Raw genomic sequence first — 56,566 nt, 5'->3', positions numbered from 1 at the left:
AAGGGTCGCAAGCGTCTGGCTGTCTGAGGCCAGTCGGCCTCGTTGCCGCACACCCGGTCACGCCGTGATCGGTCGCGTCGTGCGATCCGTTGATTTCGAACGTGTGCTCGGGTCGCCCATCCGAGCGCGCAGCGTGCACTTCGCTGTGCACTACCTCGAAAGCAGCCCGAGCCAGCCCGCGAAACCCCGTTCACAGGGGCTTTCCACCGAGTTGTCAACAGATCAGGCACCTGAACAGGGCATGGCTGTGGATGACTCTGTTCCGAAAGCCTGCTGGTTGGGTATCGTGGTGCCCAAGCGGCATGCCCGTCGTTCAGTGACGCGAACCCTGCTCAAGCGCCAGATTCGCGCTGCTGCTTCGGCGCAAGCGGGGTTGGCGCCCGGCTTGTGGGTGGTCCGGCTTCGTTCACCTTTCGACCGCGCCGCCTTCCCAAGTGCGGCCTCGGATGCATTGAAGGTGTGTGCCGGGACCGAATTGGCTGGCGTGTTGGCTGATGCTGCGCGTCGCGTGTCGGCCTGAGCGGCAACACGATGCTCCGCCAGATCGTCGCTTTGCCTCAACTGGTGCTGATCGCATTGGTGCGGGCCTACCGTTTCTTTCTCAGCCCCTGGCTCGGCAGCTCGTGCCGGTTTGAACCGACTTGCTCGGCCTATGCGCTGCAAGCGCTACAACAGCACGGTGCCGCTGCCGGCAGCTACCTGACGTTGCGTCGCTTGGCGCGCTGCCACCCCTGGTGCGAGGGTGGCCACGACCCGGTGCCACCCACCGCCGGTGGCCTGTTCTCTTCACTTTCCACCTCCCGCGAAAAGACTTCCCCATGACCGATATTCGCCGCACCCTGCTCTGGGTGGTGTTCCTGATGTCGCTCGCCCTCCTCTGGGACGCCTGGAACAAGAGCAACGGCCACCCGTCGATGTTCAGCCCGGCACCGGTGACCCGGCCTGCGAGCACGGGTCCCGCACCCGCTCCGACTGCGCCGCAAGCTGCGGGCGTGGCGGGGACGCCAGGTGTGGCATCGGCCGCGAGTGCGCCCGACGCCAACGTGCCGTCGGAAAAAGTCACCATCTCGACCGACCTGATGCAGGCCACGCTGGACAGCAAGGGCGGCGAACTGGTGCGGCTCGAACTGCTGCAACAGCACGACCAGCAGCACACCGATGTTGTCGATCACGTGATGAACCTGTTCAAGGGCAAGCCCGACGAACCGGTCGACCCGAAGGCGGCCAAGAAGAACGTGGTCTTGCTCGACCAGTCGAGCAGCCGCTACTACGTGGCACGGACCGGTCTCTGGCCTGCGGCCGGCGCGGGGCCGCTGCCCGAGCACCACACCGTGATGCAGCTCGTCCCCGGCGAACGCACGCTGGCCGAAGGTGCCAAGCAGCTGCAAGTGAAGTTCGAGTCGCCAGAAATCGGTGGCGTCAAGCTCGTCAAGACCTACACCTTCAAGCGTGGCGACTACGCCATCGACGTGAAGCACGAGGTCGTCAACAACTCGTCGGCCGTGCTGAACCCGCGTCTGTACCTGCAGCTGGTGCGCGACGGCAACCCGCCTCCTGGCGGATCGAGCTTCTACAGCACCTTCACTGGCCCAGCCATCTACACCGAGGCGTCCAAGTTCAAGAAGATCGACTTCAAGGACATCGACAAGGGCAAGGCCGAGTTCGACAAGAGCGCCGACAACGGCTGGGTCGCGATGGTCCAGCACTACTTCGCGACAGCGTGGCTGGTCGGCGGCAAGCAACAGCGCGAGTTCTTTGCCGACAAGGTGCCGAATGCCACCAACGAATACACCGTCGGCATGTTCCTGCCGCTGGGCGAGATTGCGCCGGGCGCCACCAAGGCGCTGGACGCGATGCTCTTCGCCGGCCCGCAAGAAGACAAGAAGCTCAAGAGCCTGGAAGATGTGGCGCCTGGTCTCGACCTGGTTCGCGACTATGGCTGGCTCACCATCCTGGCCAAGCCGCTGTTCTGGCTGCTGACGCAGTTGCACGCATTGCTGGGCAACTGGGGCTGGTCCATCGTCGCGCTGGTGGTGCTGTTGCGCATCGCGTTTTACTGGCTCAACGTGAGCGCGTACCGCTCGATGGCGAAGATGAAAGCCATCAACCCGAAGGTGATGGAAATGCGCGAGCGGCTGAAGGACAAGCCGCAGCAGATGCAGCAAGAGATGATGCGTATCTACCGCGAGGAAAAGGTCAACCCGCTCGGCGGCTGCTTGCCCATCCTCGTGCAGATGCCGTTCTTCATTGCGCTTTACTCGACGCTGTTGTCCAGCGTCGAGATGCGCAACGCCCCGTGGATCGGCTGGATCACCGACCTGTCGGCCAAGGACCCGTACTTCATCCTGCCGCTGCTGATGACCGCGTCGAGCTTGCTGCAGACCTGGCTCAACCCGACGCCGCCGGACCCCGTCCAGGCGCGCATGATGTGGATCATGCCGCTGGTGTTCTCGGTGATGTTCTTCGGTTTCCCGGCCGGCCTGGTGCTGTACTGGCTGACCAACAACATCCTCGCGATCGCCCAGCAGTGGGTCATCAACAAGCAGCTGGGTGTGCTGGGTAAATAGCCGCTTCGTGAGTCCGAGCGTCAGCCGTCGAGGCTGCCGCTCGGCAACACCTCAGAGACAATCGCCGGCATGTTGCCGCGCCATCACGACCCGATTGTTGCCATTGCCACCGCGGCGGGTCGGGGTGCGGTCGGCATTGTTCGCGCCTCCGGGCGCAACCTGCAGCCGCTGATCGCCGCGGTGTGCGGCCAGACGCTGAAAGCGCGTCACGCGAGCTACCTGCCCTTCGTCGACGCCTCGGGGCAGGCCATCGATCAGGGCATCGCCATCCACTTCCCCGGGCCGCACTCGTACACCGGCGAAGACGTGCTGGAGCTGCAGGCGCACGGCGGCCCCGTGGTCTTGCAGCTGTTGCTGGCGCGCTGCCTGGAGGCTGGACGAACCATCGGCCTGCGCCTGGCCGAGCCGGGCGAATTCACCGAACGCGCCTACCTCAACGACAAGCTCGATCTAGCCCAGGCTGAGGCGGTGAGTGACCTGATCGAGGCCAGCACCGAAGCGGCCGCCCGATCGGCCAGCCGCTCGCTGACGGGTGCGTTTTCGAACGAGATCGATGGCCTCAGCGAGCGCCTGATCAAGCTGCGCATGCTGGTCGAAGCGACGCTCGATTTCCCCGAGGAAGACATAGACTTTCTGCAGAAAGCCGATGCGCGCGGCCAGCTCGACGCGATCGCGAACCAGGTCACCACGGTGCTCGACCGAGCGCGGCAAGGTGCGCTGCTGCGCGAGGGCATCCAGGTTGTGCTGGCCGGCCAGCCCAACGTCGGCAAGAGCTCGCTGCTCAACGCCCTTGCGGGTGCCGAACTCGCCATCGTCACGCCCATCCCCGGCACCACGCGCGACAAGGTCACCCAGACGATCCAGATCGAAGGCGTGCCGCTGCACGTGATCGACACCGCCGGCCTGCGCGAGCTCGGTGACTCCGGTGACGAGGTTGAGCGCATCGGCATCGCCCGCAGCTGGGACGAGATCGCGCGGGCCGATGCCGTGCTGTTTCTGCATGACCTGACGCGCCTTGGCGAAGCTGCGTATGACCGCGGCGACGCGCAGATTGCGCAGCGCCTCGAGCCGCTCGCCGAGCGCGTGGTCCACGTCTTCAACAAGAGCGACCTTGCTTCGGCGCCCGACACGCCCGGCGCCGTCTTGTCGGCACTGACGGGCGAGGGCCTGGCCGAGCTGCGGAGAACGCTGCTCGGCCTCGCTGGCTGGCACGCCCAGCCCGACGGCCTGTTCATCGCGCGTGCACGGCATGTCGATGCCTTGCAGCGCACACAGGCCCATCTGGAGCAGGCCCAGGCGCAAGCCGCATCGACCGCGCCGGCGCTCGATCTGCTGGCCGAAGAGCTGCGCCTAGCGCACAACGCGCTGTCCGAGATCACCGGGCAGTTTACGTCCGACGACCTGCTGGGCGAGATCTTCAGCCGCTTCTGCATTGGCAAGTAATGGCGGCGGCGTCCCCCTCGTCTGCCCCGTTGTGAGGTGCCGCGCGCGAGCCGATAATTCACGTCTGCGGTGCTTCACAGGCCGCGCCTCCTCACTTCGCGGCAACGACCCATCATGGACTTCAACGAGCTGGTTCAAGCCATTCAATCGCTCAACACCGAAGACGCCTTCCGCGCACGTCTGAATGCAGACCAGTGGCGCACAATCGGCCCCTATCTCACACAGCACGACGTGCGCACTGGTGACCTCGTCATCAAGCAGGGCGACACCGATCGCAGCATGTACTTCCTCGGCCGCGGCTCGCTCCAGGTCTTCGTGACCGGTGGCCCTCCCGGTAGCAACCGCATCGCCATCCTGCGCCCTGGCTCAGTGATCGGCGAACCCGGGCTGTTCGTCGACGGGCCGCGCACCGCCAGCGTCGAAGCGATGACACCTTCCATCATCTGGGCCCTGCGCGGGCCGCGTCTCGAAGAGCTTGCTCAGCGCTCGCCGGCTTTGGCGCTGGAGTTGATCCGCGCAGCGGGCGGCGTGATGGCCACACGCATGCGGTCCAACATGACCAAGCAGACGCCGGTCGCCTGAACGGCAGATACTGAGTAGTGACGCCGCGGGACGCGGACGTCACTCACCTGCCCTCTGCGTTTCGCTGAGCAGAACCGTTTGTCCCCGATGCGACTGGGCTCAGGGGGAAAGCCCGCTGCGTCGCCTGGGCTCGTGCGAACTAACCTTGATTCAGACCGCGCTCGCACGCTGGTCCGAATCCAACAGTTCAAACACCAGGAGACAAATCCATGCAGTCGATTACATCGATGCGCCTTGCCGCGCTTTTCGGCACCGTGTTGCTGGCCGCTTGCGGAGGCAGCGACGACCCCGCACCGGCTCCCCCGCCCCCACCGGCGCCTGAAGAAACACGGCCCCAGGATGCCCGCACGAGCTTCGCGCCGGCCGACTCCACGGCCACGACCTTCGCGGCCATGGCAGCCAGTCCCTCGGACACGGTCGACATGTCGACCACCAGCCGTTGGGCGGGGGTCCTCGGCGGTGCTGCCTACCGGGTCGAGGTGCCGGCCAACTGGAACGGCAAGCTGGTCATGTATGCCCACGGCTATGCAGGCACCGGCAACGCGCTCGGCGTCAACAACCCGTCGATTCGCCGTTACTTGATCCAGAACGGCTACGCCTGGGCGGCGTCCAGCTACAGCAAGAACTACTACGACGTCCGCGCTGGCGTCGAAGACACCAACGCGCTGGCGTTGGCGTTCAACGACATCGCCACCGCGAACTCTCGCCCGCTGGCGGTACCCAGCAAGATCTACATCACCGGCCATTCGATGGGCGGCCACATCACCGCGGCGGCGATTGACGGAGAAGCCGCCACCACCGCCAACCACAAGGTCGCGTACGCGGGCGCCGTGCCCATGTGCGGCGTGGTCGGCGATACGGAGCTGTTCGATGTGTTCAGCGGCATGCAGGTCACCGCGCAAGCGCTGGCGGGCGTGCCGAAATACCCGACCACCGGCTGGGCCGACATCAGCGCGCTGGTCACCTCCACCCTGTTCAGCACCTTCCCTGGATCACCTGGCGTACCCATCGCCACCACCGCCACCGGAGACAAGTACAAGTCGGTCGTCAAGAACCTGACGGGTGGCGAGCGCCCGATGTTCGACCTGGGCCTGGCCTACGGCGGCAGTTTTCCATCGTCGTACGGCACCTTTGGCGGAGACGGCACCGTCACGGGCATCCTGACCCAGAACGTGATCGACACCAACCGCTTCACCTACGTGATCGACGGCGACGTGGCCGGCTCCGCGGCGCTCAACGCCGCGGCGCTGAAGCTCACGGCGGACCCGGACGCCAACCGTCTGCGCCGCGATGGCTTGCGCTGGATCCCCAAGGCCAACGGCGACATCAAGATCCCGGTGGTATCGATCCACACCCTGGGCGACCTGTTCGTGCCCTTCGTGATGGAGCAGGTCTACCAGCAGCGCGTGGCCGCCAAGGGCAACAGCGGCTGGCTCGTGCAGCGGGCGATCCGCGGCATCTCACACTGCGACTTCACGGTCGCCGAACAGGCGACCGCGTTCGACGACATGATCAAGTGGGAGCGCGACGGGGTGAAGCCGACGGGCGACGATGTGGTGACGGCTGCGACCGTGGCTGCGCCGACCTACGGCTGTACCTACACGCAGAACACCACGGGCATGGACGACAGCGCCACCACCAAGGCGTTGCGTCCGCTGGCCGTGGCCAACTCGGCGGCCTGCCCGTGATGAAGGTCTTCTGGACCTGACACCTGCGGACTGAAGAGCAAGAGGCCGCAGCGGCCTCTTGCTCATTCGAAGCGCTCAGGAGCGGCCGAGCAGCTTGCCTTCGGCCAGCGACAAGGCCTCAGGCAAACCCGACAGCACCAGCGTGTCGCCGGCGTTCAAGGTCAACGCGTCCTCGGGCTTGGTGACGGCGCCCGAGGCACGCCGCACCGACACCACGCTCACGCCCACTGCGTGCAGGGCCAGGTCGGCCAAGGTCTGGCCCAGGCTCGCGGCGGCTGCCGGCAGGCTCACGGTGAGCAGGCGTGCCTGCTGCAGGTCGTCGACCGTGTCGTCGTCGGCACCGTGGAAGTAACCGCGCAGCAGGCTGTAGCGCGCATCGCGCTGGTCTTGCACCACGCGGATCACGCGGCGCATCGGCACGCCCACCAGGGCCAGCGCGTGGCTGGCGAGCATCAGCGAACCTTCAATGGCTTCAGGAACGACCTCGGTGGCGCCCGCGGCCTGCAGGCGCTCGATGTCGCTGTCGTCCAGCGTTCGCACGATCACCGGCACGTTGGGCGCGTGCGCCTGCACCAGATGCAGGATCTTCAGCGCCGACGGCGTGTCGTGATAACTCACCACCACTGCGCTGGCGCGCGCGAGGCCCGCGGCCATCAGGCTCTGCAGGCGCGCCGCGTCGCCGAACACCACGCTCTGGCCCGCGGCCGCGGCCTGGCGTACGCGGTCGGGGTCGAGGTCGAGCGCCATGTACGGAATGTGCTCGCCGTCGAGCAGGCGCGCCAGGTTCTGGCCGCTGCGGCCATAGCCGGCAATGATGACGTGGGCCTCGGTGTTGATTGCTCGCTTGGCAATCGATGTCATCGCCACCGACTGCATCAGCCAGTCGTTGGCACTCAGGCGCATCACGATGCGGTTGCTGTACATCACGATGAAGGGTGTGGCAAGCATCGACAGCACCATGCTCGCGAGCACCGGGCTCTGCAGATTCGCCGGCAGCAGCTTCTCTTGCGTCGCCAGGGTCAGCAAAACGAAACCGAACTCGCCCGCCTGCGCGAGGTAGAGACCGGTGCGCAACGCGACGCCCGTGGCCGCACCGAAGATCTTGGCCAGTGCGGCGACCAGCACGAACTTGAACACCACTGGCAGCAGGCTCAGCACCAGCACCAAGGCCCACTGGTCGAAGATGGTCTCGCCATCGAGCTTCATGCCGATGGTGATGAAGAACAGCCCCAGCAGCACATCGTGGAAGGGCCGGATATCGGTCTCCACCTGGTGCTTGTATTCGGTCTCGGCGATCAGCATGCCGGCCACGAAGGCACCCAGGGCGAGTGACAGGCCCGCGTGCTCCGTCAGCCAGCTCAAGCCCAGCGTGACCAGCAGCAGGTTGAGGATGAACAGCTCTTCGCTCTTGCGCCGCGCCACCAGCGTGAGCCACCAGCGCATGACGCGCTGGCCGCCGACCAGCAGCACCGTGAGCAACGCGCCGGCCTTCAGCGCGGCGAGGGCCAGTTCGCTCAGCAGCTTCTCCGGCGACGAGCCCAGCGCGGGAATTAACACCAGCAGCGGCACCACGGCCAAGTCTTGGAACAGCAGCACGCCCATCACGCGGCGGCCGTGCTCGCTCTCGAGCTCCAGCCGCTCGGCCATCAGCTTGACCACGATGGCGGTGCTGCTCATCGCCAAGGCGCCCCCCAATGCCACGGCGCTCTGCCAGCTCAAGCCCCAGTGACGGCCGGCCAGGCTGAAGGCCCACGCGAGAACCGCGTTGCCCGCGATGGCGACGGCAATCGTCAGTGCCACCTGGCTCAACCCGAGGCCGAACACCAGCTTGCGCATGCTCTTGAGCTTGGGCAGGTTGAACTCGAGCCCGATCACGAACATCAGGAACACCACGCCGAACTCGGCCAGGTAGGTGATGCCTGCCGAGCCCTTGGCCAGTGCCAGCGCATTGGGGCCAATCAGCACGCCTACGGCCAGGTAGCCGAGCATCGGCGGCAAGCGCAACGAGCGGCACACCACCACGCCGGCCACCGCGGCGACGAGGTACAGCAACACGATTTCGAGGGTGGATGCCATGGAGGGCGGTTCGCGCAAGCTGCGTGCCTACAATGATCGAATCCTACTGGACACCCCTCTCACGCAACCTCCTGCGCCGTGCCTTCTCAAGCCTCCACCACTTCATTCGATGCCGACCGTGCGCTGCAACTCGCGCGCGACACCTTCGACATCGAGGCCAAGGCCCTGCTCGGATTGAAAGCACGCCAGGGCCCCGAGTTCGCTGAAGCCGTCAAGGCCATGCTGGCATGCACCGGCCGCGTTGTGGTGATGGGCATGGGCAAGAGCGGCCATGTGGGTCGCAAGATCGCTGCCACGCTCGCCTCCACCGGCACGCCGGCGATGTTCGTGCACCCTGCCGAGGCCAGCCATGGCGACCTTGGCATGGTGACGCCAGGCGACGTGGTGCTCGCGATCTCGAACTCGGGTGAGGTGGATGAACTCACTGCCATCCTGCCCGCCCTCAAGCGTGTGGGCATCACGCTCGTCGCGATGACGGGCCGTGCCGAGTCGTCGCTCGCACAGCACGCCGACATCGCGCTCAGCAGTGCCGTCGAACAAGAGGCCTGCCCGCTCAAGCTCGCGCCTACCGCGAGCACCACCGCACAGATGGCGCTGGGCGATGCGCTCGCCGTGGCGCTGCTCGACGCGCGTGGGTTCAAGGAGGAAGACTTCGCGAGGTCCCACCCTGGCGGCAGCCTGGGCCGCAAGCTGCTCACGCATGTACGCGACCTGATGCGCACCGGCGACGCATTGCCGCGCGTCGATCCCGAGACCCCCTTTACCGAAGTGATGCGGGAGATGAGTGCCAAGAGCCTGGGTGCGGCGATCGTCACCGACAGCGCCGCGAAGGTGCTGGGCATCTTCACCGACGGTGACCTGCGCCGCTGCATCGAGCAAGGTCGCGACTTGCGTGGCCTGACGGCAAGCGACGTGATGCACCGCAAACCGCGCACCGTTCATCCGCAGGCCCTGGCGGTCGAAGCTGCGGACCTGATGGAAGAGGCGCGTATCACGCTCGTGGTGGTGGTCGATCAGTCCGGCACGCTGGTGGGTGCCCTGAGCTTCAACGATCTGATGCGCGCCAAGGTCATCTGATGCGCGCCATCACGCCGGTGATTTCGTTCGCGCCCGAGCTGCTGCTTAAGGCGCAGCCCGTTCGCGCGGCCATCTTCGACGTCGATGGTGTGCTCACCGACGGGCGCATTTACATCAGCGAGCGCGGTGAAGAGTTCAAGGCCTTCAGCACGCTTGACGGCCATGGCCTGAAGCTGCTGGCGCAAGGCGGCATCACGCCCATCGTCATCACCGGCCGCGATTCGCCCGCCGTGCGCCGCCGCGTGGCCGACCTCGGCATCGCGCATGCCGTGTACGGAGCGCATGACAAGCTCGCCGCGGCCGAAACCTTGCTCGCACAACTGAACTTGAGCTGGGATGCCCTGGCTGCCATGGGTGACGACTGGCCCGACCTGCCATTGATGGCGCGCGCCGGCTTTGCATGCTCCCCGGCCAACGCACATGCCGAGGTCAAGGCCGTGTCGCACCACATCACGACTGCCTGCGGTGGCCACGGTGCGGCGCGCGAGTGCTGCGATCTCTTGCTCACCGCAGCGGGCCGCTACGCGCCCTTGCTGCACAGCCACCTCGTCACATTGGATGCCGGTGCCTGAAACCGATGCGCTGAGCGAGCTCACGGTGCTGGCGCCGCCCGCACCGGCCACGACGGCGCCCCGCGTGAAGCAGCCCTTGCGCTGGCGTTTGCTGCAACTGGCGTCCGCTTACCTGCCGCTGCTGTTGATGGCCTTGCTGGCACTGGCCACCTGGTGGCTGGTGAAGAACACGCCGCTGGCCGGTGCAGAGCGCGCCGCCGCACCCGCCAAGCACGAGCCCGACTACGAAATGCACCACTTCGCGGTACAGCGCTTCACGCCGCAAGGCCCGCTGCGCGCGCAGATCGAAGGCGACACGCTGCGTCACTACCCCGACACCGACACGGTGGAGATCGATAACGTGCGCATGCGCGCAGTCAGCCCCGATGGCCGCATCACCTTGGCCACGGCACGCCACGCCATCACCAACGGTGCGGCCACCGAGGTGCAGCTGCTGGGTGGCGCCGAGATCGTGGCCGAAGCCACCGCGACCGAACCGGCGATCAACTTCCGCGGCGAGTTCCTGCACGCCTTTCTCGACACCGAGCGCGTGCGTTCCCATCTGCCGGTGACGATCACGCGCGCCGGCACCGAGGTGAAGGCCGACGGCATCGAGTACAGCCACCTCGACCGGCTGATCCAGTTCAGCGGGCGCACGCGTGCCACCTTCGACGCTCGTGTGAAACAGCCATGAGCGCTGCGCCGCTCGTTTTCATCACCGGTGCGTCCAGCGGAATCGGCCAGGCGCTGGCCGCGCGCTTCTACCGGGCCGGCTACCGGCTGGCACTGGTGGCGCGCCGCGCCGCAGAAGTGCAGGCCTGGGCGCAATCGCAAGGCCTGGACGCTGCGCGCTTTGCGGTCTACGGCGCCGACGTGCGCGACATCGCTGCGATCACCGGCGCCGGCCGCGCCTGCATCCAGGCGCAGGGTCTGCCTGACGTGGTCATCGCCAACGCCGGCATCAGCGTTGGCATGGATACGGCAGTGCTCGACGACATCGAGGTCATGCGCGCCACCTACGAGACCAACAACATCGGCATGGCCGCCACCTTCCAGCCTTTCATCACCGCGATGTGCGCACGCCGCTCCGGTGCCCTGGTCGGCATCGCGAGCGTGGCTGGCATACGTGGTCTGCCAGGGCACGGCGCCTACTGTTCCAGCAAGGCGGCCGTCATCAGCTACTGCGAGAGCCTGCGCGGTGAATTGCGCCCGAGCGGCGTGAAGGTCGTGACCGTCGGCCCGGGCTATGTGGCCACGCCGCTCACGAGTGAAAACCGCTACAGCATGCCCTTCCTGATGCAGCCGGAGGCCTTTGCCGACAAGGCCTTCCGTGCCATCACCGCCGGCGTGAGCTACCGCGTGATCCCCTGGCAGATGGGCATCGTCGCCAAGCTGCTGCGGGCCTTGCCCAATGCGCTGTTCGACCGCGTACTGGCCGGGCGCCCGCGAAAGCACCGCCAGGGCGAGTGACCGCGCGGCAAGCGTTTCACCCCGTTGGCGGGGCTGCGACGTAGAAGAGACATCACAGCCCCACGGACCCTCTATGCGATATCTCTTCACTTCGACTTTGATTTGCCTGCTGCTGCTTGGCGCATGTGGCAAGCAACAGACCTCCGACAGCGCCGCGTCCGAGGCGCCGATGACATTGCGAGATTCGGCGACCGTGGCCAAGCGGGCTCGCGACGTTGCTCCAGCACAGGCAGGTGTCGAGATAGCGCCTGTTCGACGCTATCTCGCCGTGCGCCACGACCTTCAGATCCAGACCGAGGCCGATGGGGTCGAGCAAGCGTGGCGCCAAGCCAACGAAGCATGCGAAGTGGCCGGCTGCCAGGTGCTCGGCTCGACGCTGGTACGCGACGATCCACGCCGCCCGGCCAGTGCGCAACTCGAAGCCCGCGTACCGCCCGACAAGCTCGATGCCTTCCTCAAGCAGGTCAGCGCCCTTGGCAGCGTGGGCCAGCACAGCAAGACGGCTGAAGACAAGACCGACGAGGTCATCGACACCGATGCGCGCCTGAAGAACATGAGCGAGTTCCGTGATCACCTCCGCAGCCTGATGAGCACGCCCGGCGCCAAGCTCAAAGACCTGATCGAGGTGGAGCGGGAACTGGTGCGCGTGCAGAGCGAGATCGACAGCCTGGCCTCGCGGCGCAAGGCCTTGTCCAACCAGACCGACAAGGTCCATGTGGCGCTGAGCTTCAGTGCGCGCCCCTCGGTGCTGGAAGCCGGTGTCTGGTCGCCGGTGAGTGATGCTGTCCGCGGCGCAGGGCGCATGCTGGCCTACAGCGTGGCAGCTTTGATCAGCTTTGTCGCCGCGGTGCTGCCCTGGGCGCTGCTGCTGGCTCTCGTCGGTTGGGGTGTCCGCACGCTGTGGCGTCGTCGGCTTGCTGCCCGGATGAATGCCACGTCAGCCAAGGGTTAGCCGAGGCCCTCAAAGCTGCCATGAAAAAAGCGGTGGGTGCCTGCGCATCCACCGCTTTCTGTTGAGCCGCTTCAGTGAAACGGCTCGGCCGAGGGCTTAGTAGCCGCCGCGGCCACCGCCGCTGCTGCCGCCACCACCGTAGCCGCCACCGCCGCCGGAACGGCCGCCGCCACCACCGCCGTAGCCGCCGCCACCGCCGGAGCGGCCACCGCCACCACCGCCGTAGCCGCCGCCACCACTGCCGCCGCCGAAGCCGCCACCACCACCACCGGAGCGACCGCCGCCGCCACCGAAGCCGCCACCACCGCCGGAGCGGCCACCGCCGCCGCCGCCGCCGAAGCCACCCGGACGCTCTTCGCGTGGGCGGGCTTCATTGACAACCAGGGCGCGGCCGTCGAGGGCCTGGCCGTTCATGCCGTTGATGGCCGATTGGGCCTCGGCGTCCGAGCCCATTTCCACGAAGCCGAACCCCTTGGAGCGGCCGGTGTCGCGGTCCATCATCACCTTGGCAGATGAGACGGTGCCGAATTGAGCGAATGCTTGTTGGAGATCGTCGTCGCGAACGCTGTAGGCGAGGTTGCCGACGTAGAGTTTGTTGCCCATGGAGAGCGCCTTTCTTTCCTGAAGAGACAGAGAACAAATGTGGAGCTTTTACCTATCCTGAACCATTCAAGCGAAGGCGCTGCATCCATACCGGGAAATTCCATTATCAAGTAATTGCGCAAAGCGGTGCAAATAGTGGAAAGCCCTGCAATACGCCGAACTCGAAAGTGTTGTTTTCGGGGTAGGGCATTAGATGCGCATATGCCAAGAGGCGCCATCCCTATGATCTAAGGCCCGTGCTGCCTCGCTTTCGGCGTAGTGCAACAACCATTTTGGTCTGCTGGCTTCGCTCCGTTGATTTGGGTTTGACGAGGGAATGACACTTGCCCCAGTTTCTTTTTACCCTCATCGGGAAAGAGCATAGATGCCCAAAAAGAGGGCGTTGTGCGCTGGGATTCTCAGCGGCCGGGTTTGCGCTACGGGCTGGAGGCGAGCCTGAGCCAGCAAAATGCCGCATGGACATCTACAAACCCTTGGTCGCGCTGCTCGCCATCGTCAACCCGATCGGCGTGATCCCCTTCTACATTCATTTCACCGAGGGTTTTACCCGCCAGCAGCGGCAGCGAACCATCCGCGTGGCGGCGTTCAGCGCCTTCGTGGTAATCGCCGTGAGCGCCGTGGCGGGGCTGCGGATCATCGAGTTCTTCGGCATCTCGCTGGCCTCGTTTCAGGTTGGTGGGGGCACCTTGCTGTTGATCTCGGCGTTGCAGATGCTGAATGCCCAGCCCGCCGAGACCCGCAAGGAAGACGTGACCGAGGGCCAGGACAAGGTCGACGCCGGGGACAGCATCGCCGTCGTGCCCTTGACCATCCCGCTGCTCACCGGGCCCGCCACCATTTCCACCATGGTGATTTACGCCGATAAGACCCGCCACTGGTGGGAGGTGGCCTTTCTGGTGGGCTATGGCGTGGTGATCGGCGTGTCGGTCTGGTTGGCGTTCAGTGCCGCTGGGCGCATCGCCAAGGTGTTGGGCAAGACCGGCATCAACGTGATGACGCGGCTGATGGGCTTGATCCTCGCCGCGCTTGCGGTCGAGGTGATGTCCGACGGGTTGATCAAGCTGTTTCCGATCCTGGCCAGCACGGTGCGATAACGAGCGGTCTCATCGTGCCGCGCAAGCTGGCGCTGCTGGACGACTTGTCGCCCGCTCACTCGAAGAGTGGGACACCGTGAGCGGCGAAGGCGAGGACCAGCCTGGCAATCGTGGTCGGCCCCGCGCGCCAGCAACCCGCGCGGCTTTCACGCGGAGCTGCCTTAAGCCACACGCCAGTCCGAGCAGGCCGTTCCGTGCTGAAGTGAGCCTGGAACTGGTGGGCACATCGGATTTCGCGATGGCTCCCGCGGCCGATGACACCCGCGTGCAACTCGAGGCAAACTGGCCGCACCTCTCGTTTGGCGGGCGCTTGCTGCCCATCACAGGCGCCGTGCGGCCCGACCCATTCAGTGCCTCCTGGCAGGTTTCGTCGCTGGCCACCACGGCCTCGATCGGCACGGGCGCGAGCGTCGAGGCAAAGGCATCGAGTCATTCAACGTGTCATTCGTCGACCCCGTCAATCCGTATCCGCTGAGTGACCTTGCCATCAAGTACGGCCTGCTCTTTATTGCGCTCACCTTCGTGGCGGTGGCCATGGTCGAGGTGATGCGCCGTCTGCGCGTGCACCCGATCCAGTACCTGCTGAGGGGTTGCGCGCTGAGCATCTTCTTCCTGCTGTTGCTCAGCCTGTCGGAGCATCTGTCGTTCGCGCTGTTCGGTGCGGGCGTGGCCGGCTTGTACGGCGCCCTCTATGCGCTATTGCAGATGGAACAGACGGCGCTGGTCATCGGCTCGGTGTTGTTGTTTGCCGTGCTCGCTGCCGTGATGGCGCTCACACGCCGAATCGACTGGTACGGATTGTTGCGCGCGCCCACGCCATCGGCGTAAAGACGGCGTCAGTTTCGAGACCAGGCGGAAGGCTAGACTCTGCGGCGAACTGCAGAGCGGCCTTCCGTGACTCCATCGACTTACGACTACATCATTTGCGGTGCCGGCACCGCGGGCTGCCTGCTGGCCAACCGGCTCAGCGCCGACCCGACCAAGCGCGTGCTGCTCATCGAGGCGGGTGGCAACGACGACTACATGTGGATCCACATCCCGGTCGGCTACCTGTACTGCATCGGCAACCCGCGCACCGATTGGCTGTATTACACCGATGAAGACGTCGGCCTGAACGGCCGCAAGCTGCGCTACCCGCGAGGCAAGGTGCTCGGCGGCTCCTCCAGCATCAACGGCATGATCTACATGCGCGGCCAGGCGCGCGACTACGACCACTGGGGCGCGCTCGGCAACGACGGCTGGAGCTGGCGCGAGTGCCTGCCGGCCTTCATGAAGCACGAAGACTTCCACAAGGGCGCTGATGAGTTTCATGCTGCGCCCGGTTTCGACCCCAAGGGCGAACGCCAAGGCGGCGAATGGCGTGTCGAGAAACAGCGCCTGCGCTGGGACGTGCTCGATGCCTTCGCCGAGGCCGCGCAGCAAGCCGGCATCCCGCACAGCAACGACTTCAACCGCGGCAACAACGAAGGCGTGGGCTACTTCGACGTGACCCAGCGCCGCGGCATCCGCTGGAATGCGACCAAGGCCTTTCTGCGCCCCATCGAGCACCGCGACAACCTGCAGGTCTGGACCGGCGCGCACATCTCGCGCGTGCTGCTCGGCGGTGATGGTGCCAATGAGCGCCGTGCCATCGGCGTCGAGGTGATGCCGCAAGGCGGCGGTGAGCCGATCCAGGTGAAGGCTCGCGGCGAAGTGATCCTCGCCACAGGCGCCGTGGGCACGCCGCTGATCCTGCAGCTCTCGGGCATCGGTGCGAGCAGCCTGCTGCAGCACCACGGCATCACGGTGCAACACCACCTGCCGGGCGTGGGCGGCAACCTGCAAGACCATCTGCAGATTCGCGCCGTCTTCAGCGTGCAAGGCGTGAAGACGCTCAACACCCAGGCCAACAGCCTCTGGGGCAAGGCCATGATCGGCCTCGAGTACGCCTTCAAGCGCAGCGGCGCGATGAGCATGGCGCCCTCGCAGCTCGGCGCCTTCACGCGCAGCAGCCCCGACCAGCCGCACGCCAATCTCGAGTACCACGTGCAGCCGCTTTCGCTCGATGCCTTCGGCGAGCCGCTGCACCCGTTCAATGCCTTCACCGCGAGCGTGTGCAACCTCAACCCCACCAGCCGCGGCCAGGTGCAGATCAAGAGCGCCTCGCCGACCGATGCGCCGAGCATTCGCGCCAACTACCTCAGCACCGAAGAAGACCGCCGTGTGGCTGCCGACTCCCTGCGCGTCACGCGCCGCATCGTGGCCCAGCCGGCGCTGGCCAAATACTCGCCGAAGGAAGTGAAGCCCGGCACGCAGTTCCAGACCGACGAAGAACTCGCCAAGCTCGCAGGTGACATCGGCACGACGATCTTCCACCCCGTGGGCACGGCCAAGATGGGCCCCGAGAGCGACCCGCTCGCGGTGGTCGATTCGCGTCTGCGTGTGCATGGAGTGCGTGGTCTCCGGGTGGTCGACGCGAGCGTGATGCCCACCATCACCAGCGGCAACACCAACGCGCCGACGCTGATGATTGCCGAGCGCGCTGCTGCCTGGATCCTGGCCGGAGAATGATCACGCCCTTTCGCGCGCCTGGGCAGGGACGGACGTGAACTACGCCCTCGCCTTCAACACCGCTGTCAACCTGATTGTCGGTCTCACGCTGCTGCTGGCGTGGTGGCGCGACCGCCGCCAGGGTTTCTCGCGCGACCTCGGCTGGGCCTACCTCACGCAAGCGTTCGTGCCGGTGGCCTTCGTGCTGATGCGATACCCGCTGGCGCTCGCACAAACACTCGGCACGGTCGCGATGGTGATGCTGTCGGCGTTGTATCTGACCCTGGTGATGCTCGGCACCACGCGCCTGGCGGGGTTTGCGCCCACGCGGCGGCAGAACGCCGCGGTCTTCATCTTGTTGCTGGTGGCCTGTGCGCTGCTGCTGCAAATCCACCCCCTGCTGGCGCAATCGGTGGCCGCGTCACTGCACATCGCCGCAGGCATCGTCGCCCTCGGCTGGCTGTGGCGGCTTGGCGCTGCAGAGCGGTTGGTCGGTGTGCTGCTGGTGCTGATCGGCGTCAACCAGTTCACCTTCGTGGTGGCCGGTGAAACGGCGCTGGCGGTGCAGGCGTCTGTGGCCGCGGTGTTGCGGCTCACGCTCGGCCTGGCGCTGCTGCACGCCGCGGTGAGCCGCTCGGCCGATGAGTCTCGCCGCCTGCGCGACCGCTTCCAGCAGCTCACCGAACGCTCGCACCAGGGCGTGGCGGTGGTGCTGGGTGAAGAACTGGCCTATGCCAACCCGGCCCTGCTGCGCATCTACGGCCTCTCGTCATTGACCGAGGTCAGCACGCTGTGGCGCGACGCCACCATGCCCGAGAGCGAACGCGCGCTGGCACGTGAACGGCACCGCCGCATCATCTCGGGCGAGCTGGTACAAGCCAGCTGGGATGGCCTGCGCTACCGCTTCGACGGCACGCCGATCCAGCTGCGCTTCACCGCCTGGCGCATCGACTGGGACGGCCAGCCCGCCGAGCAGGTGGTGGTGACCGACGAGACGGCGCAGCACAACGCCACCCAGGCCCTGCTGCACCAGGCGACGCACGACGAGCTCACCGGCCTGCCCAATCGCAGCGCGCTGCTGCAGCGCCTGCGCGAGCTGTGCGCCGTGCCAGACAGCTCGTTTGCACTGGTGCTGCTCGATGTCGACCGCTTCAAGCTCTTCAATGAAGCGCACGGGCCGTCGGTCGGCGACGAGGTCTTGCGCGCGCTCGCCGCCATGCTGCAGCGCGCCTTGAACGGCGAGGCCGAGGTCATGCGCCTGGGCGAAGACGAGTTCGCGCTGCTGGCGCGCGACGCGCACGACGAAGCCACCGTCGAGAGCCTGGTGCAGCGTGTGCGCAAGCGCCTGTCACGCTCGCTGCAGGTGCCCGGCCACGACTTCTTTCTCGACGTGTCGATGGGCGCCGCGCTCTACCCCACCACCTCGCGCGACCCCGAGGCTTTGCTGCGTGCGGCCAATGCCGCGATGCACCAGGCCAAGTCCACGCCGGGCACTTCGCTGCAGTTCGCACAAGAGCGCTTCGAGCGCGGCTCGGGTGTGGTGCTGGACGCCGAGCAGGCCTTGCGCGCCGGTGTCAGCAAAGACGAGTTCGTGCTGTTCTACCAGCCCAAGGTCGACGCGCGTGGCAGCGCATTGGTGGGCTTCGAGGCGCTGGTGCGCTGGGATCGCCCGGGCCTGGGTCGCATCGGCCCCAACGAGTTCATTCCCGCGGCCGAACGCACCGGCCTCATCGTGCCGCTGGGCCGGCTGATCCTGGCCCAGGCCTGCCACCAGCAGGCCCGCTGGCGCCAGGCTTCCGGGGTCCTGGTGCCGGTCGCGGTGAACGTCTCGCCGCTGCAGTTGCTCGACCCGAGCTTTCCCGACATGGTGGCCAACACGCTGCGCCAGTACGAGGTGCCGCCCGCGCTGCTCACGCTCGAGATCACCGAGAGCGCGGCTGTCACCCACCTCGAGCAGGCGCGTCAGCAGATCCAGGCGCTGCGTGACCATGGCGTCGAGGTCGCGCTCGACGACTTCGGCACCGGCTTCTCGTCACTCAACCTGCTGCGCAGCCTGCCGATCAGCACGGTGAAGATCGACCGCACGCTGATCGAACCGCTGCCCGCGGCCGATGCGGCCGCGGTGGTCAAGGCCATCTGCACGCTGGCTGCCGTGCTGCGGCTTGATGTGGTGGCCGAAGGCGTGGAGACCGAGGCCCAGGCGGACGTTGCGCGCCAAGCCGGCTGCCACGTACTGCAGGGTGCGCTCTATGCCTCGCCGTTGACGGCCGGCGAGGCGCAAGCCTGGTTGACCAGGTCCGAAAGCAGACCCGAACCCAAGCCGACTCCCCCGCTCAGCCAGCGGCTCGCTTAGCCCTTCGCTCGATTCACCAGCGCGCGGGTGTACTCGGCGGTGCTGGCCTTGCCGCCCAAATCGCCGGTGCGCACGTTGTCGATGTTGAGCGTGTCGTCGATGGCCTGACGCACGCGCTGCGCCTTGTCGTGCAGCTTCACGTGGTCGAGCATCATCGCGGCGGCCAGCAGCAAGGCGGTCGGGTTGGCAAGGCCTTTGCCCGCGATGTCGGGCGCCGAGCCGTGCACGGCCTCGAAGATCGCGGCGTCGGCGCCGATGTTGGCGCCGGGCGCCATGCCGAGTCCACCGACCAGGCCGGCCACCAGGTCGGACAGGATGTCGCCGAACAGGTTGGTCGTCACGATCACGTCGAACTGATACGGGTTGAGCACCAGCTTCATCGCGCAGGCGTCGACGATCACGGTTTCGAGCTCGATGCGGCCCTTGTACTTCTTCTCGTACAGGTCGAGCCCGGTCTCCAGGAAGATGCCGGTCAGCGCCTTCATGATGTTGGCCTTGTGCACCAGCGTCACCTTCTTCCGGCCGGTGGCGATGGCGTGCTCGAACGCGAATTCGAGCAGGCGGCGGCTGCCCTGCCGCGTGTTGATGCCGGTGGCCATGGCCACCGCGTGCGGGTCGTGGTCGATCTGGATGTAGTGCTCGTGGCCGATGTACAGGCCTTCGAGGTTCTCGCGCACGATCACCAGGTCGATGTTGTCGTAGCGGCCGCCGGGCACCACGGTGCGGGCCGGGCGCAGGTTGGCGTAGAGCTGGAACTCTTCGCGCAGGCGCACGTTCGACGAGCGGTAACCGCCGCCCGAAGGCGTTTCCAGCGGGCCCTTGAGCGCAAGGCGCGTGCGGCGGATGCTCGCCAGCGTGGCCGGCGGCAGCGGGTCGCCGGCGAGTTCGACGCCGCCGAGCCCGGCGATCTGGTGGTCCCACTCGAAGGGTGCGCCGACCGCGTCAAGCACGGCGAGGGTGGCGTCAACGATCTCGGGCCCGATGCCGTCGCCGGGGATCAGCGTGGCGGGAATGGTTGTGGACATGGCATGCCTTCTCTGTGAAATTCGCGCGAAGGATACCCGTCGCAATCGGCATGCCCGTGCGAAGCGGGCGACGGCCCTGCCGGGCGTCAGGACGCCAGCTGCTTGCGTGCCCGGTGCAGGCGCACGAAAAGGTTGTCTTCGCTGATCGACAGCGCGTCGCACACCGCGTCGGTCGGCTGGTCTTGCAACACGCGCAGCTGCATCACGTCGCGCAGGCCGGCGGGCAAGGCGTCGATCTTCTCCAGCACGCGGCTCAGCTGCTGGCGTTGCTCGGCCACTTCGTCCGGCTGCGGCTGCGGGCATTCCATCGCGAGCGTGGCATCGTCGAGCGCCTCTTCGTCCAGGCTGTCCAAACCCACGCGGCTGCGCACCAGGTCGACAATCTTGTGCTTCAGGATGGCCGTGAGCCAGGAGCGCAACGCGGCCCGGCCGGCAAAGGCCGCACGGCCCGAGATCACCGCCTCGAACACATCGTGCACCACGTCTTCGGCCAGCATCGGGTCGTGCAGCTTGCGCTGGGCAAAGCGCACCAGGTAGCCGCGGTGCGACACCATCTCGTGCCAGGCGACGGGCATGAAGGTGGAGGGGCTGAAGGGGGCGCTTGCGATGGCGGTCATGGGGTGTCTCCTGGGTAGGCGATTCGGTAGGGAGACTGTCGCAACGACATCTCGCGCGAGCCTCGCCGAACATCACAGGAAGATCACATTTGCGTAAGAAGCACCGCTCAGCCGCGACAATTCCCGCATGCCCGCCACCATCCTCGTCGCCGAAGACCAGACCGACATCCGCGAGTTGATTGCGCTCAACCTGCGCAATGCCGGCTACGAGGTCACGACCGTCAACGACGGCCCCGCAGCGCTGGCGAGCCAGAACGAGCGGGCGGACGATCTCCTGATCCTCGACCTGATGATGCCGGGGCTGGACGGGCTGGAGGTCTGCAAGGCGCTGCGTGCCCGTGGGCGCAACACGCCCATCCTGATGCTCACGGCCAAGGCCACCGAACTCGACCGCGTGCTCGGGCTCGAGCTGGGTGCCGATGACTACCTGACCAAGCCCTTCTCTCTCGCCGAACTGCTGGCGCGCGTGAAGGCGCTGCTGCGCCGGGCCGACCTGCTGCGCGCCGCGCAGGTTAATGTGCAGGCCCAGCCGGGCGCGTTGCGCAACGGCGACCTCGAGATCCTTCCGACCAAGCGCCAGGTGCGTTACCGCGGTGAAGCGCTCGACTTCACCGCGCTGGAGTTCGACCTGCTGCTGCACTTCGCCAGCCACCCGGGGCATGTGTTCTCTCGCGCCCAATTGCTGAATGCGGTGTGGGGCTACACGCACGATGGCTACGAACACACGGTGACGACACACATCAACCGCCTGCGAGCGAAGCTCGAGACCGACCCGATGCGGCCGCAGCTGATCCTCACGGTGCGCGGCGCCGGCTACAAGATGCGAGAAGCGCCGCTATGAACATGACGACCCCTCGCCCAACGAGTACGTTGGCTGATCCCCCGGGGGGCTGCGGGCCGGCGTGGGAGCGGCCCGGCGCTCGACCCGCTGCTTCGATCACCGCCGCCGATCGATGAGTGTCCGCCTCAAGATCGCGCTGACCATCTTCGCAACCGGCTTCGTCACCGCGCTGGCCGTTCTTGCGACCGTCGTCTTCGCCTTCCAGCGCTTCGAACACGAGACCACCTACCAGCGAGCGTCAGCCTTCCTGACCCGCGTGGTCAGCCTGTACGACAACCTGTTCGACATGCACGAGCGCTACCCGGAAGACTTCAACGTCTTCCTGAAGAACCTGGTGCTGTTCGAGCCCGACACCCAGCTCTACCTGCTCGACACCGAAGGCACCGTGCTCGCAACCACGGGTTCGGTGAAGCTGCCGCCCGGCTTCAAGGTCGCGATGGGGCCGGTGAGGCAGGCCGCCTCACCCGGCATGTCGTACGTGATGGGCGACGACCCCGAGCGCATGGATGCCGATGCCGTCATCACCGCCAAGCCCATCGGCCGCCCAACCATCCGCGCTGGCGACATCGCGGGCTACCTCTACCTCGTGTGCCACAAGGAGGGCTTGCCCGCGAGCCGCTGGCAGGCGCTGCGTGCGAGCTTCGGCCGCCCGGCCATGAGCCTGATTGCCGCCATCATGGCGTTGACGACTCTGCTCGCGGCGCTGGTGATCGCCTCGGTGACGAGGCCGTTGCAGCGCCTCACGCAGGCGGTCGCGGCCTTGTCCGAACGAGGTTTGCAGGAAGGCGCGGCGCAGGTGCAGCCGCTGCTGCCCGCCGCCACGCGCGACGAGTTCGGCCAGCTCGCGCGGGCCTTCGACGCCATGCTAACCACGCTGCGCACCCAGTGGGACGCCTTGCGGCGGCTCGATCACTTCCGCCGCGAAGCGGTGAGCAACCTGTCGCATGACCTGCGTTCGCCGCTCACCGCCACGACGGCGTGCCTCGAAACCCTGCAGGCGCGCTGGGCCGATGATCCGGCCCGCGACGAGGACCATCGCCTGGCCGAAGTCGCACTGCGCAACACCCGCAATGCCTCGCGCATGGTGCAGTCGCTCGGTGACCTGGCCACGCTCGACGAGCCCGCCTTCAAGCTGCGTACCGAGCAGGTGGATCTGCAGGAGCTGCTGGCCGACATCGCCGCGCGCTTTGCCGAGCGGGCCGTGCAGCAGGGTGTTGCGCTCGAGGCCTTGCACAACGAACAGCCGGTGGCGGCAACTGTCGACGTGGAGCTGTTCGAGCGTGCCGTGGCCAACCTGGTCGACAACGCGCTCAAGTTCTGCGGCACGGGCAGCCGCATCACGGTGCAGGCCGAAGAAGCAGTGGGCGAGGTGGTGGTCAGCGTGAGCGACACCGGTCCCGGCATTGCCGCCGCCGACCAGCCGCACCTGTTCGATCGCTTCTACCAGGCGCGCCACACCGTGGCGCCGGCCACCGGCGAAGGCGGCAAGGGGCTGGGCCTGGCCATCGTCAAGCGCATCGTCGAGTTGCATGGCGGGCATGTGGACGTTGTCAGCGCTCCAGCACAGGGCACCTTGATCCGCATCAAGCTTCCTCGCAAAAGCGGGCCGAGCCCTGTGCAAGGCCCCAACATGGCGCAGGAAAACCCCTAGTGTGTGCATGAAGCTGGCGTCCTAAAGTCCGCCCACTCGCGACTGGCACCGCAACGTGCCGGGCTTCGGCGGGGGTCTGAGGAGACATATCAAGGCAGCCGGAAGCGCAAGCTCGAAGGTCGCCAAACAAAGGCCCGGTACCCAAGAAGTACCGGATGCTGATGACAAAAATCCAAGGGCGTCAGGGTTATCCTGACGCCCTTTGTATTTTCTGGAACCGCCCTGGACCTCCTCACTGTCACCCTGGCCTCGCTGTTCGCCGGGTTCATCGATGCCATCGTCGGCGGAGGCGGCCTCGTTCTGGTGCCTGCGCTGTTCAGCGTTTTTCCCACCGCACCGCCTGCCACCCTGCTCGGTACCAACAAAGGTGCTGCGATCTGGGGCACCGCTTGGTCGACCGCGCAATTCGCGCGCAAGGTTTCCATGCGTTGGGCGGCGCTCCTGCCGGCTGCGGCCGCCGCGCTCGTCGGCAGCTTGGCCGGCGCCTGGACGGTGACGCTCGTCAGCGCGAACGGGTTGCGCCGCGCCCTGCCCTTCGTGCTGCTGGGCGTGCTGGTCTACACCCTCGCTCGTAAAGACCTCGGCCGCACGCACGAGCCGCGCTTCAGCGGTCGCGCCGAAGCACTGGTGGCGAGTGCTGTCGGCCTGGTGATCGGCTTCTACGACGGCTTCTTCGGGCCGGGCACCGGCAGCTTCTTCGTCTTTCTCTTCGTGCGCCTGCTGGGCTACGACTTCCTCAACGCCAGTGCGAGCGCCAAGCTGCTCAACACCGCCACCAATGCGGCCGCGCTGACGCTGTTCGCTTTCACCGGCCACGTGTGGTGGCACATCGCCGCGGTGATGGCGGTGGCGAACGTGGCGGGCAGCCTGCTCGGCACGCGTCTCGCGCTGAAACACGGCGCGGGCTTCGTGCGCGTGGTGTTCATCGGCGTGGTGGCGGCGCTGATCGCCAAGACGGGGTGGGACGCGCTGACGCGATAGCGCCCGCGAGTCGCGATGAGGTCAGGTCGCGTGGCTGACGCTGCGGTAGGTGGAGATCAGGCGGTCGTACGCCTCGGCGGCCCGCTCATGGGCGCGCGGGTCGCGCACGAAGCGGGCGTCGTGCAGGAAGCCGATCGTCAGTGCATTGATCTCGAACGTCAGCTGCGTCGGGTCGGTGCCGGGCCGAAGGTGGCCTTCGTCGATGCACTGCACGATGGTGCGCTTGAGCTCGGCCCGCCAGTTCATCACCGATTCGAGCAGCAGGTCGCGCAACGCGCTTTCCACGTGGTCGAGGTCGAAAGCTGCGGCGGTGTGAAGGCCGCCGGCCATCGCGTTCTCGCCCGTGCCGCGGCCGATCCACAGCCGCATGATGGCGTTCAAGCGCGGCAAGCCGCGCGGCTCGCTCAGGGCCGGCAGGAACACGTTGTCCGCAAAGATGCGGCCGTATTCGACGATCACTTTGTGCTGCAGCGCTTCCAGCGAGCCGACGCGTGCGAAGACACCGCTCTTGCTGATGTCTAGGCGCTTGGCCACCTCTCCCAGCGTCACCGCGTGCAACCCTTCCACCACGGCAATTTTCAGGGCGGTTCGGACGATGGCTTGAAGCGTTTGTTCGCTCTTGGCGAGCTTGACGGTCATGGTGCCGACCTTGTTTTCCCAGGGAAACGCCAGTATAAGAATTCGTTTCGGAAGCGCGTCAGTGGTTTCCGAAGCGTTTTGCAAGCCCGGATATGGGCGCCTGTTCGACACATCGACAGCGTTGCCGCTGGGTAGCATGTTCCTTGAAGTACTGACTGACTTTCACGGACACTGCCATGCCTGTCGACCCGAAACTCCGCTCGTTGAACATCGATGTGCCCGCCCAACCCGAAGTGCTGGTCAAGCTCTCGTTGCTGCTGGCCGAAGACGACGTGGACCTGCCCACCTTGGGCCGGCTCGTCGAATCCGACATGTCGCTGGCCGCCGCGGTGATGAAGGCGGTGAACTCGTCGCTCTATGGCCTGAAGGGCCGCGTGCAGAGCGTGCAGCAGGCCGTGATGTACCTCGGCACGCGCGAGGTGGCGGCGGTGACTTTCGAATACGGCTTGCGCGCGGTCTTCCCGGCGTCGCCCGAACTCGAAGCGGTCTGGCAGCGCGCCAGCGTGCGAGGCCTGCTGATGGGCCGCATCGGCCAGGCGCTGAGTGTCGACCCCTGGGGTGCGCACTCGGCCGGCCTGTTCGAGGAATGCGGCAAGGCCGTGCTGTTCAAGCACGCTCCCGACGTCTACCGGCCCATGCTGAAGGCTGCCATCAACGACAGCGACCTGGTCGAGCGCGAGTACGAAGCCTTCGGTGTCAGCCATGACGCTCTGGGCGCTACCTTGTGCGAAAGCTGGGGCCTCGGCCCGGCGGCCGTCGCCAGCGTGCGCCACCACGTGCGCGTGAACGCCCTGCGCCAGTTGCCGGCCCAGGCACCGCGCCGCTCGATCTGCGCGCTGTCGGCCCTGGCCAATGCGCTGATGACCGATCCGGCGACGCTCGATGAAGTGGCGCAGGCTGTCGCGCCGCAGGCGATGCTGGACCAGACCCTTGTGCTGCGTGGCGCCCGCAAAGTGCAACAGCAGATTGAAGACGCCGCAGTGAGAGGTTAGCCCCCCAGTCGCTTCGCTCCTGCCCCCGAGGGGCGCCACCCATCGGGCCGGGAAACCCGTCCCTCGGGCGTTGCTTGACTTGTCGCTCGCTGCGCTTACTCCCGCTGCTACACACGGCGCGTGGTTTCGCGCACGATCAGTTCGAGTGGTGGCAACACGATCTCTTCACTCGGGTGACCGAGCATGTTCAGCAGTGCATGCGCTGCGAACAAACCCATCTCGTAGATCGGCTGGCGCACCGTGGTGAACGGTGGCGTGAGGTAGGCCGCGGCAGGCAGGTCGTCGACTCCGACCATCGACAGGTCGTCGGGCACACGGATGCCGCGGCGGTACATGGCCACGCGAGCGCCGAAGGCTGTCTGGTCGTTGGCGGAGAACACGGCTGTGAAGGGTTCGCCCATGTCGAGCAGCCGGTTCATCGCGAGCAGGCCGCCGCTTTCCAGAAAGTCGCCTTGCACCGTGAGTTCCGGCGTCACGCTGAGGCCGGCCTCGCGATGGGCGCGCAGGTAACCGGCCAGGCGCTCGGTGGCGTCGCTGTGGTCCTTGGGGCCGGCAATATGGGCGATGCGCTTGTGGCCGAGCTGGATCAGGTGGCGCGTGGCGAGGTAGCCGCCATGCTCGTGATCGAGCTTGCGGGCGCGCACGTTGGGAGCGATGAGTTCGCGCCCGGTCACCACGATCGGCTGGTGGCGCGCGAACTCGACGATTTGTGCGTCTTCGAGGTGGCCGGTCAGGATCACCAGGCCGTCGATGCGGCGCGCCAGCAGCAGGCGGATGCGCTCGGCCTCTTCGGCTGCATTCCAGTGGCCGCTCACGATGATGGGTGCGTAGCCGCTGCCGGCCAAGCCCTCTTCGATGCCACGCATCGCGCGGTTGAAGAACGGGCTTTCGATGTCTTGGGTCAGCACGCCGACCGTCATCGTGGTGCCGGTCTTCAGGCTGCGCGCAAAAAGGTTGGGTTTGAAGTCGAGCTTGCGGATGGCGTTCTCGACCGCCGTGCGCTTGTCGGCTGCCACACGCGCGGTGCCGTTGAGGATGCGCGAAACCGTGCTGGGTGACACCTTGGCTTCACGCGCCACATCCAGCAGAGTCACCGCGTCGGGCAAGGATGGGGTGTCTCGAGAGGGGGCGTCGGGAGCGGTCACGGTCAAAAGATCAGGCGTTCGAGAAGGCGACCACGATTCTGCATGGGCGCGGGACGATGGTAACGATTTCAAACTCTCGGCTGCGCGGCAACGTTTTGGCGTCCCCGCCAGGCCCATGTTCCGGCGGGGAGCTCCAACCCGCCTACCCCGTGCTTTCCCTAGATTTGCGGCGGTTCGGGGTTTCCGGTGTTGACACCTTTCTGAGTGGAAGCTGAAATGCAGTCCGTTATGAAATCGATTTCATAAGAAACCAAGTTACGAATCGATCAGCTATCGCAGTCGTCCTTCATGGGGAGATTCGCTCCCATAGGTAAAACGGGACGATATCGAGTCTTGTATTAGCGCTTCCGAACTGCGTTACATGGATCGTCCATTATGAAATCGATGCCATAAAGCTTTGACGAACCACCGAAAAAGAGGAGAGGGGCTCCCTGCGCCGCATTTGGTTTTAGGCCAAGGCCACAAGCCCTCGATACGCGCCTCGGCGCCCCCCGTTTGGCCGTAATTCAGGCCGAAAGCCGCCACTCAGGCGAACCCACACACCACAGGAGACAGGAGACACCTCATGAAAAAGAACCCTCTGATCATCGCCATGGCCCTTGCGGGCGCTGCCGGCGCCGCCTTGGCCGCCCCTCCCACCGTCGATTTTTCCGGCTACATGCGTGCCGGCGTGGGCGTCAACGCCCGCGGTGGCAACCAGGTCTGCTTCGGCCTGGCCGGTGCCGACACCAAGTACCGCCTCGGTAACGAGTGCGACTACGTCATCGAACCGACTTTCGACGCCAAGCTGGCCGAATACGAAGGCTCCGACTGGCATGTGCGCTTCATGCCGAGCGTCTACAAGGCATGGGACGCAGGCCAAGGGGCGTACATCGACTCTGGCGCAGATGCCCGCAACGTAGGTGTCGGCCCTGACACGCTGACCACCCGTTTCGGCCAGGTGTACCTGTACGGCGACAAGATCTCGCAACTGGCCAACGGCAAGCTTTGGGCCGGTCGCCGTTTCTATAACCGGCTGCAGACCGGTATCAACGACCAGTTCCTGGAGAACAACGACGGCAACGGCGCGGGTCTGGAAGACATGGACCTGGGCATCGGCAAGCTCAGTGTCGCCTTCATGATGGATCCGAACTACGGCATCCGCGATCCGCTGGACCCCGAAGGCAACTCGGTCAACAACAACCGCTTCTCGCTGCCCATCCGCATGACCGGCATCCAGGACATGCCGAACGGCGAACTGGCGATCTACGTGACACCGTCCAAGCAACTGAAGAGCGACGACCAGTCGACCGGTACGGCGATTGCACCCGCGTCACAGCCGAGCGGGCTGGCCGTGGGCGCCTATCAGACACTGAAAGGCGTGATCCTGGGCGGCAACACCCTGTTCGGCGTCAAGCACGACAAGCAGGGCGAATCGAAGAACACCCGCGTGGTGTTCCAGCAGGGTGCCAACTTCGGCGCCACCGCGGTGGACTTCATCACCGAATACCGCGTCGCCAAGCGTGCCGCCAACGCCGGCAACAAGTGGTTCACCATCGGTGCGCGTACCGACACGTGGCTCTCGGGGCCGTTCCGCTTCCTGGTCGAGGCAGGCCATGACCAGGTGAAGCCGGAAGACGGGTCGGACAAGCTCAACATGACCAAGCTCACCGCGGCACTTGCCGCTTCGGCTGGCAACGAGGCCGGTTCGCGCCCGACCGTGCGCCTGTTCGTGACGCACGCGGTCTGGAATGAGGCCGCCCGCCTCAACCTTTCTGGCAACACCAAGGCTGTCTTCGGAGACAAGAAGGCGGGTACTTCGATTGGAGTGCAGGCCGAAGCCTGGTGGTGAGCTCCGGGTCGCTCCGCCGGAAGGTTTTGTCGCGGTCGGGGGACCGCGCGATCCCCAATCTCCGGCGGAGCTGCGAGCCGTGTCGGCCGGTGTCTCCAGCATGGGCCGGCGCGGGGTCTGCGTCGCAGTGATTTGGTTCAGCGCGGCGCAGGCTGATGTCAGAGCGTTGGCCCGATCTTTTAGATCGGGCCTTTTTTCCGTGCCCGTCGGCAGCTTGGTCGACGGCACGGTCGCAGGCACGGCGCTCGTGAGAGCGCGGCCCCATGTTGCTTGCCGGGGCGTGCCGAATGTGGGGTAATCGTTCCCGGCATCGATGGCATGCCGTGAGCCCGAGCCGAGTCAACGCGCGGCTTCCCTGTCTTGCACCTCTTCCGCTTCCTTCATGACGACCAGCCGCGCCTCGAGTGACAAGCTGATCCTGCAGGTGAAAGTGAAACCCAATGCCCGCGCCGGTGCGCTCGACGAGCAGCCGGACGGCACCTGGCTCGCGCAGCTCAAGTCGCCGCCCATCGATGGCCGTGCCAACGAAGAACTGGTGGCGCTGGTCGCCCGCCACTTCGGGCGGCGCAAGTCTCAGGTGTCGATACGCAGCGGCGCCTCAGGACGGTTGAAGTTGGTGCAGGTGGACGGCGCATGAGCGAACGTGTCGTCGAGTTCATGCGCGCCTTTGCGCGAGCCCTCGCGGCCGAAGCCAAGCGGGTGTTCGTCCACCGGCATGGCATCGAGATCGCCGAACAGATCCCCACGCGCCTGGTCTGGCGCAGCCGAGGCCGGGAGACCGTGGCCGACCAGCGGCTCAGCGCGGTGATGCGCAACGGCCGCGTGATGGCGCGCTTCGCGTCCATCCAGTCGATCGACATCCAGCGCGATGGCGGCGACAGAGCCGAGCGGTGGAATGTCAGCCTTCACATGGGCGGGCGCGCACGCCTTCACCTGGCCAGCAGCAACGACGCGACCGACGCGTCGATCCTCGCAGCCCACCTGAGCACGCTCACCGGCAAGAAGGTGCAGGCCCTTCGCTAAGCTCGCCGTCGCTAGGTCGCGATGCCCTGCTCGTCCATCACACCTTGGTGGTGGCTCAGGAACAGGTGCCCTTGAAACCAGCTCGACCAGTTTGCCGCGCGCAATGCGTCGAGCACCGGGCCTTTCACCTCTGACAGGTCGAGCCGGATGCCGCGCTCCTGCAGCACGCCCTGCAAGGCGCGCAGTGCCTCCAGGCCGCTCAAGTCGATGCGGTTCACCGGTGCCATCTGCAGCAGCACGCGTCGCGTGTCGGGGTGTGCGTCCAGGTGGCGCGCCACCACGCTCAGCAGCTGGCGCGCGTTGGTGAAGAGCAGGCTTTCGTCGATGCGCAGGCTCATCACGCCACGCGTGAGCTCGACCGCATAGCGCTCGACGTTGCGATAGTGCTCGGTGCCGGGCAGGCGGCCGATGAGCGCTGCGTGCGGCCGGGACGTGTGCTTGAGCAGCAGCGCGATCGACGCCGCCACGCCCACGCCCAGCGCCCATTGGGTGTCTTGCAGCACGGTCAGCGCGGCGACGACAAACATCACCGCCGCTTCGCCGCGCGAATAGCGCCAGGCTCGCTGAAACGGGCCCCATTCGATCAAGCCCACCACCGGCACGACGATGCTTGCAGCCAGCACCGCGCGTGGCAGCAAGGCGAGCGGTGCGGACACGAGCAGCACTGCCAGCGCCATGAAGATCGCAGCCCACACGCCGGCCATGCGGGTGCGCGCGCCGGCTTCGGCATTCACTGCACTGCGCGAGAAACTGCCGCCCACCGGCATGCCGCCGCTCAGGCCCGCCGTGAGGTTGGCGGCTGCCAGGCCGGCCAGCTCACGGCGTCCGTCGACGTGCTCGCCACGTTGCAGCGCCAGGCTTTCAGCCACCGCGAAACTGCTGACGAAGGTGACCAGCGCGATCAGTGATGCACCTGGCAGCAATTGCCACCACAGCGCGCTGTCGAATTGCGGCAGGCCCAGCGGCAACCCGAGCGCCGGCAGCGGCCCGACCAGCGCGACGGAGCGCGATGCATCCGGCATCGCCCAGACCAGCAGCACCGCAATGCAGATCACGACCAGCGGCGCCGTGCGGCCTATCAGCACCGCGTTGTCGGGCGACAGCCACCGAGCGGCCGTGCGCTGCAAGGCCCGGCGCGCCACCGTGAGCAGCAGCATCGCACCGATGCCGAAGGCCGCCGTGGCGATGTCGATCCAGTCGCCCGCGCGAGCGTGCTGCCACGCCGACGCCAGCAGCTCGCGTGCGTTGAAGCCGTGCGCGGGGTTGCCCAGCAGCGCCGGCAGTTGCGACAAGGCGATCGAGATGGCTGCGCCCGCGGAAAACCCGTGTAGCACCGGCGCACTCAGCAGCGAGGCCAGTGCGTCCAGCTTGAGCGCCGCCGCGGCCGCCAGCATCAAGCCCACTTCGGTGGACAGCACCAAGGCCGCCCACGACGGGCTCACGCCAGCCGGGCCAACCACCGGCGCCATCGCCTGCGCCGTCATCAACGCCAGCACCGCGGCCGGGCCGACGGAGGTGACGCTGCTCGAGCCGGCGATGGCATACGCGACCATCGGCAACAGGCTTGCGTAGATGCCGACTTGCGGCGGCAACCCGGCCAGCAGCGCATACGCCAGGCCCTGCGGGATCAACAGCACCGCGACGATGAGCGCCGCCACCAAGTCGTCGCGCAGGCCGGCTTGTTGGTAGAGGCGAAGTCGGGTGGCGAACATGCGTTGTGTGGTGGCACCAATGTCGGGTTGGATGCGGTGATTGTGTCGGAGACCTGAAAGCGATGAATGCGGCGCAAGGGCCGTTCCATCGCTTGACGTCGCGAGTGCTGCGCCGCACCATCACGCATCCAACTGCGAGGGAGGCGGATGTGTCGTGGCTCAACTTCAACCCCGAGGTGCACTGGCCGTTCAGCGGCTCGGTGACGCAAGACATCCACCCCAGCCTGTTGGCCAAGGCCGGCAGCGACGAGATCGAAGTGCGCGCGCTTCGCGAGGTAGCGTCATACGGCAAGCAGATCGGCGTGCTGAGTGATCTGCTGCTCGCCGTGGTGGCGAGCACGCGGCCCAAGGACCTCAGCGACGAAGGCAAGCACGCGCTCGATCAGTTGCGCACGATGGTCACGGACATCCGCCGCATCAAGGAACAACTGCACCCGCTGCCCGATGACCCGGATGCAGCGCGTGAACTCATCAAGGCCCTGAAAGAACGCTTCCCGGAGTTGAAGTCGGCGTGAACCCCAGGCGTGCGTGGCCTCAGTCCACCTTCGCGCCGGACACCTTCACCACCTGCGCCCACTTCTTCGTCTCAGCCGCGATGTAGGCCGCGAACTCGGCCGGCGGCATGCCGCTCGGAATGGCGCCTTGCGCGAGCAGCCGTTCCTTCAAGGCGGGCGTGCCCAGGGCCTTGGCGCTTTCCTGCTGGATGCGGCTGACGATGTCGGCCGGCGTGCCGGCCGGTGCCAGCAGGCCGAACCACGAACTCGCGTCGAAGCCCTTCACCGGCCCGGCTTCGGCAATCGTCGGCACATCGGGCAAGGCCGCGCTGCGCTGTGACGTTGTCACGGCCAGCGCCTTGAGCTTCCCGGCCTTGATCTGCGGCATCGCCGAGGGCAGGTTGTCGAACATCAGGTCCATGGTGCCGCCGATCAGGTCGAGCAGCGCCGGGCCGGAGCCGCGGTACGGGAAGTGGACGAGGAAGGTACCGGTCATGCTCTTGAAGAGCTCGCCGCTCAGGTGGATCGAGGTGCCGTTGCCGCTCGAGGCCATGTTGAGCTTGCCCGGGTTGGCCTTCGCGAACTTGATCAGGTCGGCCACGTTCTTGATGCCATTGGCTTCGGCCTTGGCCGGGTTCATCACCAGCACGTTGGGCACGCCAGCCACGAGGGTGATGGGCGCAAAGTCCTTGATGGGGTCGAAAGGCATCTTCGGGTACAGCGACTGGTTGATGCCATGCGTGCCGACCGTGCCCATCAACAGCGTGTAGCCGTCGGCGGGCGACTTGGCCACTTGGTCGGCGCCGACGTTGCCGCCCGCGCCCGGCTTGTTGTCGACGACGAACTGCTGGCCGAAGGCTTGGCTGAGCTCGGGTGCCAACGCGCGCGCCAGGATGTCGGTGGTGCCGCCGGGTGCAAACGGCACGACGATGCGCACCGGCTTGCTGGGCCAGCCGCTCTGCGCGAACACAGCGTGCGGTGCGGCGGCCAGTGCTGCCGAAGCAGCCAGCAAACGGCGCCGCGTGAAGAGTTCTCGGTTGTTGCGGTGCATCAGGAAAGCTCCAGAGGAAGGCGATGCGCATCAGTGTGCCGCAGCGCGATGAAGGTGGGCTTTCCGGGTCGTTCGCGGTCGTGGTGGCTGTGCCACATCGAGGCGATGCGCTGAGCCGCAGTGCGTGCAACAGGGGGAAGTAGGAATCCCGCTGCCGCGATGAGGTCGCGGCGATGTGAAAAAAATGAGGGAAGCGGGACAGAGGCCGGGAGCTCGCTCTCAATCCACCCCGGGTTGCCCGCTTCCCTTGGACGTCACATGCGTCGAGAAACCAGTAAAGACATCAGCGGCTCCGGCGGCCGGCTGGTGCTGCGTCCGGCCAGCAGGCCGGCGATTGAAAACAGGGACTTCGTTCGCCAGCTCAACCGGTAGCCTCGTTGATACCAATGGGCATCGGGAGGGTTCACGGCCGGTGCTGCCGAGCGAAGCGGCGAATTCATGTTTGTGCCTTGTTGGGGCGGGTCACTTGCCCCGGTGGCCCGAACAGCGACAACTGGGCCGGTGCCCGGTTCGGCTGCAAGACCTTGAAGGTGCGATCGGCGGGCAGCGTGGCCCAACCCGATTCACGCGCCGGCAAAGCCGCCGGGCGAAGTCTTTCGATGCGTTGCATCGGCCTGACGACACGCTCGTTCATGGCCTGCGCTCAGTGGCCGACCAGCCAGCGGCTGGGGGCAAATTCGCTGTGGCTCACGGCCAGGGCCTGGGCCGCGGGCGGCGAGAACACCTTGGCCGCGTTGCTCAGCCACTTGGACAAACCGCCTTGGCGCGGCGAGGCCGGCTGGGCCAGGCGCAACATCGACGACGCGCCGCCTCGGCAGCTCGGTGCAGCCGGTCGAACGACACGGCGGGTACCGGAAGACACAGACGAACCTGAGCGGTGAAACAGAGGCATGGCACGACGTCCTTTTGTGATGTCTATCGCCTGGAGGCTGGTGGCCCTGGAGCGGCGGTTGATGCCAAACCAAAGCGCAGCTTCCATGCCAAGGCCCGCGAACGCACCCAAGCCGAACAGCAGACAAAAAGCGCCGCCTTTTCACGATTCACCGGCCCATTTGTGGCGAGGCCGTAAGAACGACGTTACATCTCTGACTCGTTTGGTCGCCCGTCGAGCCGCAGGTGCTGTGCGACGGAGTGAGCCACGGCCTCATCGGCCAAAACACGACGATGGCCGAGGCCGCGGGTCGTGAGAAATTGCGCACCTTGGATGGCGTCATTCAGACGCCGGCCGACGGCCAATGGCGAGACGCGGTCGCCCTCGTCGTGGACGACCAAGGTGGGCACCGCCAAGCGCGGCCCGAGCCAGGCCGGTTCGAAGCGCACCAGGGGCACGCCTTCGACGCGCTCGATGGCCGCACCCATGCGTGCCGGCACGCTCTCGCCCAGTCCGAAGCTGCGCGCGAACCACTGGAGGAACAAGGCCGGTGGCGGCGAGGCGGCCAGCAACACCAGGCGCTGCACCGGCAAGCCGTTGGCCACGGCGTTGGCCGCGGCCAGCGCGCCGAGCGAATGCCCGACCACTGCATGCAATGCCCCGAGGCGCGCCGATGCCGCCCACAGCGCGCGCACGAACTGCGGCAAGGTGGCGCGCCAGCCGTCGCTGCGACCGTGCCCGGGGAAGTCCAGCAGCACGGGGTTCAGGCCGGCGCGGTCGAGGGCGTCGGCAAGCGTCAGCATCTGCAGCGCGTCTCCGGCCCAGCCATGAACCAGCAGCACGGTGGGCCGTTCGTTTGCGTGCGGGTCGTCGCGCCGGTAGGCCGTCATGGAGCCTTGCTCGAACGGCCAGCGCTCGGTGCGCCACGGCGCGGGCACCGGTTGGCGGCGCGCCACGAGCTTGAGCGGCAGGGGCGTGAAGAACAGTCGCAATGCCAGGCGCGTGGCGGCTGCCGGCGCCACGCTCTGCGAGGTGCGCAGCGCCCAGCCGAGGCTGCGGGCGACAACGCCGGCGTAGAAGGCGCTTGCCGGGTTGGCCGAGGTTGAGGGTGCGGGGTTGCTCATCAGACGTCCAGCCATTGGAAATCCGCATTGCTGCTCGGGATGGCCACCCACAGCGAATGCAGGGCCACACCGGCAGGGGCCAGAACGGCCACGGCCAAGAGGATCAAAAGAGCGAACAGCATGATCAGACTCCTTTTGTCGCACGTTCGTGCGAAGTCGTTGCAGCAAACACGTCGACCGGGCTCACGGCGGTGGTCAAGGCGAGGGGGAACTCAGCACGGACTGGATCAGCCGCTCATAGGCTGTCCAGCAGCGGTCGGCGGCGCGTGGGTCGCGCAGGAAGCGCGCTTCACGCATCAGCGCGACGAAGAGGCCGTCCAGCTCGAACACCAGCTGGTCGGGATCCAGGTCGGCCACCAGGTGGCCGGCTTCGATGGCCTGCAGCACGGTGCGCTTGAGAGCGGCGCGCCAGCGCTGCACGTGGGTGAGCAGCAGGTCGCGCAGTGGGCCTTCTCGGTCGTCGAACTCGAAGGCGCCGGCACAGTACAGGCAGCCGCTGCGGATCTCGACGTCGCGGGCGCGCTGCAGCCACAGCCGCATGATGGCGTTCAGGCGCGGCAGCCCACGGGGCTCGCGCATGGCGGGCGTGAACACGTCTTGCAAAAACCGGCGGCCGTATTCCTCGATGACCGCGCTCTGCAGCGCCTCGCGCGAGCCGACGCGCGAGAACACGCCGCTCTTGGACAGGCCGAGCCGCTTGGCCACTTCGCCGATGGTCAGGCTGTCCAGCCCATCGGCGGCGGCCATGGCCAGCGAGGTGTCGAGGATCGCGGCGAGGGTCAGCTCGCTGCGTTCGGTCTTGGTTTCCATGGGCGGAGTTTCGCACGATCGTACGACATGTCAAGTCACGCCATGCGCACTGCCCGGCGGCGACGGTGACGCAATGCGCTGCCCCCGCTATTTTGCTCATGACAGCCCGGCTGCTCTCGTGGTACACCCGTCTCAAAGTCTTCCAACGCGCAGGGAGAAGCGTGCGTCGAACAGCTTTCGAGCAGGGTCGCATTCGCTGGTTGGTGATCGGCCCGTTTCTCGTGGTCGTGGCCCTGCTCGCTGGGTTGGTCGTGATCAGCGTGGACATGCTGTCTGCCGTGCGCGCCTTTGTGGGCGGCGAGAGCCTGTGGTCCAAGGGCCAGAAAGAGGCGGTCTACCAGCTCAGCCGCTACGTCGCCTCACACGACCCGCTTGACTACCAGCGTTTCCAGGCTGCGTTGGCCGTGCCGCTGGCCGATCGCCGGGCTCGCCTGGCACTGGAGCAGACGCCGCCAGACCTGGGCGCAGCCCGTCAGGGTTTCCTGGAAGGCGGCAACCATGTCGACGATGTCGATGACCTGATCCACCTCTTCTTGCGGTTCCAGCGGATCGGCTTCATGGCCGACGCGATCGCGCTGTGGACCGCGGCCGACCAGCATGTCATCGAGCTGGGCGACCTGGCCCGGCAGATTCACGAGCGCGTGGCGGTGGGCGACACCGGTTCTCCGGAGCTGCGCACCTTGAAGGAGCAGGTCCCCGGCCTGGGCGAGCGGCTGACCGACCGGGCGCTGCGCTTCTCGGCCGTGCTGGGCGAGGCGTCGCGCACCGCGAGGCGCGTGGTGATCGTCATCACGCTGCTGCTGGCCGCGGGGCTCACTGTGGGCGGCGTGCTGCTGACCGGCCACATGCTGCGCCAGCAAGCGCGTGTCGAGCGCGCCCTGCGAGACAGCAACGAGCGCTGGACGCTGGCCGCCGAAGCTGCGGGCATGGGCCTCTTCGACTGGGACTTGCGCACCGGGCAGACCACACTCGATGCGCGGGCCGCGGCGCTGTACGGCTTGCCGGCCGAGCCCGTGACCGTGAAGGCTGGCATGCTGGCGCGGGAGATCATCCATCCCGACGACGCCGCGCGGGTTCGCGCGGCCATGCGCCAGATCATCGCCCACCCGGCTGCGGCGACCCTGCGCTACCGCGTGGTGTTGAACGGCGCCGTGCGCCACATCCAGGCCAACTCCTGCGCGCGCTTCGAAGACAAGAACGGTGCCGACGGCGTGGGCACCGGCATGGTCGGCATCCTGCGGGACGTGAGCGACGAGGTGCGTGCTGCCCAGCTCCAGCTCGACAAGGATGCGGCCGAACGCGCCTACCGCAGCATGAGCCAGTTCCTGTCGCGTGTGAGCCATGAACTGCGAACGCCGCTCAACGCCGTGATCGGCTTCACCGAGCTGATGCAGACCGACACGGTCGACCCGCTGACGTCAACGCAGGCGCAACGCATGCAGCTCGTGCTCGACGCCGGGCGCCACCTGCTGGCACTCATCGACGACGTACTGGACCTGAGCAGTCTCGACGACGGCCCGATGGCGCTGCCGCTGCAACCGGTCGCGCTGGTGCCAGTGCTGCAGGCGAGCCTGAACCAGATCGAGGCGATGGCGGTCGCGCAGCAGGTGAGCTTGATTTCCGAACTGCCCCACGCCGAGTTGCGCGTGCTGGCCGACGCGCGCCGCCTGGAGCAGGTGCTGCTGAACCTGCTCTCCAACGCTATCAAATACAACCGCCCGTCGGGTGAGGTGCATCTGTCGTGCGAGCGCGAAGGCGACGCCGTGTCGATCACCGTGCGCGACACCGGCCTCGGCCTGCGAACCGACCAGATCGAGCAGCTGTTTCAGCCCTTCAATCGCCTGGGTGCCCAGTTCACCAAGGTGCAGGGCAGCGGCCTCGGCCTCGTGATCACGCAAGAGCTGGTCAAGCGCATGGACGGCAGCCTGACGGTGGACAGCACCGAAGGCGTTGGCACCCGCATGGTCGTCCGCCTGCGGGCCGTACCCGAGCAGCCGGACTCAGGCACGCCTCAGGCCGCCACAGGAACGTAACCCCGCGGGATGGCCCCGAGCAACCGTCGCGTGTACTCCTGCTGCGGCGCATCGAGGATCTGCGTCACGCTCGCTTGCTCGACCACCTCGCCGTCCTTCATCACCAACACCTCGTCGGCCATGAAGCGAACCACCGCCAGGTCGTGGCTGATGAAGATGTAGGCGAGGCCCAGTTCATCTTGCAGGTCCTTCAGCAGGTTGAGCACCTGCGCCTGCACCGAGACGTCGAGTGCGCTCACCGCCTCGTCGAGCACCAGCACCTCGGGGTTGAGCGTCAGACAGCGCGCGATGGCCACCCGCTGGCGTTGGCCGCCGGAGAACTCGTGCGGGTACTTGTGCATCGCGCTGTCGTCCAGGCCCACCTTGACGAGCAGCATCCGAGCACGAGCCTCGCGCTCGGCGGCATCGGCACCGATGCCATGGATCGTCATCGGCTCGACCAGTGTCTGGCCGATGGTGAAGCGTGGGTTCAGCGAGGCGTACGGGTTCTGGAACACCACCTGGATGCGCTGGCGGATCGGCAGCATGTCGCGGCGGGGCACCGTCAGCAGGTCGCGGCCATCGAAGCGCACCACGCCTCCACTCGGCCCGCCGTTCGGTTCGTGCAGGCGCAGCAGCGTGAGCCCCATCGTCGTCTTGCCCGAGCCTGACTCGCCTACCACTCCCAGCGTGTGGCCGCGGCGCAGCTTGAAGCTTGCGCCCTTCACCGCCTTGAATTCGCGACGGCCGAACACGCCGTCGCGCAGCCAGAAGCTCTTGGTCAGCGACTCAGCCTCGATGACGATCGGCGCAGCCGGGTCCTTGGGCTTGCCGGCCGCAATGCTGGCCTTGCCCGAGATGTGATCGTCGATCACCATCAGCCGCGGCGCGCGCTGCTCCAGCGTCGGCCGGCAGGCCAGCAGTGCCTTCGTGTACGAATCCTTCGGGTCGGCAAAGATGCCGGCCACCGGGCCGTGCTCGCGCACCGTGCCCTGGCGCATCACCACCACCTGGTCGGCAATCTCACCCACCACGCCGAGATCGTGGCTGATGAAGAGCATGCTCATGCGGTGCTTCTCCTTCAGCCGTGCAAGCACGTCGAGAATCTGCCGCTGGATGGTGACGTCGAGCGCCGTCGTCGGCTCGTCGGCGATCAACAGTTTGGGTTCGCAAGACAGTGCCATCGCGATCATCACGCGCTGCTGCTGGCCGCCCGACAGCTCGTGCGGGTAGGCCGACAACCGGCGCTTCGGTTCGGGCAGGCCCACCTCCACCAGCAAGGCCTCGGCCCGCTCCATCGCCTGCTTCGGGGTCAGGCCCAGGTGCTTGATGAGCGGCTCGCAGATCTGCCGGCCCACCGGGAACACCGGGTTCAGCGAGCTCATCGGGTCCTGGAACACACAGGCGATCTCGCGGCCGCGCAAGGCCTGCAGCTGCGGCAGCGAAGCCGCCAGCATGTCGCGCCCCTGGAAGGTGATGGCGCCTTGGCGCTCGGCGTTGTCGGGCAGCAGGTTGAGGATGGACATGGCCGTGACGCTCTTGCCCGAACCCGACTCGCCCACCAGCGCCACGGTGGTGTTCTCCGGCACGTCGAAGCTCACGCCAACGTCACCACGGCCGACCGCTTGCGCGCGCTTCGTCACGCCGTTCTCCACGCCCACGCGGAACGACACGCGCAGGTCTTTGATGCTCAGCAAAGTGCTCACTCCAGACCTCGCAACTTGGGATCGAGCGCATCACGCAGCGCATCGGTGAAGAGAGAGAACGCCGTCACGAACACGGCCATGAAGCCGGTGGCCGCCACCAACTGCCACCAGTAGCCGAGGATGAGCTCGCTCTGCGCCTCGGCGAGCATCGTGCCCCACGAGACGTCGTCCACGCCGACGCCCAGGCCCAGGTACGACAGGATCACCTCGAACTTGATGAAGGACACCACCAGCAGCGACATGCGCACGAGGATCACGTGGCTCACGTTCGGCAGGATGTGGCGGAACATGCGCGAGGCCGTCGACGCGCCGATGGCCTCGGCCGAGCGCACGTAGTCACGCGTGGAGTGCTTCAGGAATTCTGCGCGCACCTGGCGGTACACGCTGGTCCACCCGACCAGCGCAAGAATGATCGCCACGCTACCGATGCCGCGGCCGAAGATCACCGCAAACACCAGCAGCAGCAGGATGTCTGGCATCGCCGTGAACACGCTGTACAGCCACTCGAGAAAGTCGCCGATCTTGCCGCCGAAGAAGCCGGCCGCCGCGCCGAGCAGGGTGCCGATCAGCGCTGCGATCGCCGCACCCATCAAGCCGACGAAGACGGAGGTCTGCGTGCCCTTGGTGGCCTTGGCCAGCACGTCGCGGCCGAGCCGGTCGGCGCCGAAGGGCAGGGTCTCGGCCTTCACGGTTTCTTCAGACTTGAACTTGGCGGCGCGTTCTTCCCATTCCTTGTAACGAGGGGCCAGCGGGTCGACCGACGAGATGTCGACGTTCGGCCCCTTGGGCACAGGGATGGCACTCGTCTCGACCTTGGGCGCCGGGCCCATGAAGGTTGGCGGCGCGCTGGGCACGCCCACTTCCTTCTGCCAGCCCTTGGCGATCAGGCCGCTCGCTGCGAACAGGATCAGCAGGATGAAGAGCAGCACGACGGCCATCGAGCCCATGCCCACGTGGTCGGCGCGCAGCCGCTTCCATGCGGCACGCCAGACACCCTCGGGCCGCTGGCTGGCCATGGCCGGAACTTGATTCAATACCGCGCTCATTTGAGAACCACCCGTGGGTCGACCAGCTTGTAGAGGATGTCGGCGCCCAGGTTGATCAGCATGGTCAGCATCGCGAGATAGATCGCGACGGCCTGGATGACCGGGTAGTCACTGCGGTTCACCGCGAGGATGATCTCGCGGCCCAGGCCAGGGATCGAGAAGAACACCTCGATCAGGAACGAGCCGACGAACACGCCGGGCAGCACCAGTGCCACGTTGGTGATGATTGGAATCATCGCGTTGCGCAGCACGTGGCGGAAGAGCACCGTGCGCTCCGTCATGCCCTTGGCGCGCGCGGTGCGCACATAGTCTTGGCCCAGCTCGTCGAGCAGGAAGGTGCGGTACAGCCGCGTCTGCGGAGCCACCCCGACCATCAGGGCAAGGATCAGCGGCAGCGGCACATAGGTGACGAGGTTGGTGCCCAGACTGTCGCTCCAGCCCTGCACCGGGAACCAGCCGAGCTGGAAGCCGAACACGTACTGGCCGATGATGATGTAGACGAGGAACGAGATCGACAGCGCCACCGTGGTGATCACCATCAGCGAGCGGTCAGCCAGCGAGCCGCGGCGGTAGGCCACCCACATCGCGATCGGCAAGGCGATCACGGTGTCGAGCACGAGGATGGGCAGCATCACCGTCAGCGTGGCGGGCAAGCGCGTGGCGAAGATGCTGCTCACGGCCTCTTGCGTGGCCCAGCTGCGGCCCCAGTCGAAGGTGACGATGCTCTTGAAGTAAATCCACAGCTGCACGTACCAGGGCTCATTGAGCCCCAGCTGCTGGCGGATCTCGTTGATCTGCTGGGCGCTGGCGTTGAGCCCACCCAGGATTTCGGCGGGGTCGCCCCCGACCATCTTGAACAGCAGGAAGACCAGCAGCAGCACACCCAGCAAGGTGGGGATCATCTGCAGCAGGCGCCGTATCACATACGCGGCCATGGTGTTTTCATCTCGGGTGGAGCGGTCGTCGGGAAATGGGGGCGGCTCGCCAGGGTCGGGTGGGCCACCGAGTACCGCCTGTTGGGCGGCAGGCGCGAGTCTAAGCGGCACCTCGGTACCCCTCGCCTCGCGTTTGCCCGGGTGCGCAGCACGCAACTTGCATGCCGATGCGGTGTCCAAGCGTCGCGCGGGTCTGCCCGGTGGCACGCGGCTGTGCAATGACCCTAGACTTCGCGCCTTCGGGATCGGGCCCAACAGGCCCGTCGCCGGAGCCGTCCCACAAGGAGAATTGATCGATGAAACAGCGTGGCCCGAGCGGGGCGCTGGTGACACTGTGTCTGGTGGCGTTCACCGCCCTGCCGGCGTTCGCGCAAGAAGCGCCTGCGGCTGCAGCGGCAACCCCCAAGGTGCTCCACTATTCCTTCCGCATTGCCGAGACCGGGTTCGACCCGGCACAGATCTCCGACCTGTATTCGCGCACCATCACGGCCAACATCTTCGATGCGCCGCTGCAGTACGAATTTCTCGCGCGGCCCTTTCGCTACCGAGCCAACACGCTGGTGGCCTTGCCCGAGGTCAGCGCCGATTTCCAGACCTTCACCTTCCGCGTGAAGCCGGGCATCTACTTCGCCGACGACCCGGCCTTCGGCGGCAAGAAGCGCGAGCTGGTGGCGGCCGACTATGTGTACTCCTGGAAGCGCCACTACGACCCGCGCTGGAAGAGCCCCAATCTCTACATCCTGCAGAACGCCAAGATCCTCGGCCTGACCGAACTGCGGCAAGAAGGCATCACCGCCAAGAAGCCGTTCGATTACCAGCGCGAGGTCGAAGGCCTCAAGGTGATCGACAAGTACACCTTCCAAGTCAAGACCGGCGAGCCCAACCCGCGCTTGTTGCTCGAACTCACCGACGGTTCGGTGTGGGGCGCGGTCGCGCGCGAGGTCGTCGACATGTATGGCGACAAGATCATGGAGCACCCGGTGGGCACCGGGCCGTTCCGCCTAGGCGCATGGCGTAGGGCCTCGAAGATCGTGCTGGAGAAGAACCCCGGTTTCCGCGACCAGTTCTACGACGAGGAGGCGCCTGCCGACGACCCACTCGCCCAGGCCGCCGTGGCCAAGCTCAAGGGCCGCAAGCTGCCGATGATCGACCGTGTCGAGATCGCCATCGTCGAAGAGAACCAGCCGCGCTGGCTGGCCTTTCTGAAAGGGGACCACGACATCCTGTGGGAGGTGCCGTCGGAATACGCCGAGATCGCGATGCCCAACAACCAGCTCGCGCCCAATCTGAAAAAGCAGCACATCAACATGGTGCGCTACCCACGCGCCGACGTTGTGGTGACCTACTTCAACATGGAAGACCCGGCGATCGGCGGCTACACGCCCGACAAGGTGGCCTTGCGTCGCGCGATCTCCCTGGCGGTTGACCTCGACAAAGAAATTCGCGTTGTGCGCAAGAGCCAAGCCGTGCCTTCGCAGGGGCCGGTTGCGCCCAGCACCTGGGGCTATGAGCCGACCATCAAGACCGAGATGAGCGACTACGACCCGGCTCGCGCCAAAGCCCTGCTCGATATGTTCGGCTACATCGATCGCAACGGCGATGGCTGGCGCGACCTGCCTGATGGCCGTCCTCTGGTGCTGGAGTACTCCACCCAGTCCGATCAGTCCTCGCGCCAGCTCACCGAGCTGTGGAAGAAGAACATGGACGGGATCGGCATTCGCTTGGTCACCAAGGTCTCCAAGTGGCCCGAGAACCTCAAGCAGGCTACCGCCGGCAAGCTGATGATGTGGGGTGTGGGCTGGAGCGCTGGAGCGCCCGACGGTGACACGTTCCTCTCGTTGGGCGATGGCGGCAGCAAAGGCTCGTCCAACAAATCGCGTTTTGACCTGCCGGCGTACAACGCCGCTTACAACGCACAGAAGCGGCTGCCCAATGGCCCCGAGCGCCAAGCCGCGATGAATGAAGCTCAGCTTCTGATGGTGGCCTACGTGCCGTACAAGCTGCACGGGCACCGTATCTACACCGACTTCGCGCAGCCCTGGATCATCGGCTACCACCGCAACGTCTTTGTGCGCGAGTTCTGGAAGTGGATGGACATCGACACCGAGATGCAACTCAAGCGCGGCAAGACGTCATGACGCTGTCTCCTTTCTCGCTGTCGCGGCGGGCCGCCGTCCAAACGCTGGCCGCCACGCTCTTCGTTCCGGGTGCCTTCGCGGCAACAGACGCACCGAAGGTGCTGCGCTACGCGTTCACCACCGCCGAGACCGGCTTCGACCCGGGCCAGGTGAACGACATCTACTCGCGCATCGTCACCGCCCACATCTTCGACGCGCCGATCACCTTCGACCACCTCGCGCGGCCCTTCATGCTACGGCCGTCGACCGCCGTCGCGATGCCCGACATCGAAGACGACTTCAAGACCTTCACCTTCCGCATCAAGCCCGGCATCTACTTTCAGGACGATCCGGCATTCAAGGGCCGCCAACGCGAGCTGGTGGCGCAGGACTACGTCTATTCGATCAAGCGCGTCTACGACCCGAAGCTGAAGTCGCCGGCGCAATCCTTCGTCGAAGACGACGGCATCATCGGCCTCAATGACCTGCGCGAAGCGGCGCTCAAGACGGGTCAGCCCTTCAACTACGACCGCGAAGTCGAAGGCATCAAGGCGCTCGACCGCTACACCTTCCGCGTGAAGCTGCGCGAGTCGCGGCCGCGCCACCTCGAGAACATCTGGGCCAGCCGCGACGTCTACGCCGGCGCGGTGGCGCGCGAGGTGGTCGAGTTCTATGGCGACCGCATCATGGAACACCCGGTGGGCACGGGCCCGTTCCGCCTGGCCGATTGGCGGCGCAGCTCGCGCATCGTGCTCGAACGCAACCCGACCTACCGCGACGACTTCTACGACGCGAAGCCCAACGCCGACGATGCCGAAGGCCAGGAACTGTTGAAACGCCTGAAGGGCCGCAAGCTGCCGATGATCGACCGCGTGGAGATCGCCATCATCGAGCAGCCGCAGCCGCGCTGGCTGGCCTTCCTGAACGGCGAGCAGAACTTCCTTGAGCGCCTGCCCAACGAGTACGCCAACCAGGCCATCCCCCGCGGCAAGCTGGCGCCGAACCTGGTGAAGAAAGGCATCAAGGCCTACCGGGTACCGGGGGCCGACATCACGCTGCTGATCTTCAACATGGAAAGCCCCATCGTCGGCGGCTACACCGCGGACAAGGTGGCGCTGCGCCGGGCGGTCTCGCTGGGCAACAACGTCGAGCGCGAGATCCTCATCGGCCGGCGCGGCCAGGCGATTCCCGCGCAATCGATGATGCCGCCGATGACCTCTGGCTACCGCGCCGACCTGCGCACCGAGATGAGCGAGTACGACCCAGCCCGTGCCAAGGCCTTGCTCGACATGTATGGCTATGTCGACCGCGACGGCGACGGCTGGCGCGAGATGCCCGACGGCAGCCCGCTGGTGATGGAGATGAACACGCAGTCCGACGGCACCTCGCGCCAGCTCGACGAGCTGTTCAAGAAGGACATGGATGCCATCGGCCTGCGGCTCGTGTTCAAGATCGCTCAGTGGCCCGAGAACCTGCGCACCGCGCGCAGCGGCAGCTTCATGATGTGGCGCGTGGGTTCCACGGCCGCGTCGCCCGACGGCCAGGGCGCGCTGGAGCGCGACTACGGCCCGTCCACCGGCGAGGGCAACTTCGCCCGCTTCAAGCTGCCGGCTTTCGATGCGGCCTATGAGAAGCTCAAACACCTTCCCGACGGGCCGGAACGCCAGGCCGTGTTCGACGAGGCGACCAAGCTGATCGTCGCCTACATGCCACACCGGATCACTGTGCACCGCATCATCACCGACATGTCTGCCGGCAATCTGGTCGGTTACCGCCGGCCGCCGTTCGCGCAGGACTGGTGGCAGTACGTCGACATCGACACCACGGCGCAACCGGGGAGCCGCCAATGAGCAAGCTACGCTGGCTGCGGGCGTTCGGCTGTGCCTGGGCAGCTGCGTTGATCGCATCGAGCGCCAACGCGGCTGAGCCACCACCCAAAGTGCTTCGCTATGCCTTCCTGATCGCCGAGACCGGCTTCGATGCGGGGCAGATCCAAGACCTGTACTCCAGCATCGTCGCGAGCCACATCTTCGATGCGCCTTACCGCTACGACCACCTGGCGCGGCCGTTCAAGATCCGCCCCAACACCGCCGCGGCCATGCCCGAGGTGTCTGCCGATTTCAAGACCTGGACGGTGCGCCTCAAGCCTGGCACCTACTTCGCCGACGACCCGGTGTTCGGTGGCAAGAAGCGGGAGCTGGTCGCACAGGACTACGTCTATTCCATCAAGCGCATCTTCGACCCGGCCAACAAGAGCCCGCGCTACTCGGGCTTCGCTGAAGACCAGATCGTCGGCCTCGAAGCGCTGCGCGAATCGGCGCTGAAGGGGCGGCCGTTCGACTACGACACCGAGGTCGAAGGCATTCGCGCGCTCGACCGCTACACCCTGCAGTTCAAGTTGCAGAACCCGCGGCCGCGCTTCATCTATCGCTTGTCGCAGAGCGCGATCGCCGGTGCGGTGGCGCGCGAGGTCATCGAGGGCTATCCCGGCAAGGCGATGGAGCACCCCGTGGGCACCGGTTCGTTTCGCCTCGCGGCCTGGCGGCGCAGTTCGAAGATGGTGCTCGAGCGGAACCCCAACTTCCGCGAGATGTTCTACGACGCCGAGCCGAACGCAGACGACGCCGAAGGCCAGGCGCTGCTGAAGAAGTTCTCTGGTCGCCGCCTGCCGATGATCGACCGCGTGGAGATCAGCGTCATCGAAGAAAGCCAGCCACGCTGGCTGTCCTTCCTGAACGCCGAGTTCGATCTGGCCTGGGGTGTGCCGCTGGATTTCGTCAACCAGGCGGCGCCTGGTGGCAAGTTGGCGCCCAACCTGGCCAAGCGAGGCATTCACCTCTACCAAAGTCTGGTGTCAGACCGCGTGCTTTATTTCTTCACCATGGAAAACCCGGTCGTCGGCGGCTACACGCCCGACAAGGTGGCGCTGCGGCGCGCCATCAGCCTGGCGACCGACATCGACCGCGAGATCAGTGTCATCCGTCGCGGTCAGGCCATCCCCGCGCAATCGATCCTGGCGCCCAACACCTACGGCTACGACGACAACTACCGCAGCGAGAACAGCAACTACGACCCGGCGCGCGCGAAGGCCCTGCTCGACATGTACGGCTATGTCGACCGCGACGGCGATGGCTGGCGTGACATGCCCGACGGCAAGCCGCTGGTCATCGACTACGCCACCACCCCGGACAGCCTCTCGCGCCAGTTCGACGAGCTCTGGAAGAAGAACCTCGACGCGGTGGGTCTGCGCGTCCGGTTCGACATCGCAAAGTGGCCGGAGCAGCTGAAGAAAGCGCGCACCGGCCAGCTGATGGTGTGGCAGGTGGGCCAGTCGTCCGAGGCGCCCGACGTGCAGGATGCGTTCGAGATGGCCTACGGGCCGTCGTCGAGCAACCAGAACCTGGCGCGCTTCAAGCTGCCGGCCTTCGATGCCTTGTACGAGCGCATGCAGTCGCTGCCCGACGGCCCCGAACGCATCGAGGCCGTGGCACAAGCCAACAAGCTGCTCACGGCCTACATGCCGCAGCGGTACACGGTGCACCGCATCGCCACCGACTTGGCCTACCCGTGGCTGCAGGGTTTTCGGCGGCCGGCCTTCGGCAACCAGTGGTGGCAGTACGTCGACATCGACACCAGCATGCCGCGTGAGGGTCGCAAGTGAACTGGGCGCGGTGCGTGGCGGCACTGTGCATCGCGGCGGGGCTGTCGGCCTCCGGTCAAGCGCAGCAGCAGGCGCCCGCAACGCCTGCCTCGGCACCCAAGGTGATGCGCTACGCCTTTCTGTCTGCCGAGACCAGCTTCGACCCGGCCCGTATCAGCGACCTGTATTCGCGCATCGTCACGGCGCACGTGTTCGATGCGCTCTACAAGTACGACTACTTGTCGACGACGCCCACGGTGCGGCCCAACACGGCCGCGGCCATGCCCGAGATCGCAGACGACTTCAAGACGTGGACGATCCGCATCAAGCCTGGCATCTACTTCTCCGACGACCCGGCCTTCGGCGGCAAGAAGCGCGAGCTGGTCGCGGCCGACTACGTCTACTCCTGGAAGCGCCTCTACGACCCGGCCAACAAGTGCCCGCTCTACGACACCTACCGCGAGAAGGGCGTGATCGGAGTCGACGACCTGCGCCAGGCGGCCCTGAAGAACAAGGCACCTTTCGACTACGACCGCGAAGTCGCCGGCCTGCGCGCGCTCGACCGCTACACCGTGCAGTTCAAGCTCGACAAGCCGAACCCACGCTTTCTCTACATCCTGGCCGACAACAGCGTCACCAACGCACTCGCACGCGAAGTCGTCGAGTACTACAAAGATGCGATCGGCGACCACCCGGTGGGCACCGGCGCCTTCCGCCTCGCGTCGTGGCGCCGCAGTTCGCAGATGGTGCTGGAGCGCAATCCGAACTTCCGCGAAGAGTTCTACGACGGCGAACCGGCCGCTGATGACGCGAAGGCCCAGGCCCTGCTGCAGAAGTTCAAGGGGCGCCGCATGCCGATGCTCGACCGAGTGGAGATCTCGGTGATCGAAGAACCGCAGCCGCGTTGGTTGTCCTTCGTCAACGGCGAGTTCGACATCGTCGCGCCGATGCCCTATGAATTTGCCCCGCAGGCCGTGCCCAACGGCAAGTTGGCGCCGAACCTCGCGAGGCGCGGCATTCAACTCGACCGTGTGCTTTCCCCCGACCGCACGCTGACCTACTTCAACATGGAAGACCCGACCGTCGGCGGCTACACACCTGACAAGGTTGCGCTGCGCCGGGCACTCAACCTGGGCAGCGACGTACAGCGCGAGATCACATTCATTCGCAAGGACCAGGCGATCCCGGCGCAAAGCATCGTGGCCCCCGGCACCTACGGGTTCGACCCGCTCTACAAGAACGAGAACGGCGACTATGACCTCGCGCGATCCAAGGCCCTGCTCGACATGTATGGCTACATCGACCGAGACGGAGACGGCTGGCGCGACATGCCCGACGGCAAGCCGTTGGTCATCGAGTACGCGAGTTACCCCGACAGCAGCGGCCGGCAGTTCAGCGAAGAGTGGGCCAGGTCGCTGACCGCGCTCAACATCCGCTTCAAGATCAGGGTTGCGCAGTTTCCCGAGCAGCTCAAGGCCGGCAAGGCGGGGCAGCTGATGGTCTGGCAGCTCGGCTACACAGCCGTCAATCCCGATGTGCAGGATGCGCTGCAACTCCTGTACGGCCCGGCCTCGGGTGGGCAGAACCTGCCGCGTTTTCGCAATGCCGAGTTCGACGCGATCTACCGGCGCATGCAGAACCTGCCCGACGGCCCCGAGCGCACGGCCCTGCTCCGCGAGGCACTGAAGATCACGACTGCCTACGCGCCGATGAAGATCCGCGTGCACCGTCTGCTCAACGACCTGATGCAGCCGTGGCTCGTGGGCTACCGGCATCCGATGTTCGGTAACCAGTGGTGGCAGTACGTCGACATCGACGACAGCCTTCGACCTACCCACTGATGCACATGGACCGCCGCGCATGGCTCGCCACCACGGCCGCTCTGGCGGCCTTGCCGCTGCAGGCCCGCGCGGCGCCCGAGAGCCGCACGCTGCACTGGGCCTTTCGTGTCGCCGAGACCGGCTTCGATCCACCGCAGATTGCCGACGTCAACTCGGCCATGGTGGCGGCCAGCATCTTCGAAGCGCCGCTCACCTACGACTACCTCGCCCGACCGGTCAAGCTGCGGCCGCAGACGGCTGAAGCGCTGCCCGAGATTTCGGCCGACTTTCGGCGCTTCACCTTCCGCATCCGCCCCGGCATCTTCTTCGCCGACGACCCGGTGTTCAAGGGCAAGCCGCGCGAGCTGGTGGCCCAAGACTTCGTCTATTCGATCAAGCGCTTCTACGACCCGCGCATCAACAGCGAACACCTCTACATCTTCCAGAACGCGAAGCTGCTCGGGCTGACCGAGCTGCGCGACAAGGCCATCAAGGCGAAGCAGCCCTTCGACTACGACACCGAGGTCGAGGGCCTGCGCGCGGTCGACCGCTACACCCTGCGTGTGGTGCTGGCCGAGCCGCACCCACGCATGCCCTACGACTTCGCCAACCCCTCGCTCACCGGCGCGATGGCGCGCGAGGTGGTCGAGGCCTATGGCGACGACATCACGGCCCACCCGGTCGGCACCGGGCCGTTCCGCCTGGGTGCGTGGCGGCGCGGCTCGTCGGTGGAGCTGCTGCGCAACCCGCGCTTTCGCGAGCAGCTGTTCGAGGCCGAGCCCGCGCCCGACGACGCGCAGGCGCAGGCCATCGCGCGGCAGCTGGCCGGCAAGCGCCTGCCCCTGGTCGACCGGGTGCAGATCAGCGTCATCATCGAAGAGCAGCCGCGCTGGCTTGCCTTCCTCAACGGCGACGTCGACGTGCTGGAGATGCCGCGGCAGTTCGCCACGCAGGCCATTCCGAACGGCCGCGTCGCACCCCATCTCGCGCGCAAGGGCGTGATCGCGCAGACCGTCTTGCGGCCGGAGATGTTCCACACCTTCTTCAACATGGACGACGCGGTGATCGGCGGGCTGTCCGAACCCAAGGTGGCGCTGCGCCGCGCGGTCGCACTCGCGTGGGACGAAGACGAGAAGCTGCGCCTGCTCGACCAGGGGCTGGGCATTGCGGCGCAATCGGTGGTATCGCCCTTTACTTCGGGCTACGACGAGGCCTACCGCAGCACCATGAGCGAGCACAACCCCACGCGGGCCAAGGCGCTGCTCGACCTGTACGGCTATGTCGACCGCGACGGCGATGGCTGGCGCGAGATGCCCGATGGCAAGCCGCTGGTGCTGCGCATGGCCAGCACGCCCGACCAGCGGCAGCGTTCCGTCAACGAGCTGTGGCGCAAGCAGATGGCGGCGGTGGGCCTGCGCATGCAGTTCGACGTGGCCAACTGGCCCGAGCTGCTGAAGATGAGCCGCTCCGGCACGATGATGATGTGGAGCTTCACCTGGGTCGCAGAGTCACCCGACGGCAGCACCAACCTGGGCATCGCCTACGGGCCCAACAAGGGCGAGTCCAACGATTCGCACTTCGTGCTGCCAGCCTACGACCGCCTGTTCGAACAGCAGAAGGTGCTGCCCGACGGCGAGGCCCGCAATGCGTTGATCCACGAGGCGAAGAACATGCTGGCCGCGTACATGCCGTACAAGGCGCATTCGCACACCATCGTCACCGACCTGGTTCACCCCTGGGTGAAGGGCCACCTGCGGCACCCGTTCATGCGAGACCTGTGGCGCTACGTGGAGGTTGGGGCGTAGCCCACCGCGAGCTGCGCAAAAAACAAAACGGGCTTGCCGACACGAAGCCGGCAAGCCCGTCAGCGGGCTGGTGAAAGCCGATTACTTCGGGGCCACGTCGGGGTTGGGGACGGGAGCTTTCTTCGTCGAGCTGGCCATTTCTTCACGCTGTTTCTTGCGTGCGGCCTTGCGCTCGGCGCTCGATGCGGCACCTGGAGCGGGCTTGACTTCATTGCCAGCCAGCGCCGGGTCCTTGATCTCGCCGTTCTTGACGGCGGCCTTCATCTCGGTCTGGCGCTTCACGCGAGCGGCCTTGCGCTCTTCCTTGGCGGTCTTGGGTGCGCTGGCGGCATCTTGCGCATAGACGTTGACGGCGACAAGGCTGGGCAGGGCGGCCGCGAGTGCCACGAGCAAAAGTTTTTTCATCGAATCTCCTGGAGGTAGTTGTGAGCGAAACGCCGGCGCGCTGCAAGAAAGCAGAGTTTGCAAGGCTCGACCGGGCGCCTGATCGCCAGACGGTCGCTGCGGCTCGCGGGAGCTTACGCCTCTCCTCGCCGCTTGGCAGGCAGGGGCGACCCCGGCCGTCGCTTGCCCGCGACACGAGGCGCTAAGCTCGCGCACCTGCCTGCCCTGCCGAACACCGTGGCCCCTTCTCCTCACGCGAAAACAAGCACGCCCGAACTAAACGGTGTCTCCGTCTTGCTGAACCGAAGCTTGCAAAGGCTGCGGCACCTGGGCTGGCTGCTCGTCTGCGTCGTGGCGATGGCGGGTTGCTCCTCGCTGCCGACCGACGCCGTTCGCCCGGTGTCCACGGCGATTGCCGCCTCGCCGGCCACGCCACTCGGCAACGTGCCGGCGCAGGCCGGCGTGCCGCCCGGGCGCTCGGGGTTCCGGCCCTTGCCCGAAGGCGCGTTTTCGCTCGATGCGCGGCTCGAGCTGATCCGCCGTGCGCAGGCCTCGCTCGACCTGCAGTACTACTTCATCGGCAACGACGCCGTCGGCCGCACCATCCTGGCCGGCCTGCGTGATGCGGCACAGCGTGGCGTGCGGGTGCGCCTGCTCGCCGACGATCTGCACAGCGAAGACATCCAGGAGCTGCTGCTCGGCCTGGCCGCGTACGACAACGTGCAGGTGCGCCTCTACAACCCGTTCGTCTATGGCCGAAGCAGCTCGATCGGCCGCGGCTGGAACTTCGTGACCGACTTTCGCCGTCTCAACCACCGCATGCACAACAAGCTGTTCGTGGCCGACGGAGCGGTGGCCATCGCCGGCGGCCGCAACCTCGCCGACGAATATTTCCTGCGCAGCCAGCACGCCAACTTCATCGACTTCGACCTGCTGATGACCGGCCAGGTCGTGTCCGACGCAAGCCGTGTGTTCGACCAGTACTGGAACAGCGACCAGGTGTTCCCGATCCATGCGCTCGCGGCCACGGTGCCGCCCACCGACGAAGCACGTGCGACCTTCGCCCGGCTCACTCGCCCAGAAGACCTGTTGCAGCCCATCAGCGGACATGACACCGACCTGCTCGGTGCGCCCGCGCTCGGGGTCGAGCTCGACCGCAAGCAGTTCAACTTCATCGTTGCCGATGCCACTGTCTACGCCGACGCGCCGCTGAAGAGCACCGGCGTGGTGGACCCGTTGACCGGCGTGGCGAGCCCGCCCACCACCGCCAGCTCTCAGCTGGTAAGCCTGATGCACGAGTCGCGCGAAGAGCTCATGCTCGTGTCGCCTTACTTCATTCCCGGCAAGGAAGGCATGAAGGGCATCAAGGCGGCGCTCGACCGCGGTACCTCGGTGCGCATCGTCACCAATTCACTGGCCGCGAGCGACAACCCGCTCGTCAGCTACCGCTACAGCGGCTACCGCGTCGAGCTGCTGCACGCCGGTGCGCGGCTGTTCGAGCTCAGCTCGTCGCGCTTCCGCCTGGTCGACCGGGTCAACGTGGCACTCGGCAAATCGGTGGCCCAGCTGCACGCCAAGATTGGCATGATCGACCGCAAGATCCTGCTGGTCGGCTCGGTCAACATGGACCCGCGTTCCTCGCGCATCAACACCGAGATCGGCATTGCCATCCACAGCCGCGAGCTGGCCGAGAAGGTGTACGGCCTGCTCACCGTGTTCAGCGCGCCCGGCTTCTACGAGGTGGTGCTCAAGCCCAACGGCGGCCTGCGCTGGGTGGCCCGCGACGGCGTGAACGACGAAGAACTCGACGACGAGCCCGGCACCAGCCTGTTCCAGCGCATGAGCCTCTTCCTGCAGTCTCTGCTCGTCCCCGAAGACCAGCTCTGACCCCGGGCTTTCGCCACCACGCAGCCCGCGCCGTCGGCGGTAGAGTGGTCCGCATGAGCCGCCGGGCCGCCGCAGGGGCGCACACCGGCGTGCGCAGCACGAAGGTACTCCCGTGAACCTGCCGCCCCACCGCATCTCCGTCTACACCGATTGGCTGGCCCGCGAACGCGGCCTGCACTTCGACGTGTCCACCCCCGAAGGCTACGACGCCATGTGGCGCTGGTCGGTGAACGAGCTGCCGAGCTTCTGGGAATCGATCTGGCAGTTCTACGACCTGAAATCACCCACGCCCTGCACGGCGGTGCTGGCCGACGCACGGATGCCCGGCGCGCGCTGGTTCGAAGGCGCACAGGTCAACTACGCGCAGCAGGTGTTCCGCCATGCCGACGCGGCCCATGCGGCCGGCCACCCGGCCATCGTGTTCCAGAACGAGCGCATGCAGCAGCGCGGCCAGCTGAGCGAACTCAGCTGGCCCGAGCTGCGGCGGCAGGTGGCCTCGCTGGCTGCGCACTTCAAGCGGCTCGGCCTGCAGCCCGGTGACCGCCTGGCGGCCTTCCTGCCCAACACGCCGCAGACCATCGTCGCGTTCCTGGCCGCGGCGAGCATCGGTGCCGTGTGGTCGGTGTGCTCGCCCGACATGGGCCCGGTGGCGGTGCTCGACCGCTTTCGCCAGATCGAGCCCAAGCTGCTGATCGCCTGCGACGGCTATGTGTATGGCGGCACCGCACACGACCGGCTGCCCGTGCTGCGCGGCCTGCTCCAGGAGCTGCCCAGCGTGCGCGACGTGCTGCTGTGGCGCTACCTCGACAAAGCGGCCGATGCGGCCAGCCTCGCCGGCCCGCAGCGAGCCGTGCACGACTTCACCGCCCTCACCGCCGACGACGCGGCGCTCGAACCCACCTGGCTGCCCTTCGACCACCCGCTGTGGGTCGTCTACTCCAGCGGCACCACCGGTCTGCCCAAGCCCATCGTCCACGGCCACGGCGGCGTGGTGCTCGAAGGCCTGAAGATCCTCGGCCTGCACAACAACCTCGGCGCCACCGTCGAGACCGGAGACCGCTACCACTGGTACAGCGCCACCGGCTGGATCATGTGGAACTGCCAGGTCGGCGGGCTGCTGCTCGGCTCCACGATCTGCCTCTTCGACGGCAGCCCCGCGGGTGCAAGCAAGGGCGCGGCCGACTGGTCCACGCTCTGGCGCTTTGCGGCCGATGCGAAGGCCACCTTCGTCGGTGCCGGCTCGGCCTTCTTCGCCAGCTGCCTCAAGGCCGATGTGAAGCCGATGGCCGTGGCCGACCTCTCGCACCTGCGCGCGCTCGGTGCCACCGGCTCGCCCCTGGCCGCCGAGTGCTACCGCTGGGTGTGCGACCAGCTGCCGCAGGTCGATGGCCACGACATCTGGCTCGCCGTCATCTCCGGCGGCACCGATTTCGCCGGCGCCTTCATTGCTGGCCTGCCCACGCTGCCGGTGGTCGAAGGCGAGATGCAATGCCGCTGCCTCGGCGCGGCGGTCGAGGCGTGGAACGAACAAGGCGAGCCGCTGGTCGACGAAGTCGGCGAGCTGGTCTGCGTCAAACCCATGCCGTCGATGCCCCTCTATTTCTGGAACGACAAGGAAGTCATGGAGCCCCCGGGCGGAGTTACCGCCCGCCCCCCGGAGGGGGCCGCGCCCGCCTTGGGACGGCCCGGGGCCAGGCGCGTAGGTCAGAGGTACCACGACAGCTACTTCGACATGTACCCCGGCATCTGGCGCCACGGTGACTGGATTCGCATCACGCCGCGTGGCGGCGCCATCATCTACGGCCGCAGCGACGCGACCATCAACCGCCACGGCATCCGCATGGGCACGGCCGAGCTCTACCGCGCGATCGAAGTGCTGCCCGAAGTGATCGACAGCCTCGTCGTCGACCTCGAGTACCTCGGCCGCGAAAGCTACATGCCGCTCTTCGTCGTCCTCCGCGAAGGTGTGACGCTCGACGAGGCCTTGACGAAGAAGATGCGCGAAGCCATCAAGACCGCCTTGTCCGCCCGCCACGTGCCGAACGAGATCTTCCAGGTGAGCGCTATCCCGCGCACGCTGTCTGGCAAGAAGATGGAGCTGCCGGTGAAGAAGCTCCTGCTGGGCACCCCGCCCGAGCAGGTGTTCAAGCTTGATGCCATGGCCAATGCCGATTGCGTGCCGTGGTTCGTGGCGTTCGCGCAGCGGCGGGCCTGACGGGATGCTTCATTTCCGCGCCTCCTGCATGCGCTGAAGAATGGCTCCTGTGGTGTTGCCCTCGTCGCGTCCATTGGCGTCGCTACGGAGATAGTCGAAGACCTTGCTTTGCGATACCTTGACGATCTGCCCACCGTGCAGTGTGGGGATGTCCATGGGTTCGTTCTTGAGCAGCCCACTGATGGCGTCCCCGTCCCAGCTCATCACTTCGACCCACATCCATTCGGTACCGCCCTTCGGCGTGGCAAAAGGCAGCTTCAGGAGAACGTATTCGCCGGGTTGCAGGCCGCGGTTGAAGGCATCTTTCAAGCCCGGAAGCTTTGCCCTGGCCGCGTCACTTGCCACCTGCAGCTCGCGTGTGTGGTTCACCCGCGTTACAGAATCTTCTGTACCAAAGAGTGCACTCAGCATCGCATCTTGGCGCGCATAGCGATCAGGACCGGGGTACCGGTCGAAGGCGATTTCGACGAGCCGATTTCGCGGGTCGCCGCTCTCCGGCGTGCCCTTGATCAGTGACAGCTTGGCAACTGCAGTGCTGTTGCGTTTGAGCGTAGGCAGTTGCGAATCTCGAACGACGGAATGCCCGATGGCACGCAGGTCAAGGTCGTACACGCCGGATGACTTCAAAGTTGCGCCTTCGACCATGGCCTGAGCCAGAAGGCCGATCAGGTGACCCATTGACCGATTGGAGGACCAGGAGAAGTCGTCCACGACGATATCGGGTAGACCGAACTTGGCCATGCCGAGGGTGATGGCTCGTACCTGTTTGTCTCCCTTGTAGGCGTGGATGACCGTTTGCGTCAATGCGTTTGGCGTGTCGCCGGACCAAGAGTCGAGGCGCCTCTTGTGCCATTCATCCGGGGTGAAAACCTCACGAGTCTCTTCGTCCCACAGCAGCCCGTTGGTGTCGCGAGCGACCTGCTCCGTTAACAGGAGCGCGGACCGATAGGCCGGCATGGAGACGGACATCGGGTGGGCAAACCTCAGGATCAGCGCACGCTCTGATCGCTGCAGCGCCACTGCTTGCTCCCGGGTGAGCCCTCGCCCAAAACGCTGGAGCGCTTCCAGATCGGGCGGTCGATAGTCCTTTTGAACCGTGGTGTCTACCCTGGCTTGCAAAAGCGCACCCGCGGGCTTGTCGTGAAGTGCGGTCACCAGCGTGAGCCCACCCGCGGTCTTCAGCCGCAGCCGGAGTGCCGCCATGGGA

Annotated in this window: 52 protein-coding genes (2 of these 52 only partly in view); 33 read left to right on the top strand and 19 right to left on the bottom strand. The window is 66.3% G+C overall.

The genetic code is table 11. From position 1 onward, the window contains the following. The 7 genes from rpmH to AC1DYS_RS03435 all read left to right on the top strand — a co-directional run. Positions 1-27, top strand: partial view of a 50S ribosomal protein L34 gene (gene rpmH / locus AC1DYS_RS03465; RefSeq protein ID WP_047486751.1) — the final stretch only. It extends 108 nt beyond the left edge of the window; 27 of the gene's 135 nt are visible here — the last part of the coding sequence; the start codon falls outside the window, past its left edge; the stop codon is at positions 25-27. Between the two features lie 37 nt (positions 28-64). Then, entirely contained in the window at positions 65-520 is a 456-nt protein-coding gene (locus tag AC1DYS_RS03460) for a ribonuclease P protein component (protein ID WP_477896070.1), read from the top strand. A 32-nt stretch (positions 521-552) separates the two neighbouring features. Next, the gene (yidD, locus tag AC1DYS_RS03455) at positions 553-822 is read left to right on the top strand and encodes a membrane protein insertion efficiency factor YidD (protein ID WP_477897256.1); all 270 of its coding nucleotides are present in this window, start codon (positions 553-555) and stop codon (positions 820-822) included. Continuing rightward, positions 819-2,567, top strand: a complete 1,749-nt coding sequence (gene yidC, locus AC1DYS_RS03450) for a membrane protein insertase YidC (RefSeq protein WP_477896068.1) — start codon at positions 819-821, stop codon at positions 2,565-2,567. The genes yidD and yidC overlap by 4 nt, the downstream gene beginning before the upstream one ends. A gap of 69 nt (positions 2,568-2,636) precedes the next feature. Beyond that, positions 2,637-4,010 carry a tRNA uridine-5-carboxymethylaminomethyl(34) synthesis GTPase MnmE gene (gene mnmE, locus AC1DYS_RS03445; protein WP_477896066.1) on the top strand — a complete coding sequence of 458 codons (1,374 nt, stop codon included), beginning with the start codon at positions 2,637-2,639 and terminating at the stop codon, positions 4,008-4,010. A gap of 114 nt (positions 4,011-4,124) precedes the next feature. Continuing rightward, positions 4,125-4,592: a cyclic nucleotide-binding domain-containing protein gene (locus AC1DYS_RS03440; RefSeq protein ID WP_047486746.1), complete on the top strand. Its 468-nt coding sequence runs from the start codon at positions 4,125-4,127 to the stop codon at positions 4,590-4,592. 209 nt (positions 4,593-4,801) lie between these two features. Then, positions 4,802-6,280: an alpha/beta hydrolase family protein gene (locus AC1DYS_RS03435; RefSeq protein ID WP_477896064.1), complete on the top strand. Its 1,479-nt coding sequence runs from the start codon at positions 4,802-4,804 to the stop codon at positions 6,278-6,280. Between the two features lie 75 nt (positions 6,281-6,355). Here AC1DYS_RS03435 and AC1DYS_RS03430 read toward each other — a convergent pair whose 3' ends face one another. Further along, entirely contained in the window at positions 6,356-8,356 is a 2,001-nt protein-coding gene (locus AC1DYS_RS03430) for a cation:proton antiporter (protein WP_477896062.1), read from the bottom strand. A 78-nt stretch (positions 8,357-8,434) separates the two neighbouring features. On the opposite strand from AC1DYS_RS03430, the gene AC1DYS_RS03425 reads away from it, so the two are divergent. The 5 genes from AC1DYS_RS03425 (at position 8,435) to AC1DYS_RS03405 (ending at position 12,406) form a co-directional block, all read left to right on the top strand. Continuing rightward, positions 8,435-9,433, top strand: coding sequence for a KpsF/GutQ family sugar-phosphate isomerase (locus tag AC1DYS_RS03425; protein WP_477896060.1), 999 nt, complete (start codon positions 8,435-8,437; stop codon positions 9,431-9,433). Beyond that, complete coding sequence (locus AC1DYS_RS03420) at positions 9,433-10,005, top strand: KdsC family phosphatase (RefSeq protein ID WP_477896058.1); 573 nt, start codon at positions 9,433-9,435, stop codon at positions 10,003-10,005. The genes AC1DYS_RS03425 and AC1DYS_RS03420 overlap by 1 nt, the downstream gene beginning before the upstream one ends. Next, complete coding sequence (gene lptC, locus AC1DYS_RS03415) at positions 9,992-10,678, top strand: LPS export ABC transporter periplasmic protein LptC (RefSeq protein WP_477896056.1); 687 nt, start codon at positions 9,992-9,994, stop codon at positions 10,676-10,678. Before AC1DYS_RS03420 ends, lptC begins: the two co-directional genes overlap by 14 nt. Continuing rightward, positions 10,675-11,454: an SDR family oxidoreductase gene (locus AC1DYS_RS03410; protein ID WP_477896054.1), complete on the top strand. Its 780-nt coding sequence runs from the start codon at positions 10,675-10,677 to the stop codon at positions 11,452-11,454. The genes lptC and AC1DYS_RS03410 overlap by 4 nt, the downstream gene beginning before the upstream one ends. A gap of 169 nt (positions 11,455-11,623) precedes the next feature. After that, positions 11,624-12,406 carry a DUF4349 domain-containing protein gene (locus tag AC1DYS_RS03405; RefSeq protein WP_477896052.1) on the top strand — a complete coding sequence of 261 codons (783 nt, stop codon included), beginning with the start codon at positions 11,624-11,626 and terminating at the stop codon, positions 12,404-12,406. 96 nt (positions 12,407-12,502) lie between these two features. On the opposite strand, the gene rbp is transcribed toward AC1DYS_RS03405, so the two are convergent. Next, entirely contained in the window at positions 12,503-13,009 is a 507-nt protein-coding gene (gene rbp / locus AC1DYS_RS03400) for an RNA-binding regulator (protein WP_477896050.1), read from the bottom strand. A gap of 455 nt (positions 13,010-13,464) precedes the next feature. On the opposite strand from rbp, the gene AC1DYS_RS03395 reads away from it, so the two are divergent. The 5 genes from AC1DYS_RS03395 (at position 13,465) to AC1DYS_RS03375 (ending at position 18,985) form a co-directional block, all read left to right on the top strand. After that, positions 13,465-14,103: a MarC family protein gene (locus AC1DYS_RS03395; protein ID WP_047486726.1), complete on the top strand. Its 639-nt coding sequence runs from the start codon at positions 13,465-13,467 to the stop codon at positions 14,101-14,103. 76 nt (positions 14,104-14,179) lie between these two features. Beyond that, entirely contained in the window at positions 14,180-14,578 is a 399-nt protein-coding gene (locus AC1DYS_RS03390) for an inner membrane CreD family protein (RefSeq protein WP_477896048.1), read from the top strand. Continuing rightward, positions 14,542-14,931, top strand: coding sequence for an inner membrane CreD family protein (locus AC1DYS_RS03385; RefSeq protein ID WP_477896046.1), 390 nt, complete (start codon positions 14,542-14,544; stop codon positions 14,929-14,931). The genes AC1DYS_RS03390 and AC1DYS_RS03385 overlap by 37 nt, the downstream gene beginning before the upstream one ends. A 66-nt stretch (positions 14,932-14,997) precedes the next feature. Next, the gene (locus AC1DYS_RS03380; RefSeq protein ID WP_477896044.1) at positions 14,998-16,653 is read left to right on the top strand and encodes a GMC family oxidoreductase; all 1,656 of its coding nucleotides are present in this window, start codon (positions 14,998-15,000) and stop codon (positions 16,651-16,653) included. A 34-nt stretch (positions 16,654-16,687) separates the two neighbouring features. After that, positions 16,688-18,985 (top strand): putative bifunctional diguanylate cyclase/phosphodiesterase, encoded by a 2,298-nt coding sequence (locus AC1DYS_RS03375; protein WP_477896042.1) that lies wholly within the window; start codon positions 16,688-16,690, stop codon positions 18,983-18,985. Here the strand turns inward: AC1DYS_RS03375 and AC1DYS_RS03370 are convergent. Both AC1DYS_RS03370 and AC1DYS_RS03365 read right to left on the bottom strand, forming a co-directional pair. Further along, positions 18,982-20,010: an isocitrate/isopropylmalate dehydrogenase family protein gene (locus tag AC1DYS_RS03370; protein ID WP_477896040.1), complete on the bottom strand. Its 1,029-nt coding sequence runs from the start codon at positions 20,008-20,010 to the stop codon at positions 18,982-18,984. The genes AC1DYS_RS03375 and AC1DYS_RS03370 overlap by 4 nt on opposite strands. A gap of 86 nt (positions 20,011-20,096) precedes the next feature. Further along, the gene (locus AC1DYS_RS03365) at positions 20,097-20,627 is read right to left on the bottom strand and encodes an RNA polymerase sigma factor (RefSeq protein ID WP_477896038.1); all 531 of its coding nucleotides are present in this window, start codon (positions 20,625-20,627) and stop codon (positions 20,097-20,099) included. Between the two features lie 127 nt (positions 20,628-20,754). Between AC1DYS_RS03365 and AC1DYS_RS03360 the strand changes: the two genes are divergently transcribed. From AC1DYS_RS03360 to AC1DYS_RS03350, 3 genes are all read left to right on the top strand, one after another. Further along, the gene (locus tag AC1DYS_RS03360; protein WP_477896036.1) at positions 20,755-21,468 is read left to right on the top strand and encodes a response regulator; all 714 of its coding nucleotides are present in this window, start codon (positions 20,755-20,757) and stop codon (positions 21,466-21,468) included. 112 nt (positions 21,469-21,580) lie between these two features. Then, positions 21,581-23,119 carry a sensor histidine kinase gene (locus tag AC1DYS_RS03355; protein ID WP_477896034.1) on the top strand — a complete coding sequence of 513 codons (1,539 nt, stop codon included), beginning with the start codon at positions 21,581-21,583 and terminating at the stop codon, positions 23,117-23,119. A gap of 222 nt (positions 23,120-23,341) precedes the next feature. Continuing rightward, positions 23,342-24,100, top strand: coding sequence for a TSUP family transporter (locus AC1DYS_RS03350; protein WP_477897254.1), 759 nt, complete (start codon positions 23,342-23,344; stop codon positions 24,098-24,100). Between the two features lie 21 nt (positions 24,101-24,121). Here the strand turns inward: AC1DYS_RS03350 and AC1DYS_RS03345 are convergent, their stop codons facing one another. Further along, positions 24,122-24,739, bottom strand: a complete 618-nt coding sequence (locus AC1DYS_RS03345; protein WP_477897252.1) for a TetR/AcrR family transcriptional regulator — start codon at positions 24,737-24,739, stop codon at positions 24,122-24,124. Between the two features lie 176 nt (positions 24,740-24,915). On the opposite strand from AC1DYS_RS03345, the gene AC1DYS_RS03340 reads away from it, so the two are divergent. Beyond that, positions 24,916-25,731, top strand: coding sequence for an HDOD domain-containing protein (locus AC1DYS_RS03340; protein WP_047486703.1), 816 nt, complete (start codon positions 24,916-24,918; stop codon positions 25,729-25,731). A gap of 107 nt (positions 25,732-25,838) precedes the next feature. Here the strand turns inward: AC1DYS_RS03340 and AC1DYS_RS03335 are convergent, their stop codons facing one another. After that, on the bottom strand, positions 25,839-26,876 hold the full coding sequence (locus tag AC1DYS_RS03335; protein WP_477896032.1) for a LacI family DNA-binding transcriptional regulator: 1,038 nt from the start codon (positions 26,874-26,876) through the stop codon (positions 25,839-25,841). Positions 26,877-27,441: 565 nt separating this feature from the next. Between AC1DYS_RS03335 and AC1DYS_RS03330 the strand changes: the two genes are divergently transcribed. The 3 genes from AC1DYS_RS03330 (at position 27,442) to AC1DYS_RS03320 (ending at position 29,730) form a co-directional block, all read left to right on the top strand. Beyond that, positions 27,442-28,707, top strand: a complete 1,266-nt coding sequence (locus tag AC1DYS_RS03330) for a carbohydrate porin (RefSeq protein WP_477896030.1) — start codon at positions 27,442-27,444, stop codon at positions 28,705-28,707. A gap of 382 nt (positions 28,708-29,089) precedes the next feature. Beyond that, the gene (locus tag AC1DYS_RS03325) at positions 29,090-29,344 is read left to right on the top strand and encodes a DUF167 domain-containing protein (RefSeq protein ID WP_477896028.1); all 255 of its coding nucleotides are present in this window, start codon (positions 29,090-29,092) and stop codon (positions 29,342-29,344) included. After that, complete coding sequence (locus AC1DYS_RS03320) at positions 29,341-29,730, top strand: hypothetical protein (protein ID WP_477896026.1); 390 nt, start codon at positions 29,341-29,343, stop codon at positions 29,728-29,730. The genes AC1DYS_RS03325 and AC1DYS_RS03320 overlap by 4 nt, the downstream gene beginning before the upstream one ends. Positions 29,731-29,741: 11 nt before the next feature. On the opposite strand, the gene AC1DYS_RS03315 is transcribed toward AC1DYS_RS03320, so the two are convergent. Next, positions 29,742-31,442 carry a SulP family inorganic anion transporter gene (locus AC1DYS_RS03315; protein WP_477896024.1) on the bottom strand — a complete coding sequence of 567 codons (1,701 nt, stop codon included), beginning with the start codon at positions 31,440-31,442 and terminating at the stop codon, positions 29,742-29,744. A gap of 149 nt (positions 31,443-31,591) precedes the next feature. Here AC1DYS_RS03315 and AC1DYS_RS03310 point away from each other — a divergent pair, with 149 nt between their 5' ends. Continuing rightward, positions 31,592-31,957 (top strand): hypothetical protein, encoded by a 366-nt coding sequence (locus AC1DYS_RS03310; RefSeq protein ID WP_477896022.1) that lies wholly within the window; start codon positions 31,592-31,594, stop codon positions 31,955-31,957. A gap of 19 nt (positions 31,958-31,976) precedes the next feature. Here the strand turns inward: AC1DYS_RS03310 and AC1DYS_RS03305 are convergent, their stop codons facing one another. From AC1DYS_RS03305 to AC1DYS_RS03275, 7 genes are all read right to left on the bottom strand, one after another. After that, positions 31,977-32,987, bottom strand: coding sequence for a tripartite tricarboxylate transporter substrate binding protein (locus tag AC1DYS_RS03305; RefSeq protein WP_477896020.1), 1,011 nt, complete (start codon positions 32,985-32,987; stop codon positions 31,977-31,979). 254 nt (positions 32,988-33,241) lie between these two features. Next, positions 33,242-33,427 (bottom strand): hypothetical protein, encoded by a 186-nt coding sequence (locus AC1DYS_RS03300; protein ID WP_477896018.1) that lies wholly within the window; start codon positions 33,425-33,427, stop codon positions 33,242-33,244. Next, the gene (locus AC1DYS_RS03295) at positions 33,424-33,621 is read right to left on the bottom strand and encodes a hypothetical protein (RefSeq protein ID WP_477896016.1); all 198 of its coding nucleotides are present in this window, start codon (positions 33,619-33,621) and stop codon (positions 33,424-33,426) included. Before AC1DYS_RS03295 ends, AC1DYS_RS03300 begins: the two co-directional genes overlap by 4 nt. A gap of 9 nt (positions 33,622-33,630) precedes the next feature. Further along, the gene (locus AC1DYS_RS03290; protein WP_477896014.1) at positions 33,631-33,879 is read right to left on the bottom strand and encodes a hypothetical protein; all 249 of its coding nucleotides are present in this window, start codon (positions 33,877-33,879) and stop codon (positions 33,631-33,633) included. A 185-nt stretch (positions 33,880-34,064) separates the two neighbouring features. Continuing rightward, positions 34,065-34,982, bottom strand: coding sequence for an alpha/beta fold hydrolase (locus AC1DYS_RS03285; RefSeq protein ID WP_477896012.1), 918 nt, complete (start codon positions 34,980-34,982; stop codon positions 34,065-34,067). Next, complete coding sequence (locus AC1DYS_RS03280; RefSeq protein ID WP_477896010.1) at positions 34,982-35,104, bottom strand: hypothetical protein; 123 nt, start codon at positions 35,102-35,104, stop codon at positions 34,982-34,984. The genes AC1DYS_RS03285 and AC1DYS_RS03280 overlap by 1 nt, the downstream gene beginning before the upstream one ends. Before the next feature lie 73 nt (positions 35,105-35,177). Beyond that, on the bottom strand, positions 35,178-35,792 hold the full coding sequence (locus AC1DYS_RS03275; RefSeq protein WP_477896008.1) for a TetR/AcrR family transcriptional regulator: 615 nt from the start codon (positions 35,790-35,792) through the stop codon (positions 35,178-35,180). A 161-nt stretch (positions 35,793-35,953) separates the two neighbouring features. On the opposite strand from AC1DYS_RS03275, the gene AC1DYS_RS03270 reads away from it, so the two are divergent. Further along, the gene (locus tag AC1DYS_RS03270) at positions 35,954-37,825 is read left to right on the top strand and encodes a sensor histidine kinase (RefSeq protein ID WP_477896006.1); all 1,872 of its coding nucleotides are present in this window, start codon (positions 35,954-35,956) and stop codon (positions 37,823-37,825) included. Here the strand turns inward: AC1DYS_RS03270 and AC1DYS_RS03265 are convergent. From AC1DYS_RS03265 to AC1DYS_RS03255, 3 genes are read right to left on the bottom strand one after another with little or no spacing between them, the layout of a single operon-like run. After that, complete coding sequence (locus AC1DYS_RS03265) at positions 37,804-39,510, bottom strand: ABC transporter ATP-binding protein (RefSeq protein ID WP_477896004.1); 1,707 nt, start codon at positions 39,508-39,510, stop codon at positions 37,804-37,806. The genes AC1DYS_RS03270 and AC1DYS_RS03265 overlap by 22 nt on opposite strands. Then, positions 39,507-40,556 (bottom strand): ABC transporter permease, encoded by a 1,050-nt coding sequence (locus tag AC1DYS_RS03260; protein WP_477896002.1) that lies wholly within the window; start codon positions 40,554-40,556, stop codon positions 39,507-39,509. The genes AC1DYS_RS03265 and AC1DYS_RS03260 overlap by 4 nt, the downstream gene beginning before the upstream one ends. Beyond that, the gene (locus AC1DYS_RS03255) at positions 40,553-41,491 is read right to left on the bottom strand and encodes an ABC transporter permease (RefSeq protein WP_047486670.1); all 939 of its coding nucleotides are present in this window, start codon (positions 41,489-41,491) and stop codon (positions 40,553-40,555) included. The genes AC1DYS_RS03260 and AC1DYS_RS03255 overlap by 4 nt, the downstream gene beginning before the upstream one ends. A gap of 296 nt (positions 41,492-41,787) precedes the next feature. Here AC1DYS_RS03255 and AC1DYS_RS03250 point away from each other — a divergent pair, with 296 nt between their 5' ends. From AC1DYS_RS03250 to AC1DYS_RS03230, 5 genes are read left to right on the top strand one after another with little or no spacing between them, the layout of a single operon-like run. Beyond that, positions 41,788-43,629: an ABC transporter substrate-binding protein gene (locus AC1DYS_RS03250; protein WP_477895999.1), complete on the top strand. Its 1,842-nt coding sequence runs from the start codon at positions 41,788-41,790 to the stop codon at positions 43,627-43,629. Next, positions 43,626-45,458, top strand: coding sequence for an ABC transporter substrate-binding protein (locus AC1DYS_RS03245; RefSeq protein WP_477895998.1), 1,833 nt, complete (start codon positions 43,626-43,628; stop codon positions 45,456-45,458). Before AC1DYS_RS03250 ends, AC1DYS_RS03245 begins: the two co-directional genes overlap by 4 nt. Continuing rightward, a complete protein-coding gene (locus AC1DYS_RS03240) occupies positions 45,455-47,269 on the top strand; it encodes an ABC transporter substrate-binding protein (RefSeq protein ID WP_477895996.1) in 1,815 nt (604 codons plus the stop codon). Before AC1DYS_RS03245 ends, AC1DYS_RS03240 begins: the two co-directional genes overlap by 4 nt. A 14-nt stretch (positions 47,270-47,283) precedes the next feature. Next, positions 47,284-49,089 carry an ABC transporter substrate-binding protein gene (locus tag AC1DYS_RS03235; RefSeq protein ID WP_477895994.1) on the top strand — a complete coding sequence of 602 codons (1,806 nt, stop codon included), beginning with the start codon at positions 47,284-47,286 and terminating at the stop codon, positions 49,087-49,089. Between the two features lie 5 nt (positions 49,090-49,094). Continuing rightward, entirely contained in the window at positions 49,095-50,873 is a 1,779-nt protein-coding gene (locus AC1DYS_RS03230; protein WP_477895992.1) for an ABC transporter substrate-binding protein, read from the top strand. An 81-nt stretch (positions 50,874-50,954) separates the two neighbouring features. Here AC1DYS_RS03230 and AC1DYS_RS03225 read toward each other — a convergent pair whose 3' ends face one another. Further along, a complete protein-coding gene (locus AC1DYS_RS03225; protein WP_477895990.1) occupies positions 50,955-51,278 on the bottom strand; it encodes a hypothetical protein in 324 nt (107 codons plus the stop codon). Between the two features lie 273 nt (positions 51,279-51,551). On the opposite strand from AC1DYS_RS03225, the gene AC1DYS_RS03220 reads away from it, so the two are divergent. Continuing rightward, complete coding sequence (locus AC1DYS_RS03220) at positions 51,552-53,144, top strand: phospholipase D family protein (protein ID WP_477895988.1); 1,593 nt, start codon at positions 51,552-51,554, stop codon at positions 53,142-53,144. A gap of 112 nt (positions 53,145-53,256) precedes the next feature. Next, on the top strand, positions 53,257-55,359 hold the full coding sequence (locus AC1DYS_RS03215) for an acetoacetate--CoA ligase (RefSeq protein ID WP_477895986.1): 2,103 nt from the start codon (positions 53,257-53,259) through the stop codon (positions 55,357-55,359). A 9-nt stretch (positions 55,360-55,368) separates the two neighbouring features. Here AC1DYS_RS03215 and AC1DYS_RS03210 read toward each other — a convergent pair whose 3' ends face one another. Then, positions 55,369-56,566, bottom strand: partial view of a DUF2314 domain-containing protein gene (locus AC1DYS_RS03210; RefSeq protein WP_477895984.1) — the 3' portion only. It continues 236 nt past the right edge of the window; only the last 1,198 of its 1,434 coding nucleotides appear in the window; its start codon lies off the right edge, out of view; it ends in the stop codon at positions 55,369-55,371.

The sequence above is a fragment of the Rhizobacter sp. P2_G4 genome (assembly GCF_056403575.1).
The sequence above is the reverse complement of the archived record's forward strand: the minus strand, read 5'-3'. Positions and strand labels throughout refer to the sequence as shown.

Excerpts from the sequence above, each read along its gene's own strand:
- AC1DYS_RS03320 (WP_477896026.1), top strand. The coding sequence starts at position 29,341 with ATGAGCGAACGTGTCGTCGAGTTCATGCGCGCCTTTGCGCGAGCCCTC.
- AC1DYS_RS03430 (WP_477896062.1), bottom strand. The coding sequence starts at position 8,356 with ATGGCATCCACCCTCGAAATCGTGTTGCTGTACCTCGTCGCCGCGGTG.
- AC1DYS_RS03285 (WP_477896012.1), bottom strand. The coding sequence starts at position 34,982 with ATGAGCAACCCCGCACCCTCAACCTCGGCCAACCCGGCAAGCGCCTTC.
- AC1DYS_RS03225 (WP_477895990.1), bottom strand. The coding sequence starts at position 51,278 with ATGAAAAAACTTTTGCTCGTGGCACTCGCGGCCGCCCTGCCCAGCCTT.
- AC1DYS_RS03355 (WP_477896034.1), top strand. The coding sequence starts at position 21,581 with ATGAGTGTCCGCCTCAAGATCGCGCTGACCATCTTCGCAACCGGCTTC.
- AC1DYS_RS03345 (WP_477897252.1), bottom strand. The coding sequence starts at position 24,739 with ATGACCGTCAAGCTCGCCAAGAGCGAACAAACGCTTCAAGCCATCGTC.
- AC1DYS_RS03395 (WP_047486726.1), top strand. The coding sequence starts at position 13,465 with ATGGACATCTACAAACCCTTGGTCGCGCTGCTCGCCATCGTCAACCCG.
- AC1DYS_RS03420 (WP_477896058.1), top strand. The coding sequence starts at position 9,433 with ATGCGCGCCATCACGCCGGTGATTTCGTTCGCGCCCGAGCTGCTGCTT.
- AC1DYS_RS03300 (WP_477896018.1), bottom strand. The coding sequence starts at position 33,427 with ATGAATTCGCCGCTTCGCTCGGCAGCACCGGCCGTGAACCCTCCCGAT.
- AC1DYS_RS03440 (WP_047486746.1), top strand. The coding sequence starts at position 4,125 with ATGGACTTCAACGAGCTGGTTCAAGCCATTCAATCGCTCAACACCGAA.
- AC1DYS_RS03230 (WP_477895992.1), top strand. The coding sequence starts at position 49,095 with ATGGACCGCCGCGCATGGCTCGCCACCACGGCCGCTCTGGCGGCCTTG.
- AC1DYS_RS03435 (WP_477896064.1), top strand. The coding sequence starts at position 4,802 with ATGCAGTCGATTACATCGATGCGCCTTGCCGCGCTTTTCGGCACCGTG.
- AC1DYS_RS03280 (WP_477896010.1), bottom strand. The coding sequence starts at position 35,104 with ATGCTGTTCGCTCTTTTGATCCTCTTGGCCGTGGCCGTTCTGGCCCCT.
- AC1DYS_RS03360 (WP_477896036.1), top strand. The coding sequence starts at position 20,755 with ATGCCCGCCACCATCCTCGTCGCCGAAGACCAGACCGACATCCGCGAG.
- yidC (WP_477896068.1), top strand. The coding sequence starts at position 819 with ATGACCGATATTCGCCGCACCCTGCTCTGGGTGGTGTTCCTGATGTCG.
- AC1DYS_RS03295 (WP_477896016.1), bottom strand. The coding sequence starts at position 33,621 with ATGAACGAGCGTGTCGTCAGGCCGATGCAACGCATCGAAAGACTTCGC.
- AC1DYS_RS03305 (WP_477896020.1), bottom strand. The coding sequence starts at position 32,987 with ATGCACCGCAACAACCGAGAACTCTTCACGCGGCGCCGTTTGCTGGCT.
- AC1DYS_RS03255 (WP_047486670.1), bottom strand. The coding sequence starts at position 41,491 with ATGGCCGCGTATGTGATACGGCGCCTGCTGCAGATGATCCCCACCTTG.
- AC1DYS_RS03410 (WP_477896054.1), top strand. The coding sequence starts at position 10,675 with ATGAGCGCTGCGCCGCTCGTTTTCATCACCGGTGCGTCCAGCGGAATC.
- AC1DYS_RS03260 (WP_477896002.1), bottom strand. The coding sequence starts at position 40,556 with ATGAGCGCGGTATTGAATCAAGTTCCGGCCATGGCCAGCCAGCGGCCC.
- rbp (WP_477896050.1), bottom strand. The coding sequence starts at position 13,009 with ATGGGCAACAAACTCTACGTCGGCAACCTCGCCTACAGCGTTCGCGAC.
- AC1DYS_RS03370 (WP_477896040.1), bottom strand. The coding sequence starts at position 20,010 with ATGTCCACAACCATTCCCGCCACGCTGATCCCCGGCGACGGCATCGGG.
- AC1DYS_RS03245 (WP_477895998.1), top strand. The coding sequence starts at position 43,626 with ATGACGCTGTCTCCTTTCTCGCTGTCGCGGCGGGCCGCCGTCCAAACG.
- AC1DYS_RS03405 (WP_477896052.1), top strand. The coding sequence starts at position 11,624 with ATGACATTGCGAGATTCGGCGACCGTGGCCAAGCGGGCTCGCGACGTT.
- AC1DYS_RS03325 (WP_477896028.1), top strand. The coding sequence starts at position 29,090 with ATGACGACCAGCCGCGCCTCGAGTGACAAGCTGATCCTGCAGGTGAAA.
- AC1DYS_RS03290 (WP_477896014.1), bottom strand. The coding sequence starts at position 33,879 with ATGCCTCTGTTTCACCGCTCAGGTTCGTCTGTGTCTTCCGGTACCCGC.
- mnmE (WP_477896066.1), top strand. The coding sequence starts at position 2,637 with ATGTTGCCGCGCCATCACGACCCGATTGTTGCCATTGCCACCGCGGCG.
- AC1DYS_RS03330 (WP_477896030.1), top strand. The coding sequence starts at position 27,442 with ATGAAAAAGAACCCTCTGATCATCGCCATGGCCCTTGCGGGCGCTGCC.
- AC1DYS_RS03240 (WP_477895996.1), top strand. The coding sequence starts at position 45,455 with ATGAGCAAGCTACGCTGGCTGCGGGCGTTCGGCTGTGCCTGGGCAGCT.
- AC1DYS_RS03275 (WP_477896008.1), bottom strand. The coding sequence starts at position 35,792 with ATGGAAACCAAGACCGAACGCAGCGAGCTGACCCTCGCCGCGATCCTC.
- lptC (WP_477896056.1), top strand. The coding sequence starts at position 9,992 with ATGCCGGTGCCTGAAACCGATGCGCTGAGCGAGCTCACGGTGCTGGCG.
- AC1DYS_RS03340 (WP_047486703.1), top strand. The coding sequence starts at position 24,916 with ATGCCTGTCGACCCGAAACTCCGCTCGTTGAACATCGATGTGCCCGCC.
- AC1DYS_RS03365 (WP_477896038.1), bottom strand. The coding sequence starts at position 20,627 with ATGACCGCCATCGCAAGCGCCCCCTTCAGCCCCTCCACCTTCATGCCC.
- AC1DYS_RS03250 (WP_477895999.1), top strand. The coding sequence starts at position 41,788 with ATGAAACAGCGTGGCCCGAGCGGGGCGCTGGTGACACTGTGTCTGGTG.
- AC1DYS_RS03315 (WP_477896024.1), bottom strand. The coding sequence starts at position 31,442 with ATGTTCGCCACCCGACTTCGCCTCTACCAACAAGCCGGCCTGCGCGAC.